This window comes from Myroides injenensis M09-0166 (assembly GCF_000246945.1).
Lineage (GTDB): Bacteria > Bacteroidota > Bacteroidia > Flavobacteriales > Flavobacteriaceae > Flavobacterium > Flavobacterium injenense.
Genome location: NZ_BAEX01000019.1, coordinates 1 through 41513 on the forward strand (window position 1 = coordinate 1; position 41513 = coordinate 41513).

Below are 41513 nucleotides of genomic sequence, written 5' to 3' on the forward strand. Positions count from 1 at the left end.
GTTTCATTTCCTTACTAGAATTTAATCGTCAAGCCTGCCAAGATATTAAATTCTGCTTGCGGATAATAGCCTGCCCCATCTATCATTGTCCCTTTATTAAATTCTGACCAGTAATACCCGTTAGAAATATATTTTACATTAAAAATATTATTTGCCAACAACGATACTCCAATTGATTTAACCCATCCTTTGATTGGAAACTCATAAGAAGCATTGATATCATTAACAAAATATGAATCTAACTTCGAATTTTTAGCTTCAATATTAGACATATACTGCTCCCCTACAAATTTAGTCATTAGAGAAATATTCATCCCTTTAATAGGTAAATAACTAATAATATTCGATGCTACGAAATCAGGAGAAAATGCTATAGAAGTAGTTCCAAAATTCTTCTTCTCTCCCATCCAACTATCTTTATAATTCCTATTTTTATTTGTACTGATTGAGATACTCGGGTTCCAATACAATTTCTCCATCACTCTAACATTAGCATCTATTTCTAGACCTAAACGATAACTATCTCCACTATTAGCACGTAACATACCTCCTACATCATTCATTTCACCAGTTAATACTAATTGATCTTTATAATCCATGAAATATGCATTAACGTTAATCGCTGTTGATTCATTAGCATATCGCCAACCTAACTCATAATCATTCATTTTCTCAGCTTTAGGCTTACCTAGTCCTTCATAATCTTTTCGATTAGGCTCTCGATTAGCTCTAGCATATGATAGATAAAACTGATTGCTATTATCTAATTGGAAAATTAAACCTCCTTTTGGATTGAAGAAATTAAATTTATCATTAACAAAACCTGTATCAATTCCATCTGCCTCATAAGTTACACGACGATATTGCATATCACCATATAAACTGAATTTATCTGTAAGCTGCCAAGTAGCCTTAGCATAAAAATTCATATCTGTCTTCACAGCATCATCATTATAATACTCTTGTTTATAATTATATTTTACTGGTTCTTTCGCCCATAGTATTTGTCCGTAATGATTTCCTTCATACTTATTAGCTCCACCACCAACTACGACATTCAATTTATCCGTTTCATAATTAGTACTAAAAATCATTCCATAAAAATGATTATCTAATCCTTTTCTGCGGATCATATCTGTTTTATTGACTTCTTCACCATTTACTATTATAGGTTGCAAGCCATATTCTTTAAACTTCTGTTTTTTCTTATAGTTCTCATAATACCCATCTCCTTTTGTATAATGTAAAGAAACATTAGAAGACCATTCAGTTGACCAGCGTTCACTCCAATGTAATTGATAATGATTTTGAATATAATTATCTGTCTCATTATTGTAAAATTGCGTTTTCCCCTGATCATCAGTGTACATCCCAGCAGGATTAAAACGACGACCAAATTTGTCAATTTGTTCTTGATCTACCCCATTCCACGCCTGATAAGTTTTTTGTTTCCCACCAAAAACAAGAGCTTTAATAAGGGTAGTATTCCCCACATACACCCCTTGCAAATAATAAGATTTCATATTAGAAGAGGCTCTATCAATATATCCATCAGAGTGAATATCTGATAATCGCCCAGCTAACTCAAACTTATTATTTATCAATCCAGTACTAAACTTAACAGTAGATTTTCTTGTATTATAACTTCCAAAAGAGTTAGAAATTTCACCATTTGCATCATGCGAGAAGTTATCCGTGTTTAAATTTAAACTAGCACCAAAAGCAGCGGCTCCATTTGTCGAAGTTCCCACTCCTCTTTGCAACTGTAAGTTTTGAACAGAAGAAGTAAAGTCAGGCATATTTACCCAAAAAGAACCTTGAGATTCACCATCGTTATATGGAATACCATTTAGAGTCACATTAACTCTCGTAGCATCAGATCCCCTTACCCTAAAACTTGAATATCCTATCCCATTACCAGCATCAGTAGTAGTAACCACTGAAGGTAAATACCCCATCATAGTAGGAATATCTTGACCAATATTTCTACCAGCTAGATCTTTTTTAGAAAGGTTATTATAAGCGATTGGAGTCTTGTTATCTACTTGTACTGCAGATAAGATAATTTCATTTAATGCAGTCTGTTGAATTGAATCTTTAATCTGTTCTTCCTGTGCATTTGAAATGGTAATAACACTAATGCTAAAAGCAATAGTCAGTAAAGGTTGAAAAAAACTTTTTTTCATTCGTAAAATAATTTTTACAAATAAAAGGGGCAATTATTTTATGATTAATAATTACACTTATCCATGACAACCATAAAAGAATGTGGTTGCACTTTACTCCCTTGGCAGCATTACCCGCCCAGGTTCTATGGGTATGATCTCAGCCGTACGGCACCCCTTTGAGATTTATGGCGCAAATATAAATAGTATATTACAATTTACAAGACTAAAAGCCTTTTTTAATACTAAAGTAGTTAAGTCAACTTTTAAAAATTAAAAAAAGTCAAGATGGACAAGCTATAATTACATTTATAAAACAATCAGTACCAATCGACTACGATAGCAGATGCTAGTAACTTGACTAAAACGTAAGTCCATAATGAGTCTATTAAAACCTTTGAATTAATAGAGACACTATGGACTCATCATGGACTCACTATGGACGCACCCACCAGAATTCCTGTCTCGTCCTACTATAACTGTACAGCTTTACCATTACATATAGCACTCAGAATTTAAAATTTAGCTCAAAATACTATGCTTTTTTATATATAAAAGACTGTGGAAAAAATGTTATTACATCTTAGACAAAATTGATAATATGTTCTATCTATTTAATATATGGTAGATATCTTTATTTCACTCTCTTCATTCAAGAAAGACATCTAAAAGCTCCTCTTTCTTAAAGTCTTCTTCAATGAAAGCTTTATTTTATCTTCTTTTCGTTTCTTAATAACTCTTCGTGGAACCTTTGTAGGTTTGCGTTCTTTTTCTACTTTTAGAGCTTCACTTAATAAATTAAAGAATCGGTCAATAACGATTTCTTTATTTTTAATTTGACTTCTTGTAGAATCCGCATCTAGAATCAATACACCTTCTTTAGTTAATCTATTTTTTAATTTAAGCAGCAATAATTCTCTTTCTTCTAGTGTAATACCTTCAGATAAATGACAATCCCATGACAAAATAACCTTAGACGAAACCTTATTTACATTTTGTCCCCCAGCTCCACTACTTCTAACTGCTTTAAATGTTAATTCTTTTTCAATTTTATCCGTATCCATTCTCTCTTTTTAAAATTTTGTACCATGAAATATATGCCATTGTAGCAAGTATAGTAAATATAGCAAATTGAACTGCTAAAATTCCCAACCCTCGATAAGCATATAAAGGAATTGAAATAATATCTGCTATAATCCACAATGTCCAATTCTCTATTTTTTTCAGTGCCATATAATACATACCTGTAAAAAATAAACCTGAGGTAAAAATATCAATATAATTTTCTGGTTTTATTTCATAATCGAAAACCTTATAAACTGCATATACTACAAACAGCGTTATAAAAAATATTAAAAAGCCAAATAACTTTTCTTTATTATTCGTTCTAGAAATCTTTAAGACTGTTCCGTTATTTGATTTCCTTGACCAATTATACCATCCATAGATACTCATAATTGAATAATAACCGTTTAAAATCATATCGCCTAAATATCCCGCCAAATACAATAAATAAACAGATATAATAGTAGCAATCAAGCCTGTCGGATATACAAATATATTTTCTCTACCTGCATACCAAACACTTAGTATCCCAAAAATAAAAACAATGGATTCTAATATAATATGCAACCAGCTAGTGTCTTTATAAGAACCAAAAAAGAAATCTATCATACAATTCAGTGTAAAAATAAAGCCGTAATTTTAATAATTACGGCTCTAAATTATAACTTATATTTTTCAATTAATTATTTCTGCTCATTAATATTCTCAAAATATACCAGAATAACAACATTAAAGAAGCAAATAAGCTTAATGCTGCTGGTACATATTGATCAGCTGCAAACTCATTTTTAATTTGCCATGTGTTATATAATATAGATCCAGAAGCTAAACCAACCATAGCTAATGAAAACCATAATCCTAGGTTAAATCCAAAAATCATACCCGCTATAATAGTTCCCATTGCTAAAAAGAAACCAATAGTTAATATTGATCGAAGGAAAGAGAAGTTGGCATTAGATCCAAATACTACTCCTGTTAATCCACCAAAAAGTGCTAATGTCAATACACCTGCCTGAGCTATTAAGGATAAATCACCTGTCATACTCATTGCTACATATAAAATAGGAACAAAAATAAATGCTTCAGCTAATATATATAGTCCAAAACCAGCATATTGTTGTGGTTTATTTGCTGTTTTATAAGTTAGGTTTTGAGCAAACCAAGTTATCCCCATAAATGCTCCTAAAATAATCAACCAAGAGAATTTACCCATCCCCATTAAAGAAAACATTCCTTCTACGATAAATGGTGTATTTAAAAGAACTGCTTCAAAAATGATAAAAACCAATACACCTACTGCTAAATTCCCATAGGTTCTTTTATAAAACTGTGCTTTAACAACATCAGATTCGTGAGCTACTGGTGTTGCATAATTAAAATTATTTTCCATAACTTTTTTGTTTCAATATTTCGACGAAAATACAAAAATATATAAATACTACAACTATATTATTTGATTTCTAATGTAAAAACCAAAACAAATCCATCTATTTTAACATTACAGTAACGAAACTTTCGTTTATAAGCCTCTGACTCTACGAATGAATTAGCATTCAGATCCACGTACATGTTATTCTTAAAACTTAAACTTTTTGAATCACACATTTTATACATCGCTTCTTTTGTACACCATATCTCAGTTAGCGCATCAATGGCATTGGTGGATGACTCAACTAAAAGAAGTTCATTATCATTACAAAATTTATTAGCAATTCTAATAATTTTATCTCTTTTCTTTTCGATATCTATTCCTACATTCTCTGTGCTAATAATAATACTAGCATACTGAAAAGAATGCGAAATTGAGATGAATCTACCATCTTTCAAAAAAGGTTTGCCATTTTCATCATAATACAAGTCAAAATCCGAATAGCCCGCATTAACTAATAAATGACGTACTGCTAAAAATCCCTTTTGATGCTCTATAGATTTCATTTTCGATAATCGCAGTCTACTCTCTTCACGCAATTCTATATTAGCAAAAAGGTTTTCTACAGATTCATCTATTTCCCAAATACTAACCTGCGTATTACTATTTACAATATGTTGTTTTAATAATGGCATATATAATCATTCTATTACGCTGCAAAAATACCATAAAAAAAAGGGGATGTATATACACCCCTTTTTTTATAATGATTACTTCTTTAAATTTTATAAAAAAGTAATTTTATTACCATTTACTTCTCCTGTAAAATGTCCATTTTCATAAACTAAACGAGAAATACTAGATCCATCATCAAATGTAATAGCAGGATTCAAAATTGCACCGTCTTTAGTAAATCCAACCCCAACTCCACCACTTCTATTTACAGTTTGACCAGCTGCATTACTAATTTTAGCAAATCGTGTTTTAGCACCATATTGAACTGTAAATCTTTCTTCTGTTCCATTTTCAGATATAATCAAATTTTTGACTTTACCGAAATTAGTAAGCATAACACGATTATACTTCAAATCATCCCAATCATCTGCACTCACAGGTTCAAAGGTTAATTTCGCATGATTTCTGCCTGCTTCAAATTGAATATTCTTACCATCGTTACCAGTATAAATAAATTGATAATCACCTAAATATCCTTTACCTTTTAAAGTTGCAATTGGATAATTATTATTATCTCCTAGATAATGAATATAATTACCTGTTGTAAATACTAGTGAAATACTACCGCTCATACGTATAGCATACTCACTTTCGCTAACAGATAAAGAATTAACATTACCAACGTTATCAAAATCAGTAATCATTTCAACATTACCATTAGGTTTAAACTTAAACAAATAAGTAAAGCCACCTAAAATTGTATTATTAGTGAAATAAGTAACTCGCCAGCCATGTTCTGATGAAAGAAGTAAATCACTTAATTCTTTCTTTCTTGTTTCAATTCGCTCTGTGGGCGTCTGATCAAATTTTGCATCAAAATTATCACTAGAGCACCCTACTGCAAATCCAGCAATTAAGAGCAAAACAACTTTTCTTATTATTTTTATCATAATCTTTTCTATTATTAATTATAGAGATGCAGCAATTTTAGTATTTCTCAAAGCTATTTCACACAATTCATATAAGTCAATATCAAATGCTGTTTTATAGTACTCAACAACGAAAGCTTCTTTCTCTAGAATTTTCGCTTGTCCTGCTTTATCTTTCACACCATTAACTATCATTCTATATTCTTCAATATCTCGCAACATCCAAGAAACTTGCTCAGCAAAATCCTCATTTGCATTAGAAAGAGCATAATTCGAAATAAATCCCATATCATTTGCTTCAGAAGTATCAAATGTATGCCAATCTTGCTGGTAATTTCCTGTTATCTTTTCATAGTTTGGATTGAAAGGTTTTGTCTGATTCAAAATATGAACATACTCATGTTGGATGGTATGGATATATTGTTTTACAGCGGCTTCACTTTTTAAATTAATCTTATCTAAACTAAAAAGAGAAATACGATAACCTGCATCTGCAAGCCCTAAAGTAGTAGTTCCATTAGAATTTAAATTATCACTTCCTATTAACACAATTTCTCTAGCGTTCATATCTTTAAGGAACTTTGGTCCCGCTATCTCACGATATGATTCTAGCCAAACTTGATTTACAACTTTTAATGCAGGCCATACTCTATCTAATTTTGGAGGAGTTAAATAACGTTCTAAATCTGTTTTATTCTTCTCCCCTTTATAATAAACACGGATATTATATGTATCTAAAAAAGTATCATCTATCCAGTTCTCTAAATCTGTTTTTTTCTTAGCAGGTTCATCAATTAAAACTGTATCACCTAAACTATCCTCTTTTGCACAAGAAAAAGTCAAAGTTCCAAACAAAGAGATGATACCTATCGAAAAAACTATTCTTTTTATCTTTTTCATTTCTATTATTTTTTAGGATTATCTTGAACTCCAGATGCTACAACATGGAGAGGTAATGGTAATTGTCTCCTTAAATCATCTTTTTCTAATACATCGACACCTGAACCATCAACATATTGGTGAGTTACTACGATGTTAAAACGTTTAATATCAAACCATCTTTTACCTTCTTGTAATTGTTCAATTCTTTTAACCTCTAAGATAGTTTTAAGCCAATACCATTGTTCTTCACTGTCAATTGGATAAAAAGGTGTTAATTCATCAGGATTATAAGTATATAGAGATTTTATTCTATTTAACGACAATTTATCGCTACTCGCATTATATCCATTTGTACGAGTCCCTAAAAAGTACTCTAATTCTGTTTTAGCTTCATCGTAACGTTTTTCCATTACTAGCGCTTCTATGCGATTTAGATATACCTCATCATTTGTAAATAACATGTCTGTTGTATAACCATATCCAGTTCCAGCAGATGGATTGTCTAGTTTAAAATACTCCCAATGCTTTGGTAAGAAAACGGTTTGTTGCTGATTTGCACTTAACATCAATCTATTCCAATAATAATCTTTTGCCGCCAATGGATTATTAACTCTAGTAACTAATTTATTCTTTAAAGCACCTGTCATAGTAAAGCGAACTCTAGATGGTGTTCTTGAAGCATATGAGTTTCCTGTTGCTAATAAAATATTGGTAGGCTCTAACGTTCTTGAATATGCTTGCCAAGCCTCTACATAAGAAGAAGTTCCAGACCAAGTTTTTACGTCTCTTATTACATTATATCCAGGTTTTGTACCAACATAACTAGAGTATTTTATTACTTTATCCCATTCACCCTTAAATAAATAGAAACGAACAGCTAAAGCATTAGCAGCATTTTTATTAAAGTGATATTGAGGTACATTATAATTATTTGTAATTCCTTTTAAACCTTCTACTAAATCAGCTTCAATCTTTTCATATACCTCAGCTACAGTATTACGTTTATATTGCTGTACTAATTTCCCTTCAACTCTATCTACATAAGGAACACCTAAATCACTAGCAGCTGTTGCAGGATTATAAGCTTTACCCCAAATAAGTACAAGTTGAAAATGCGCATAAGCTCTCGCTAGTAAAGCTTCCGATCTCAATGCTTCTCTTTTACTTGGTGATATTTTATCTCCTAACTCATCAAGGGCTTCCAAAGCCTGATTAGCCGTAGCAATTGCTGCATAACATGTATCCCAATAATGAGAAGGACTGTCTACAGATACATCATCTCCTAATTCCCATTTATAATATTGTGTATTATTTACATTTTCACTTGCTAACAATCCAGAATCAGTCACGTTATCAGTATAATCTTCCATAAACTGTATATACATTCCTGACGGATAAGCTGAAACCAATAATTCAGCTATTTTTTGTTCTGAATCTAATTGTGTTCTATTATCTGGAACCTCTGACAAATAACTATCACAATTAGAAAATAACATTGCTAAAACAAGACTTGAAATTAATATTTTTACTTTTTTCATAATTATCTAATTTTAGAATCCCACATTTAACGTTAACGTATATTGACTAGTCACAGGCATCGCTACCCCTCCTGTTCTAAAGAACTCAGGATCTTGTCCATTCAATTTCTTATCAGCATAAATTAACCAAGGGTTAAATGCTGTAACTTTTAAAGAGAAATTAGATAATTTTAAATTTCTCTTCAAATCTTGAGGGAATTCAAAACTTAAAGAAACCTCTTTCAATCTTACAAAACCACCATCAGCTATTCTTTCATCAGAATAATTATACGTATTATAAGCTCTTTCAATGCTACTGTTTCCATAGTATAACATTAATTCTCTGTCTGCAATTACTGGAACATTAGTATATTTTTCATCACCAGGTGATATCCATCTATTATTAAAGTCTTTTGTAAACACATCTAAATCAGTGTATTTAGCTTTATAAGAAGGTGCTAAACGGATTTTATTCCCACCAGAAGCCATAATAAATGTACTTAATGTCCAATTTTTGTAAGTAAATGTATTGATGAATCCTAAAGATTTATTTGGCTCAACTGATCCTTCATATTTTAAATAGTCAGTAATATTAACACGGTCTTGGAAATTTGCTCCACCAACACTGTTAGTTTCACCATTAGCTTGTACAAATGTTGGTAATCCATCTTTATTCAACCCTGTAAACTGGTAAGAATAAATAGAGTTTCTTGGTCTACCTACTACATTTCCACCTGTACTTCTTACCAAGTCCATAACATTAGATACATTCTGTAACTTGTCTATACGTTGATCATAATAAGACATGTTTAAAGTTGAAGACCATGTAAAAGCTGCATTGTCAATAATACGCCCTGTAAGAGATAATTCAACACCTTTTGTTGTCATATCCGCGTTATTACCCATTTTTACTTTTTGACCACCAATACCTGAAGTAGTAACAAAGTCAATTAAATCAAAAGCTTTTCTTTGATAAACGTCTCCAACAAATTGTAAACGATTGTTAAATAACCCTAAATCTACTCCAAGATTCAACTCATGTTGTTTTTCATAAGTTAACTCACTATTTGCTAACTCTTTAATTTCTAATGCAGATTCTCTATCATTAAAAAATTCTCTATCTGTTACATAGTTTTTGTAAATAGCTAAAGCATTTGTAGCAGGTCCAGCTGTAGCAGTAAGACCATAAGATGAACGTATATTAAGACTACTAATTGTTTGATTATCTATTAAGAATTTCTCACCTTTTAAATTCCATTTACCTGAAACTGTCCAAGTTGGCAACCAACGAGAAGATGTGCTTTTTCCTGTGCGGTTTGAACCATCGTATCTTCCTGTCAATGATAAAATATATTTGTTATCATAAGCATATGTTGCTTTTCCAAAGAAACCAACTGTACGTTCTCTTTCTTCATTAAATCCAAAATATGAATCACCACCTAGAATTAATTTTTCTAAAATTCTTGGATCTGTAAATGGAACCATACCTCTATCGTACTGTAAACCATAAACTTTAAAATCATCGTTATTACGTTCGATTTTTCTTAACTCAGTTCCAACAAATCCTTCCAATTCGTGTTTTTCACCAAAAATGTCACGATAAGTTAAACTGTTACGCACATTATAAGATAATAATGAGTTGTCATATCTCATTTTTATACCTCCATTTGGCAATACTACTTGAGCTAAACCTGCAGGATTCTCTGGATCTTTATATAAAAAGATATTTTGATCTTGTACAATCGTAGTTTCTTTTGCATTATATGCTTTTACAACATTTGATTGTTCTAACATATCATGATCTCTACGCGTGTTTACATATCTTACTGCAGTATTTAAATTATATCGCAACTGAGGTAATAATTTATACTCTGCATCAAATTGTACTTTAATATCCTTAACATCAATCTTCATTTTATTATTACTGATTTCATTTAAGATATTAAATGGAGCCCAATTCATTCTGTTATACTCTAAATTCCCATTATTGTCATAAGGTCTTAAAGTTCTACTAGTGTTCATTGCATAGCTAAATGGATTCAAATCAAAATCTCTTGAAGTACTTCCAAAAACTACATCTGTTTTACTATTATAACTACCTGGCGCCATTTGACTTCTATTTGAGAAATTAACTCCAAATGTTAAATTAAAATCATCTGATACGAAATATGTATTCTTAAGATTTATCGATAAACGATTAACTTTATCAGCTAATGTCCATCCTGGATCGTGAAAGAATCCAACTGATGCAAAAAAAGCATTATTTTGTCCACCACCTGAAAAACTTAAAGAGTGACTTTGAGTAACTGAATTTCTGAATAATACTTTAAACCAGTCTGTATTTGCATATTCGTAATCTCTTAGAAAACGGTTTTTATCTAAGTCATTATTAACAACTTGAAAAGAACCATCAGGATTTGGAGTACCCACAGCTTTTGCCCATAAATTATATACACCTCCATAACGTCCTTGAGAAACAATAGCTGGATCTAATAAACCTTTAAAATCCATCTCTTGTAATATTGACATATTATCTTGCGAATTCAAGATATCATAATTACCGTAAGAAGGTACTGTACGAATTGTATTTTCCATTGAGTAATTGATTTTCAATGGAGAATCTCTACGTCCACTTTTAGTAGTTACAACAACTACTCCATTCATTGCACGAGATCCATAAATAGAAGTAGCAGAAGCATCTTTTAAGATTTCAATACTGATAACGTCATTAGGATTTAAACCTGCAATAGCTGAACTCAATAATGTCTCTGAATTCCCAGAAGCTAAATCTTGAAAAGAAACATTAATAATATCTTCTTGTACTACCCCATCTATAACCCATAGAGGTTTAGTATCTCCTAAGATAGAAGAAGAACCCCTTACAGTAATTTTAGGTGCAGATCCAAAAGTACCTGTAACGTTTTGTACATTTACCCCTGCTGCTTTACCTTCAATCATTCTACTCACATCTGGAGCACCATCAATTTTTAATTCTTTCTCTGTAATTGTACTGACAGCACCAGTAAATGTACGTTTAGAAAGTTTCTCATAACCTGTTGTAATCACAACCTCATCAATCATCTCTGCTGAAGAAGCTAAAGACACATTAATGATTGATTGCCCACCAACTTTTTTTTCTAGAGTATTAAAACCCATAAATTCAAAGACAAGTGTAGCATCAGCTTTATTAACCTTAATGGAATAATTTCCTTCAAGATCTGTTTGAACTGCATCACCTGTACCTTTTACAATCACTGTTGCTCCTGGCAATGCTGAACCATCGTCTGCAGCAACAACTTTTCCTTTTATTTCTTTACTCTGAGCATAAATACTTCCCGTGAATGAAAGCATCATAGCCATCAAAAAGAAATGAAGTAGAAATCTCCTCATACTTATTAACTGTTTATTAGTTTATAGTTAACAAATAAATAACAAATAAATAAGAAAAACTAATGTTAATGCCGTTTTTAATTATTTTTAATTAAATCAACAAAATAAACAATATTCAAGCATAATTAATAATCATAAATCTTTAAAATTGAATTATATGTAAAAAATAAAATACTAAAAGTAAAATATAGAGTAAAAAATTACTTTTAAAAATTAGAAAACTGTTTTATTTATGTTAACACAAATAACTTATAATTCATAAAAAAAGCCCAAACACTTTTGTTTGGGCTTTAAGATAATTTAGCTAATAAAAGCTATGTATATTATTTATTTTTGATTCTTTAACAAATCTCTAATTTCAGATAATAATTCTTCTTGTGAAGGTCCTTTTGGCTCTTCTACAGCAGGAGCAACTTCTTCTTTCTTGTTTTTCAATTTTTCTTCTGCTTGTCTTAATTTATTGATTCCTTTAACCAACATAAAAACTACTAACGCTAGCAATAAGAAGCTGATTACTTCTGTAATAAAGTTACCATAAGCAAATATCACATTTCCTTCTATAGCTTTAGCATCTGCTAAAGGAATACCTTTATCTGCAGTACCTTTTAGTACTATATATAGATTTGAGAAATCTGGAGTACCTATTATAGCAGATACTAGAGGCATGATTACATCGTTTACAGCACTTGTAACAATTTTTCCAAAAGCTCCTCCAATAATTACACCTACTGCAAGGTCCATAACATTACCTTTAACAGCAAATTCTTTAAATTCTTTTAAAAATCCCATAGTCTTTTTTATTTTTATATGTTAAATGAGTTTGACTTCACAAAAATATGACATTTTTATTCTTGATAAAAAATTCTTTTTACGCGAGAAGATATGCTTGTTAGTATTTCATATGGGATAGTTCCAATTGCATCAGAAATAATTGTTACAGGCAGGTCTTTTCCAAATATAATTACTTCATCTTCTTCTTTACACTCAATTTCTGTTACGTCAATCATTAACATATCCATACAGATTGATCCTGCAATACTCGCTCTTTGTCCATTGACCAACACATAGCCTATTCCATTACCCCAAGAACGATGGATACCATCAGCATAGCCAATTGGGACTGTAGCAATCTTTCTTACTCCTTTAGCTCGGTATCTTCTTCCGTAACCTACACTTTCATTATCACCTATCTTTTTAATTTGCATTATTTGAGTTTTCAGAGTACTAACGTTCAATAATTGCTGCATCTCTTCTTTATTATTCCCGACTCCGTATAGTCCAATACCTAACCTCACCATGTCCATTTGATACTCAGAAAAATTAAAGATCCCTGATGTATTTAGAATATGACACAATGGACTTATATTTAAGTTCTCTATTAAATAAGAAGAATTCTTTTTGAACAACTTAATCTGATCTAATGTGAAGTCTTTGTATTCTGGCATATCACTAGAAGATAGATGGGAAAAAACAGACTTAACCTCAACGATATTTGTAAACTTTAAAAAATCTATCAATTCGTCCAAATCATTACTCTGAAAACCATGTCTATGCATACCCGTTTCAAGCTTAATGTGAATAGGATACTTATAGCAATTTCGCTCTCTAGCAATCTTTAAAAAAGCATTTAGCTCACGTATTGAATAAATCTCTGGCTCTAGATCATAAGCTATAATAGCAGAAAATGCACTAATCTCCGGATTCATTACAATAATATTAGTAGTAACACCCGATTTACGCAACTCTATTCCCTCATCAGCAAAAGCGACACCTAAATAATCAACATTCTCATGAGATAACAACTTAGCTATTTCATAACTACCATTACCATAACCAAAAGCTTTTACCATAACCATAATTTTGGTAGCTGGTTTTAACTTTGAACGATAAAAATTTAAATTGTGTCTAATTGCATTCAAATTAATTTCTAAAACAGTCTCATGTGTCTTTACTTCTAAAAAACTCACTATTTTATCAAATCGGAAAGCTCTTGCTCCTTTTACAAGGATAGTCTCATCAGAAAACTCTTCATGTGCATTCTTTTGCAAAAACTCATCTGTACTTAAGTATAAGCTAGTATTTGGGAAACCTTCTAAGTATTTACTAATTTGATTTCCAATACCAATAATGCGCGTAATATTATTACTCAGAAGTGATTCCCTAAGTAATTCATATAAAGAAAAATCATCTAAACCACTGTGAAAAACATCTGATAGAATAACCGTTTTCTTTTTGTTTATCTTATGTTTCTCTAAAAAGTCTAATGCTATTATTAGAGATTGATAATCTGCATTATAAGCATCATCTATTATTGTACAATTATTTACACCATCTTTTAACTGTAAACGTAACTCAACAGGATAGAGTTCTATAATTCTATTTTTTATAATTTCTATACTGTAATCTAAATATAACATCGTCGCAATACATGTCATTATATTGCGAAGCGAATAGGAGTCAGTAAAAGGAACTTCAACTTCAAAAGTGACATCCGATTGATATGTTAATCTCAAGACATTTCCTGCCAAGGATCCATATAAATCAACTTTAGAATTGTTTAAACTCCATGACAATATTTTACTTCCTGTGATATGCTTTCTGATTAGAGGATCATCTTCACAAATTACAATAGCAGCATTCTCAAATAACTTACATTTTTCAATTACTTTCTCTTCCAAATCTCTGAAACCTGCGCTGTGCTCATCTGTAATAGCAGTAAATATTCCAATATTAGGTTTAACAATAGGAACTAAATTATCCATTTCATTGATAGTAGATATGCCTACTTCAAATATTCCTAAATTATAATTAGGCGACATTCCAAAAACAGATAATGGAACACCCGTTTGTGAATTATAACTTTTCGGACTTTTTATGATAGAGTACTCTTCTCTCAATAGAAAGTTTAGCCACTCTTTAACAACTGTCTTCCCCTTACTACCTGTAATCCCAATAATAGGAAAATCAAACTGATCTCTATGAAAAATAGCCGCTCTTTGAAAAGCAACTAATGTATCGTCTACTTTAAAGAAATTAACACCTATTCCTTGAAACTCTTTTTCTATATTATCACTTATGACAAAGTTTTTTACTCCTTTATCAATTAACTCACTTATATAATGATGTCCATTGTGATTTTTGCCTTTTAAGGCAAAAAACAAAGTATGTTCATCATTTAATAATGACCTGCTATCAACGGATATATTTGAAATATTAAGTTCCTCATTGATATTATTTCCAAATTGTTCAGCACACAAAAAGTTGCAAAACTTATCCGTATTAAAAATCATTAATTATTTGTTTTTAAAATTGATGCCAAAAGTAAACCACTCAAAAAAATAACAGCTATAAATAAGCATTAAAACTTTTATAAATTACATTTTATATAAGCCCAACCATTTTCTTGTTTTTCAATAATATCGACAAGCCCTGATTCAACAAAACTAACTTCTTCAATAATATCGTTTTTATCTATCATTCTTGCATTCATAGTATTTTGACAAGCAAAAAATTTAATACCTTTTTGTATTACATTTTTCAGAGCATCCCCTACCATAGTCTTACTCTTCATTACCATACCTATACCAGGTCCATGAACTACGACATGAATATCAACATTGTCACCCCAGTGTCTTTTTACATTAGAAACATAAGTCATTAAAGCATTATGATCATTAATATCCTCTGTGTTCAACTGAAAAACTACTCTATGTTTATTCTCTTTCATTATACTATATTTTTAAGTTTTACATTATTAATTATAATAACTATAAAGCTACTAAAAACCCTAGAAAGAAGTATTCTTTTTATCTTTTCTTTTTTCAAGGATTTTATTAAACATCCGTCTCTTACTAGCTAAATAATTATCTACTATTTCTTATTTGCTCTATCGTTAACACTTGATAAGATCAATGATATAAACTAAGAGAGCAATTTTGTTAAGAACCTATCTTACGAACTTTCAATGATAGTAATATATCACCAGCATCATCTTGAGATTTTTTACAAACTTATCATTTACTTCATCTTTGAATTTTATAAAAACCTTTTCTTATATAATCCTATAAAAAAGCCCAATACCCAAAATCAATATAGCTATTTACTTATAAGGGAAATAAAGGCCTAAAACAACCTTTATTTGCCATTCAGCCAATTAGGAATAGCACAAAAACCCTAGTATTTACAAGGCTTTAGAAGTGGTTTAAAAAGTTAAATAGGGATTTTGTTCGGGGAGTGTTCGAGAATTGCTCGGGTGAGCATTGCAAAAAGGGGGTTCTTCCCGAACAAGACTGCAACCGTCCCCGAACGACACTGGGATTACACCCGAATAAAACGCTAAAAAAAATGGAAAAGAGTTGGAATAAGATTGACTTTTTTACAGTCAATTTAGGAAGAAAAAGCGGACTTTGATTTATATACTTTTACTTAGAATCATCAGCTAGAACGCTGATTTACAATGTAAAATTACAACTAATTTCGTTATTATTACTATTGTTTTCACAATAGTATGCAAAATAACTAACAAAATGCAGTAGTGTATCTTAAGTTACACTTCATTACAGTAATATTAGTGAAATTTGCTATGTCGAATTATTAATATCAAAGAAATGGAAGTAATACTTCAACCGTGGCCATGGTACATCGGTGGCTTATTTATAGGAATCACGTTTATCTTACTCTTATTACTGGGCAAAACTTTTGGTTTTTCGTCTAATCTAAGAACTATTTGTGCCATGTCTGGAGCAGGTAAAAAGTGTGACTTTTTTTGCTTCAATTGGAAAGCACAAACATGGAATTTACTATTCTTAGTTGGCACAATTATAGGGGGATTTATTGCTTATCACTTCCTAAGTTATGACAATGCAGTCATCCCTATATCAGAAAAAACAATTAGTAAACTTCAAGAAATAGGAATATACAGTGCAGAGGAATCCTATTTACCTACAGAATTATACAGTATAGAAGCATTTACATCTATAAAAACAATTGTATTACTACTCTTAGCAGGGCTATTTGTTGGTTTTGGATCACGATATGCAGGAGGGTGCACATCAGGTCATGCTATAAGTGGCTTAAGCAACTTTCAATTACCTTCCCTAATTGCAGTAATTGGATTCTTTATAGGAGGCTTAATTATGGTACATCTAATCTTTCCCTATTTATTTTAACAATCAATGATTATGAAAAAAACAGCATATTTATTAGTGGGAATACTATTTGGTATTGGGATGTTTAAATCAGGAGCCGCTTCCTGGTTTAGGATATATGAAATGTTTCAATTTGACAGTTTCCACATGTATGGAATTATGGGAACTGCATTAACTATAGCAGTAGTCACAACATTATATATTAAAAGAAAGAATAGTAAAGATTTAAATGGCTTACCTATTACCTTTCAACCAAAAACAAAAAGTATAGCGAGGTACTTAATAGGAGGGATTATTTTTGGATTGGGATGGGCTTTAGGAGGCGCTTGCCCTGGACCAATGTTTGCATTATTAGGAGCAGGATTTATCCCTATTATTATTCCGATAATTGGAGCAATATTGGGAACATGGATATATGGTTTAATAAGAAATAAATTACCGCACTAAGCATCTATTCGCTACTATTTTTTCCCAACACTATTGAGAATATTGATATGTTTAATTTTAATAAAGTAAATTAGAGCAAAAATGTTGAATAATTAATTATACTTGATTATTAAAAATGGAACATATTATTAAATCAAAATATAAAAACACATTTGAAGAGAAGCTACTCGATGAGCTGATTGAAATATCTACAATAAAGAGCTTTCATGAAGGAGATATACTCATGGAAATAGGTGAGTATATCAAAAAAATCCCTCTATTACTGGAAGGGGCAATTAAAATCATCCGAGAAGATTTAAAGGAAGGCGAGATTGTACTTTATTATATTGAGCAAGGCGATACTTGTGCAATGACACTTACATGTTGTTATGGTGAAACAAAAAGTCAAGTAAGGTCCATTGCAGAAAAGGATGGAAGTATGGTATTAATCCCTGTCTCAAAAATGGATGAATGGTTGATAAAGTATAAAAGTTGGAGATATTTTGTTCTTAATAGCTATAATAGTAGAATGAATGAAATGCTTACAGCTATTGACAGCTTAGCCTTTATGAATATGGAAGAACGCTTATATAAATTATTACAAGAAAAAGCTAAAATCTATAATAGTCGCTTCATAAATAATACTCATTTAGAATTGGCAGAAGAGTTAAATACCTCTAGAGTGGTAATTTCACGGATTTTAAAAACTTTAGAGAATCAGAATATTATAAAACTTAATCGAAAATACATTGAATTACTACCTAAATAGTATAACTCAATGTATAAGAGCATAACCCAACCTTAGCAAAATGTTAGAAATATCAACAATTATAGGCTATTCACTTGCTTTACTTATAGGAATCTCACTTGGATTAATTGGAAGTGGTGGTTCTATTTTGACGGTTCCAATTTTAGTTTATATAATGAATATAGAACCGTTTATAGCAACTGCCTATTCTTTGTTTATTGTGGGCTCTACCTCTTTAGTAGGGGGAGTAAAAAACCTAATAGATAAAAAAGTAGACAAAAAAGCTGTTCTCCTTTTTGGAATACCATCATTGATAACAGTTTATTTAACTAGAGCATATCTGCTACCTTTAGTTCCAGATTTTATCAATATTGGAAATATAGCTATAAATAAAAATATGGCACTAATGATTTTATTTGCAATAGTAATGTTTACTTCTGCAACAAAAATGATTATTCCAAAAAAGGTAAGTAATACCTCAACAGATAATAAAAACTCCCCTTTTAGCCTAAGTATACAAGGAGTTCTAATTGGATTATTAGCTGGTACAGTGGGTGCTGGAGGAGGATTCTTAATAATCCCCGCTTTGGTTTTATTTGCTAATATCCCAATGAAAAAAGCAATCGGTACTTCACTATGTATTATTGCTATTCAATCACTCATAGGCTTTTTAGGAGATTTAAAACACACACCGATAGATTGGGAGCTATTGCTAACATTCTCAGCTATTTCAATAATTGGAATATTCATTGGGATAGCTCTAACCAAATTTATTCCTGACAACAATTTAAAAAAGGGGTTTGGCTATTTTGTTCTTACTATGGCAATATATATTATCATTAAGGAGGTTTTTATTTAGTTTGGTAACACAAGTTACCCTCAAATTAAAAACATCTTACTATTTTTACTACAACAATAAAAATTAACAACGATATGAAAATAGAACAAATCTATACAGGTTGCCTTGCACAAGGTGCTTACTATATAGAAAGTAATGGGGAGGCAGCTATCATAGACCCTCTAAGAGAGGTACAACCATATATAAATAAAGCTCAAAAAGATAATGCAAAAATAAAATATATCTTTGAAACGCATTTCCATGCTGACTTTGTGAGTGGACACGTGACATTAGCAGAAAAAACTGGTGCTCCGATTATATATGGACCAAATGCAAATCCAACCTTTAATGCTCACATCGCTAAGGATGGTGAAGAGTTCAAGCTAGGAGATATTACAATAGTAGCCCTACACACCCCAGGTCACACAATGGAAAGTACAACCTATTTACTAAAAGATGAAAATGGTAAAAATCATGCTATCTTTAGTGGAGATACTTTGTTTTTAGGTGATGTGGGACGACCTGATCTTGCACAAAAAGCGGCAAATCTTACACAAGAGCAATTAGCGGCAACATTATATCAAAGTTTGCGCAACAAAATAATGGTATTGGAAGATGATGTAATCGTTTATCCAGCACACGGAGCAGGATCTGCATGTGGAAAAAATCTAAGCAAAGAAACCGTAGGTACATTAGGTGAGCAAAAACAAACAAATTATGCCTTGCGAGCTGATATGACTGAAGAAGAATTCGTAAAAGAAGTTACTGATGGATTACTTCCTCCTCCAGCATATTTCCCTTTAAACGTAAAATTGAATAAAGAAGGATATGAGAATGTTGAAAAGATAGTAGAAGCAAATAAACCATTATCCCCTGACGAATTTGAAGCTTTAGCAGAGGAATCTGGGGCATTGTTATTAGATGTCCGTTCAGCTTCTGACTTTGCTAATGGTCATATTCCAGGTTCTATATTTATTGGATTAGATGGTCAATTTGCTCCATGGGTAGGTGCTTTAATTACAGATATTAAACAAGCAATCTTAATTATCGCTCCTCAAGGAAGAGAAGAAGAAGCTATTATACGTTTATCTCGTGTAGGATATGACAATACCTTAGGTTACTTATCAGGAGGATTTAACTCTTGGAAAGACTCTAATAAAGAATATGATACTGTAGAGCAAGTAACAGCAGAAGAGTTTGAAGCAAAACTACAACAAGATCCTATAAAAATCGTAGATGTACGCAAACCAGGAGAATATAACTCTGCTCATTTAAAGTACGATAATCTTACACATTCTCCTTTAGATTTTATTAATGATCACATTGAGGATTTCCCTACAGATGGAAAATTTTATATCCATTGTGCTGGAGGTTATAGATCATTGATAGCAGCTTCTATCTTGAAAGCTAGAGGGTATCACAACATGATTGATGTAATTGGTGGTTTTGGAGCAATCAAAAAAACTAACTTACCTATTACAGAGGGTATTTGTACATCTACTTGCAGTACATCTGACAAAAAATAGTATAGCATGAATAATTTTGAACAACTTATACAAAGTGATCAATTAGTTTTAGTAGACTTTTTTGCTACTTGGTGTGGTCCTTGTCAAATGCTAACTCCTGTGTTAAAAGAGGTAAAAGCTGTTTTACAAGATCAAATTACTATAATAAAGATAGACGTAGACAAGAATACTGCTTTAACTACTCAATATAGTACATTATATCAAATGAGAGGAGTGCCTACACTAATGCTATTTAGAAAAGGTAAGTTGCTTTGGAAACAATCTGGTTACTTAGACAAACAAACTCTTTTAAACAATATAGACTTATATAAAAATAATTATTAAAAAAGAAAGAGGGTGCCTTTTGGGGCACCCTCTTCTTTATAGTATAAATTATAACGTATTAATCATTTAATTTTAATACAGCCATAAATGCTTCTTGTGGTATTTCAACGTTACCTACTTGTCTCATACGTTTCTTACCAGCCTTTTGTTTTTCAAGTAATTTACGTTTACGAGAGATATCTCCTCCATAACATTTTGCAGTAACGTCTTTACGCAATGCTTTAACAGTCTCACGCGCAATTACTTTAACACCAATTGCAGCTTGGATAGGAATATCAAATTGCTGACGTGGTATAAGTTCTTTTAATTTCTCACACATCTTTTTACCAATGTGATAAGCATTATCAGCGTGCATTAATGCAGACAAAGCATCTACAACGTTAGCGTTTAACATCACGTCAACTTTTACAAGATTAGATGTACGCATACCTATAGGAGAATAGTCAAAAGAAGCATATCCTTTAGATACAGTTTTTAATCTATCATAAAAATCAAATACAATCTCTGCCAATGGCATATCAAACATTAATTCAACTCTATCTTCAGTTAAATAAGTTTGATTTGTAATAATACCACGTTTGTCAATACACAAACTCATTACTTGTCCAACGAAATCAGACTTTGTAATAATCGTTGCTTTAATATATGGTTCTTCTACTCTTTCTAATTTAGAAGGTTCTGGTAAATCAGATGGATTATTTACAATGATTCCTTTCTCTGGTTCTTTCTTAGTATAGGCTAAGTAAGAAACGTTAGGAACAGTTGTAATAACAGTCATATTAAATTCTCTTTCCAAACGCTCTTGGATAATCTCCATGTGTAACATTCCTAAGAATCCACAACGGAACCCAAAACCTAAAGCTGCTGAACTCTCTGCAGCAAATACTAGAGAAGCATCATTAAGCTGTAATTTCTCCATTGAATTACGCAACTCTTCATAATCTTCTGTATCTACTGGATAAATACCTGCAAATACCATTGGTTTTACGTTCTCAAAACCTTCAATCATATTTTGAGTAGGTACTTTTGCATCAGTAAGTGTATCCCCTACTTTTATTTCACGAGCTTCTTTAATTCCAGAAATTAAATAACCAACATCTCCACTAGAAATTTCTTGCTTTGGTACTTGGTTTAATTTTAGTGTCCCGATTTCATCTGCAAAATATTCTTTACCAGTAGCCATGAATTTGATCTTCTGCCCTTTTGTTATCTTACCGTTAATCACACGGAATATAACTTCAATACCTCTAAAAGGATTATATACAGAGTCAAAAATAAGCGCCTGTAAAGGCTCATCAACATTTCCTTTAGGAGCTGGAACTTTTTCAATAATTGCTTCTAATATCTTATCTACTCCTAATCCTGTTTTACCAGACGCTGGAATAATTTCATCGTAATCACATCCTAATAGGTTAACAATATCATCACTAACTTCTTCAGGATTTGCACTAGGTAAATCTATTTTATTTAAAACAGGAATAATTGTCAAATCATTCTCTAAAGCTAAATAAAGATTAGATATCGTTTGTGCTTGAATACTTTGTGCAGCATCAACAATTAATAAAGCTCCTTCACAAGCAGCAATAGACCTAGAAACTTCATAAGAAAAGTCTACGTGCCCTGGAGTATCTATTAAATTTAAAATATACTTTTCGCCATTATGAACATACTCCATTTGAATAGCATGAGATTTAATAGTAATCCCTCTCTCACGCTCTAAATCCATACTGTCTAAAAGTTGGGCTTGTTGCTCTCTAGCTGTTACTGTCTGTGTAGCATCTAGCAAGCGGTCAGCTAACGTACTTTTACCATGGTCAATGTGAGCAATAATACAAAAGTTTCTAATGTTCTTCATTCTTCGTAATATCAAAGTTTAAAATTAGATTATATGCCCATTAGAAGTATTGAAACGACTTTCAATAATCATATAATCAAAGTTGTATAGCATCTCAAATAAATATAACATGCCTATATTTTGCAAATATACTTTAAAGTTTGAATTATAATGTAATTTTTATTATTCACCTTAACATTCAAGCCTTATTTACATCATTTTTAAGTAAAAATCAATCAAGAATAATCTCTCGTGTAGTGTTCTATTATCAGAACTCTTTTAGTAACTTTATACAATACAAAATTATATTGTTATGAGATTACATTTAAGCATAGCTATTTTTAGTTTGTTTACATTAGTTGGATGTGGTAAGAAAGGAGACGTAATACACGATTATATTACGTTACCTAATCATTTAAAAGAAGTATCAGGTATGCACTATGATACAAATTCTAATACTTTTTGGGTATTACAAGACAGTGGTAACAAAAACGAGATTTATCAATTAGATAATAAAGGAAATATAATACATACCCTTGAAATTGAAAACGCAGAAAATATAGATTGGGAAGAACTTACTGCTGATCAACAAGGTAACTTGTATATCGGTGATTTCGGAAACAATAAGAATCAACGTAAAGATTTAAGAATTCTAAAGATTAATAAAGAGGATCTTACAAAAAGTAAAGCAACTCCTTCTTCTATAATCTCGTTTGAATATCCAGAGCAAACAAAGTTTCCACCAAATGATAATGAAAAGTTATATGATGCAGAAGCATTTTTTCATTACAATAACAACTTCTACATTTTTACAAAAAATAGAAGTAAAGGTTTTGATGGGACTTCTTTAGTATATAAAGTTCCTAATGAAAGTGGAAATCACAAGGCTAATCTTGTACAAACTTTTAAAGGATGTAATATTTATAAACATTGCGCTATTACAGGAGCGGCTATTAGCCCTGATCAAAAAACTTTTGTATTACTTTCTCATTCTAAAATATGGATTGTTGATAGTTTTAATCCAAATGCTATTCTTGATGGTATCATAACTGAAAGAAAACTGAAACATATTTCTCAAAAAGAAGCAATTACTTTTGGAGACAATAATACTATTTATCTAGCTGATGAAGTAAAAGATAAAAAAGGAGGCAAAATATACAAAGTAGATTTGGGTCCTTTAAAACCCAAATCCTAATCCAAATACAAGACGTCCTCCATCTACACTATTAAAATAAGATAGGTGGAGGGTGGCTTGTTCAATAGCATTAATCCAAAAACCTGCACCATAAGAGTTATGCCATTTATTTGATTTCTCATTAGGTAACCAAACTCTACCGTAATCAAACCCACCATAAAACCCATAACTCATTGGGATAAAGCCCGCAGTAAATTGACCAGCATTAAAACGGATATCTGTTGTGTGAACAAAAGATGTTTTTCCTGTAAATCGCTCTGGTCTAAAGCCTCTTAAATTAGCATTCCCCCCTGCAGTTGCTGCATGATAAAATTCATAATTATTATTAAACCTAGTTTGATAATTAAAGTTTGTTGCTAATACAAATCGTTCTCCTCTATCAATAAAATGAATAAAGTTCACTTTCATGTCCAAAAATGCAAAGTTTTGTTTTTCCTCTTTTAAGTTCATTTTCCATCCTAAAGTAGAATTGAAACCAAAACCTATTGTTGGATTAGCTGGGTAATTGTATTGTTCATAACTATACTGCCCTTTTATAGTTCCATACTGCTGGTAATCAAATACATTTTGATTTACTACATCAGGAGAACTAGTAATAAAACGATTCGACTTATTTTGAACTTTAAGAGCTTCGTAAGAAATATTAGCTTCAAAATTACCACCTCTTTCACCTTCGTATCTATAACCCGGAGAAACAGAGTAACTTTCTATTCGTACTCGCTTGTAATTATTTCCTTCCTTTTTATCAAAATAAAAAGTCTCATTACCCATACCATAATAATTAATAGCAAAGTTTGGACTAGTCGCACGTCCCGCAATTGTAAACATCCATCTATTAGTAGCATTAGGAAAATAACCTTTGTAATCTAATTCAACACCTTTTGTATTAAAAGAGTAAAAACCTTTCAGAACATGTTTACTGCTAAAAGGATCTCTAACAAACTTTGATTGTTTAGAAGAAAACATAAAGCCTAATTTAACTCCGTCTTCTGGATTATAACCAATATTAGGCAATAACATATTTACTCTAATTGGAATATTTACGTAATTAAAATTATTTAAATCATACGAATTGCTAATAAACTTTCTTACGTTATTTGATCCATTATCAATAATTTCATTCTTCTTATCTGCATAATCATATACTATTACCTTACTAGTATTTTCTATATTAAATAAGTCTTTATTCTTACCACCTATTAGACGCAATTTAATTTTAGCCTTCTCATTGCCAGTTACTGTAAATACATCTTCATCATTCAAGCCGTATAGCCATATTTCCTTTGTTTCTGTTGGGCTATATATTTTTTCAAATTGTAGCTCCTTACCTGCTTTTTTATCGCGGTATTGCATTACTTTAACTTCGCCATTTGCTAATCTTTCAATTTCAAATGAGTCCTTCTTATCTGTCCCTGTTAAGACAACATACTCACGTAACTTGTGATAATACTTTGGTAGATAAGCTAAAATATTTTCTTTTCTAGCCTTAAAAACACGCTTTATATTTTCAATCTCTTCATCTTGCACTTCTTTAGGAAGTTTAGCAAATATTGCATCTATCGTATCATCATCTAATGTAGCAACTATATCTTTTGCCTCATTTATCCAATCTTGTTCAGTAGTAGATTTTAATAGATACTGATCTAATGGAAAAGCTGTCATATTTAACCATCTAGGATTAGCAAACTCTTCCTTATAATTTTGCATATGGCGCAAAGGAGGCAACTTCATAATCCATTTTAACAAAGCTCCATCAATCTTAGCAAAAGCTTGATCCCTATCTCTTGGAACTGGTCGATAAATCACTCTATCACCTTCATCAAACTCTGACCAGCGCCATTGATCTCCATGTCTATCCCAATCACCAATAAGCATATCGAATATTCTAGCTCTTAAAAAAGCTTTTTGATCTACCGAGTACTTCTCATCTTTTCGCAGCTTAGCAATTACATCAGTAGTGCTAATTATCTTCTTTGCGTTGCCAAAACTGTCTTCATCTTCATACCCCTCAGATGGTCGCTCTTCAATCATATAAAGTTCATCCCCATATTTTTCATTAAATTTTCCTAAAAGAGGCTGTTTTGGGATGTAATATAATTCAGGGTTAGTATGATACAATCCTATTACTTCTGATAAATCTCCAATAATAAACGGCGTATAAGGATGGGCAGTAGTATAAAAATCATATATAAAGCGTTCTGCCCAAGTATTTTCAAAAGAGTTCATTACGTACTGATCTTTAAAAACGGCACTCTGTACAAATCTAGAAACACTTTTCTTTACACCTCTCATGACGTATTGCTTTCCCTCAGCATCAACTAATCGCAAAGACATAGATTGATTTCCTCCTCCAGATATCAATGGAGTAAGTCCTCCTTTTATTTTATCTAAATATCCTATTTCTACTTCTACTGGTCTGCCATAAATATCTCTATAGTGCTCTCCCCATAAAAAACGGTACCACCCTGTCTTTTGTGTGAGTGAATTTGGGTAAACACTTGCCTGTATCGTTTCAGATTCAAGTATAGGAAGATCTTTACCAATATATTCCTCAAAAGAAATTATTGGTTGTTCATATACTAATGCGTATTTATCATCTGAATAGGTATAAAACTTTAATATTGCTGTTTTATCTTTTAAGACGTCAATCTGCGCATAGCCGTAAGAAGACGTTGCAAAGTCCTCTTTTACAACTTCCCTTGCAAACGACAAATCTCCTAACGCTCCTGATATTACTTGTTTAATATTATCGCGTTCTATAAATTGTAGATTGTGCTCATGTCCAGATACTATAATAACATTATCAAACATCTGAGCCATTGTTCGAATACGCTTATTTAGTTCATTATATTTTTTGCTCTGTAAATCTTGTGGATCAATACCAGACATAGCTCTCGTGTAGTTAATCACCGATCCTACCAATGGTAAAGGCATCCCATTCTGAAAAGGAAACAAATGATCTTTAAAAGAAAACTTACCTCCGTAATTACCATTGCTGAAAACAGGATGGTGCATAGCTAGAATAACCACCTTGTTTTGGTTTTTATTAATCTCTCCTCTTAATTCATTAAAAAAATCTTCACGTGTTTTAATATCACAATCTTCATTAATATTTGGATGCTTATTCCAGTCCTCCAAAAACCATTGACTATCAACAGTAATTAAGATAGTCTCTTCATTAATTTTTAAGCGTTCGTATCCACAAACTTTTCGCGGTAATAATGCCTTCTTATTTTCTAATTTTTCTTCAAGTATAGTAGACAATCTCTTCACTCCTTCATAACCTCTTTTCCAATCCTCATTCCCATTAATAAAAACCGTATTCCCTTTGAAATATTTTGCTAACGTTATTTGTCTGTCTAATTTTTTATCGCCTTCCTTGACATCTTTTTTTGATATACCCCCTTTGGTATTATTTCCAAGAAAAATTATGGTACTGTTGTCTGAGCTAAAATTGTCCAACTCTTTCTTTAACTCTTTAAAAGCTTTTTTTTCTGCTTCTGAAGAGATATTCCCACCATTGCCTAAGAGAAAATAAGTATGCGATACTACTTTAGTACTATCTCCACTTGCTCCAACACCTTTCCAATCATTTATCTCAATATCGTCTAAGGTGAAAGAATAAAGAGAAAGATGGGAAAGCACTGTAAAAAGAAATAATAAAGCTATTTTTCTAGCGTTAACAAATATGTCAAGAATTAATTTCATAATTTAGAGGGACTAAAGGTTTTTATATATGACGATTCTACAAAAAGTTGAAGAACATATTTTTCAGACTCACAAAGATACATTATCACATCAATATACGTACCACAACTTTAACCATACCATTCGAGTTGTTAATGGGTTAGAAGAAATTTTAAAACATCATAAAGTTAGTGAAAAAGAAGCTAACTTACTTCGCTACGCTGCATGGTTTCACGATATTGGTTATATTAATTCTTGGGAGGGTCATGAAGAAAGAGGTGCTCAAATGGCACAGACTTTTCTTTTAGAAAATGGTGTTGATGTAGATGATGTCTTAGTCGTAATGCAATTAATACGTGCAACTAAATTAGATTATATTCCTGAAGATGATTTAGAAGCTATCCTAAAAGATGCAGATTTTGCTCATTTTTCTGATAATAACTACGTTGAGATAAGTAACCTGTTAAGAAAAGAAGTAGAACATTTCTGTAACAAAACTTTTACGGACTTAGAATGGCATTATCAGAATAGAGATATCATGCTTTATAAGCATCGATATTATACAGATTATGCTCAACGTGAATGGCAACCTAGAAAACAACAAAACTTACTTGATATCTTATCTAAAATAGAGAAGATAAAACAACGTAAAAAGAAAGACAAAAAGACGGAATCTAATCGAACAATTGATACTTTATTCCGTACAACACTTCGCAATCATACGCAATTAAGTGCTATTGCTGACAGAAAAGCTAACATCCTTCTTTCAGTAAATGCTATTATTATATCAATTTGTCTATCTACCTTAATTCCTAAATTGGATAGTCCTAGTAACGCTCACTTAATATATCCTACTTTTATATTAATTATGTTTAGCGTGGCCTCTATTATATTTGCAATTTTATCTACTAGACCAAAAATTACCTCAGGAAAGTTCACAAAAGAACAAGTGGACAACAATGAAGTAAATCTACTCTTCTTTGGTACTTTTCATCAAATGCCTTTTGAAGAATATGAAAAAACATTATTAACTATATTAAAAAACACAGATTATTTACATCATGCACTTACAAAAGACCTTTATAGTCTAGGCAAGGTCTTGAATAGAAAATATATGTTCTTACGTATAACCTATACTGTATTTACAATTGGTATTCTTGTATCTGTTTTAGCATTTATTATTGCATTTAGAGGTATTGGCTTCTAAGGAAATTATGCATCAAATTAGAATAGTCTAGTTTATCAATATCAAAGTTAGTATTTACACTTACACGCAGACCAAGCAGTCCTGACACACCTTGTAATTCTTCGATTTCAAACTCTTCTATGTCGTTATCTAAGATTCCAATGGCTTGCTCGTAATATATATAACTTTTGTACTCTTCTAAATCTTTTTTAGATACAAAAGCTATTGTAATTTGCTTTGGTTGAACGATTCGATTGTCGCTATTTTTAATACACGCTTTATCTAATCTCTTTTTGATTATTTCATAGCGAGTATTGTAAGACCCATCAATATCAAAACGTTTTTCATCCATGCGAAACTGAATTGCTAATGAAGTGTCATATACAAAAATTAAAACAGTAACATCCATTGTGATACTATCTTGAATATTATTGCGATAATGAACACACATTAATTCTGACATGACCTGCAATTGCCACAAACGCAAATTTTGTAAATAAGTAAAATCAAATACTCTTTCTGGGCATATTGAATTACCAATGTATATATTGTGCTCTACTCCATCTGTTTTAAAGCGTTCATAATAATGTGGGTATACTTGCTGAACTATCTTTTGTCTCTCATCCAAAAGGTCAGAGAACTCCTTGTTCATTCTACCTACCTGACTATCAAATATTTTTCTATATCGCTAATATATATCAAACTCAAAATCAATGTATTTTAAATACTCGTTATAACAATTCTTATCAAATAAGTAGTCTTCTTTAATTAAAAAAGGATGTATTTCATTCTTAATATAATTTTGAATAGTCTGTTCTAGCCCAGAATAGAACTCATGTTCTATTTGCTTTAAAAAAGCGCTTAATTGTAATGTGTGTTTTTCAAGAATCAGAGATCTATTGTTCACTAAACAAGTTGAAAATAATTTGAGCAATTGATTAATTTGAGTAATCAGATCTTTAATAATAGCATCATTGCGAAGTTTACTTGAACCCTTTATATCAATTTCACCAAAAAGAGGATATACCTCTGTAAAAGAAATAGGATCAATAATATAGTTTTTATCAATAACGCTCTCTACATAATTTCTTCCTGCTTCTTCTAAAAATTTCCAATAGACACTTGGATGTATTGTTGTAAACTCACGTTGTATAATAGCTTCAACGTGATTTAATAAATCCGATTTTACTCTTGCAAAAGTTTCTGTAATAATAGGCATTAAAGAATCTAACTTTTGCGCATTCACACTATTTAAAGCTCTTTTCTCTTCTGATACGATTTCTAATATTCCCTCTACCCCACTGGATAGAACAACAGGACTAAATAGACAACTTCTAATACCTTTTTGATATAAGACGGTACACATTTCTCTCTCACTTTCATCTTTCATTAACTCTTCAACATCAGAAATACTATAGTAACTTTGCTTAACAACTAATTCATTATATGCCCTCTTTGACAAGCAGAGATTACCATCTCGCTCGTTAAATAAATAACTATTAAGAGCCATTATATCTCTAGTTTCTGCTTGGAGTAATTGATTAATTTCTAAAGGTGTATAACCTATTCTTAAATTTGGTATTTTAAAAATGGAACTAAAGATTTGATTTAGTACTCCTGAAATAGGTTCACGCTGTAATTCTGCTTTAAGGAAATTCTCTTTTAATAGTGATAATGCACTTTCAATAGTCACATCTATAAGTGTTACTATACCAAATCCCTTAAGAATCCAACTATTTTGCGGGAACTTTTCAATCCACAAATCTAAATCATCAAAATTATCTTGCAATCTTTCTATATCTTCTTTAGTTAGCATGACTGCATGCTCAGTAGGTATTAATTCAACAAAGTCAGCATTATATAAAACTCGGTAGTGATGAATAATTCCTTTTGCATCAGGTAAATCAACAAATAATGGTTGTGTCAAATCAAAATCTGTATTAAAATAATGATTCATTATGATACAACAGGATGCAATGTAATATTGATGTAAATCGAAATTTCTAATCTCTATATCATAATCTCCACCACTCTCTTTAATTATCCGTTGAAAACGATCAGTATAATTAAACATTATCTTTTGAAAAGGCATAGAAACAGCTTTAATCTCATTACTTGATAATGCTATAGGAAATATAATTTCTAATAACTCTTTTATTAAATCAGCATAAGTTTCTAATTCCTTCTCATCCTTAATATTTGATAATCTGCCGGGTACTTTATCAACTTCAGCCAATAAGCTCTTGAAATAATCTCGCTTAATATAGTTTTTTCTATCATCAGCGACGAATTCCTCCATTGCTTTTATAAGACGATGAAAAGAAAATTGTATTTCAAATGGCGTATTTTCAAAAGTTGCTAATTTCATAGAATCAGATATTCAATTATTCACTAAAGATAGTGAATAACCTAATAAAATAACTAGATAAACACAATCCTTCTTAATTAAAAAAGATATACTAATACAACTTAACTTTCTATTAAATAGTCATAAAAACTAGTGCTTAACATAGATTAAGAGTTATCAAAAACATCAATTATAAAAATATTGTACTTTTGCATTAAATTACTAAATCAAATGATTAAAATAGGCAATATAGAACTTCCTGATCATCCATTATTATTAGCGCCAATGGAAGATGTAAGTGATCCACCTTTCCGTCGTTTATGTAAAAAACATGGGGCTGATTTAATGTATTCTGAATTTATCTCTTCAGAAGGATTAATTCGTGACGCGATGAAAAGCAAAATGAAGCTTGACATCTTTGATTACGAAAGACCCGTTGGTATTCAAATATTCGGAGGTGATGAAGAAGCGATGGCACAATCTGCAAGGATAGTAGAAACAGTTCAACCTGATTTAGTAGATATTAATTTTGGATGTCCTGTAAAGAAAGTAGTAAGTAAAGGCGCTGGTGCTGGTGTTTTGAAAGATATTGATTTAATGGTGAGGTTAACAAAAGCAGTTGTTGACAGTACCCATTTACCTGTTACCGTAAAAACTCGTCTAGGGTGGGATGAAGAGTCTATCAATATTGATGAAGTTGCTGAACGATTGCAAGATGTAGGTATACAAGCATTAACTGTACATGCCCGTACTCGCTCACAAATGTACAAAGGGCATTCAGATTGGACACATATAGAGCGTATTAAAAACAACCAAAGAATACAAATTCCAATATTTGGAAATGGTGATATCGACAGCCCACAAAAAGCTCTTGAATACAAAGAGACTTTTGGTCTTGATGGTATGATGATAGGCAGAGCAGCAATTGGATATCCATGGATATTCGACGAAATAAAACACTTTTTTAAGACGGGAGAAATCCTAGCTCCACCAACTATTAAAGACAGACTTGACGCAGCAAAAAACCACCTAATTTGGTCAATGGAATGGAAAGGTGAACGATTAGGTATTGTAGAGATGAGACGTCACTATACGAACTACTTTAAAGGAATTCACGGTTTTAAACCACATCGTTTAAAATTAGTTACTACTGATGATCCTATTGAACTACTCAACTTATTTGATATAATTGCTGAAGAATATAAAAATTATATTGTAGAATAAAATAAATAAAGGTTTTTGATAATATCAAAAACCTTTATTTATTTTAGTAGAATATATTTAAAACAACAACAAAATAACTTCTACTCTTTTTTTCTAAAAACAGGGCTCTCTCCTAGGCTCAAAGATTCCATATTTAAATAATTGATACCAAGATTCGACGTATTTTTTATCAATATTAAGCAATAATAAAATCTCTTTTGAATATTCAACAGGCGAAATTCCATTAGCCGTATTAATATTATTATCTGTAACGGTAGGTAATGAAATATATAATGCCTCTCCATTGTAAGTAGGTGCTAATGTTTTTAAATACTCTAAATCATTACTTGTATGAATTACATGATCAAGCATTCCTTTTGTAGCTAAAAGAAGTGTAGCACCACATATAGCGGAAATAATACAACCACTCATGACAATATTGTCTAACAATTTAAAAATAAGTAGTCTATTTATTTGAGGAGTCTCCCATAATGACCCTCCTGGTATAAGAAGCATAACCACTCTTCCGAAATTTACTTCATCTATACTCCTTGTCGGTATAATAGTTAAACCACCCTGAGATGTAACTCTCTTTCCATCTTCAGTAATAAATTCAACTTTTAAATGTTTTAATTTAGTTAGTTCTGGCAAAACATAAGAAAGTTCCCAATCAGAATAACCATCAAATAAATAAACACATACTATATCTTTCATTGCTTTAAATATTTAGTCAAATATATCTAATATGTAGCAATTTAATAAACAACATATACTAATAATTATAGCAATATATTAAAATAAAGGAACTCTTTCATAAGTAAAGACAGCTTTATTCTTTTACATCAAAAAACAGTTGTAGTATTGCTAATAGCTATAGAAGTCATCTTGACTTCTAGTTTTCTGTCAACACTTTAATTATCTGAACAAAAAAAAAACACCTATCTTTTTTTTAACCTTAAAAAACATATCTAACTAAATTACAACACGTTAAGTTAAAAATAATTTATTGAGTTAAAATTAGGAAGCTCGATAAGGCTAGTATTCATAAGCCTTAGAGCGAAATCCTTCAACACTTCTTCAACACCTCCCCATGATTGCTCTATATAGGAGGCTATTTGTTGAAGAAGTCTTGAAGAACTGTTGAAGCTTTGTTGAAAAAATCATATCCTCTATAGTAATAAAGGCAGATAAGAAATCAAATATTCCATGAATCATTTTAGGCACTCCCATTCAAAAATACCTTTGAATAATTAAATGGAGATTTTTAAAAAAGTTTAAAAAAATAAAAAGGCTGCAATGAATTGCATGACCGATAATAAGTGAATATTATCTTATACAAAACTTCTAAAAACAAAAAGGGCTGTCTTAAAAAGACAGCCCTTTGTATATTTTACTACTTAAAATAATTACTTAGTAGCATCACTTACAATATGTAATTCAGTTTGTGGAAATGGAATATTAATTTTAGCATCATCCAAAGCAACTTTTACTGACTGCTGAACTTCATAAACTGTATCCCAATACGTCGTTTTATCCATCCAAACTCTCACATTCAGATTGACAGAACTATCCGCTAAATTAGTTACAAATACTGATGCTGCAGGTGTTTGTAAAACCGCTGGTATTTTTGCCAACGCATCTAGAATGACTTGTCTAGCTTCTTTAATATTCGAATCATATGAAATACCTACTACAAAATCATAACGTCTAGACGTTATTTCTGTATAATTAGTAATAACAGAGTTTGCTAATGGTCCATTAGGACTAAATATTTTTAACCCTGTAGGTCCAGTAATAATCGTATATAATAATCCTATACTTTCTACAGTTCCTTCTGTTCCACTAGTATTTGAAATATAATCTCCCACTTTAAAAGGACTAAATACTAATATTAGAACCCCTCCTGCAAAATTTGACAAACTTCCTTGTAAGGCTAAACCAACTGTCAAACCTGCTGCACCAAATATGGCTGTCAAGCTCATTGACTTGAATCCCATGATACCTGCAACAACTACAAGTAAAACTACATATAAAACAATTCTTATCAAACCAATAAGAAAACCTTGTAAGGATTTATCAACATCCCTTCTTATAAAACGATTTGCTAAAAACTTAACAATGAATTTTATTAAATAAAATCCAACTAATAATACAACAAGACCTATAGCATACTTGGGTAAAGCAGTTAATACGTCTTCAAGTATTTTCTCAAAACTTGAAATAATTCTTTCCATAACAATTTTTTTTTCGATTTTAAAAACTACAGTTTCATCTTCTTAGCCAAATCTTTAGGTACTCCATCTTTGTGTACCATGATGTCTGTAGTTTTATATTTTACATATTCTTTGGTCATATACATATAACCTTTATAATCATTTGAAATTCCCCATGAATTTTTAATAATATAGTATTCTCTTCCATTCTGATCCTTTGCAATACCTACAATATGCATTCCGTGATCATCAGTAGTAGAGTAATTATCAAATGCTTCTTGGCGCATTTCAGGTGTTATTACTCTTTCTGGTTTTGGACCTTCAAACATTTCTTTGCGCTCTTCATCTGTCATATCCTCCCATTCTTTTTCTGGAACAAATGCTACTCCATTTTTCCAACTAAAATACTTCTCACTAACATCACCTGCCCAAGCTACAGTAAATCCATTCTTTACCGCATAATCAATAATATCAGTTAGCTCATTTGTTTTAACATTATATACTTGATTGAAAGCCCAGTTATCAGGGACAAGTAAAACAAACTTTTCATAAAGAGGATAATTTAGATCTGAACCTATCTCAATATAATCATCTGGATTAATACCCACCACTTCTTTAGCAAAAGTCTTTGGGGTATACTCTTTACCTTCCCATTTGAATTTTTCAGGAGCTTCTCCCAAATAAGAGTCGATAACTGCAGTATACGCTTTTTCCCAGTTTGGTGTTAATTTTCTATTTGGATTAGAAACTACTGCTTTCAAAATTCCTTCTTGAATAGCAGCCATCTCACCAAATTGATTCTTTGAAGTACCATAATTTAAACCTGAATAAACTGATTGTGGCACTGCACCATATTGTCTATACATATTGATAACATCGTGAAATGCTCCTCCATCACCTAAAGTAACTGCTCCATGCATGCGTACATACATCTTCCCCTTTTCAATATAAGCATTGCGGGCTGTAAATATTTGAGAAATTTCAACAGGCTTTTTCCCCATTCTAATCATTTCTGATTCTAAAAAAGAGTTCGCTGAATAACTCCAACACGTTCCTGAAGATCCTTGATTTTTAATAGATGTGTTTTCGATATCAATAACATCTGTAAATTGATATAACTCTTTACTCTTATCGCTTGCATTATATTTTAAAGCATTAACAAGATTATCTTGTGCAAAAGAAGTAAATGTGTAACCAGCTGATAGCATTAATGCTAATGCCCAAGCTTTAAATTGATTTTTAAACATATTATAAGGTTGTTAGATTCGTAAAGATAAAAAAAGCGAAAGGTTTATTCCAAATGAATCAGAATAAACCTTTCGCTTTTTCAAATAATTCTAAAATAAAAGAAGATAAAATATTAATAGTATATTCCTTTTATCTATTCTATAATTATTTTTTATAAGTAATAGTAAAACTTCCTGTGATTTCTGTCTTTACTTCAATATCTTTTCCAGCTATATAATCGTACTCTTCTCCTACACCTATCTGACTAAAAGTTCCACCTGTTACATAGTTATCGTTATCATATGTATATTTAATACTTAACTCCATAACATTTTTAGGGTTAGTTAAATCAACATACTTTATTGTTTTTGGATTATTAGCAGGTACAAATTTATTCATTGTATTTTCGCCAGTAAGAGCTCCACCGTTAATTGCTCCAATATCTACACTTGTTTTCTTACTAATATCAATAGCTCCAGTAGAATTTAGAGTATGAAAAGCAAAAAATGGTTTACCATCATATTCTATAGTCACCTCTTCATCTTCAACTAAAACATTATCGTCATCAAAACCATAAGAAGTATAACTTGTTACATTCCCATTTTCAAAAGAATTTATTCGTACTCTATTTTTAAATTGAAAAGGTTGCTTTGCAATAACATCTAAGATATTAAAAGAATCACCTTCTTCTACGTTCACACTCATTAAGTCTCCATTAGAATATTCAATATTTACTAATACTTCCCCTTTGTCTCCTAGTACAGATACTAATTTACCATCACTATTGTAATGTAATTTTGATTTTCCCTTTTCATGGATATCCTCATCATAATCAATCCCTAGTCTTTCTCCTTCAGCACTGTCGATAAACTTAATTACTTCATTTGGTTGAGTTACACCATCAATAACTTCAACTCCGTTGTTATCATCTTTTGAATTTGCATTATCATCTGAACTACAACCTACTAAAAGACCCCCTAAAAGGCTTACACTTAATAATAACTTTTTCATTTTTCTCTTTTTTCTTAAATTTTATGTAAAATTAACACAATTTTAGTCATGTAAAAACATCTTAACAACTAATACATAAAATTGATTTAATTCACAATACTATATTCTTAAAACACATAAAAACATATTTTTTTATAAAAAAAGCACACAATAAGCAAAAGAATTACAGTATTTACAATCCAAACTAGAAAGCTCACTCCTTATTATAAATTCAATGGTTATTCCTACAATACTTCTTCAAAATTATTGCTATGTAATAATTGAATATAGTCTACAACTTACATTTAAAAACAAGAAAAGTATCTGCTAAAGAAAAAGCCCCCTTGCTTAGTTTAAGCAAGGGGGCTTTTATAGAAATTATAATTTTAAAGTAAGTTTCTTCTTACAAAGTTTCTTTTAACCAACGAAAGAATTCACCTTGCCAAACTTGAGCATTCTGAGGCTTAGTTACCCAATGATTTTCTTCTGGCAAATAAAGGAATCTACTTTTAATTCCTCTTAATTGTGCTGCTTGGAATGCTTCTTGTCCTTGACCAATTGGTACTCGATAATCTTTTCCACCTTGAATTACTAAAATAGGTGTATTCCATTTATCAACATTATTAATTGGATTAAAGTTTGCATAAGCATTTTGCGCATCTTTATTATCTTTTTCCCAATAAGCACCTCCTGTATCAAAATTAGGGAAGAATACTTCCTCTGTAGTGCCATACATACTTACTAAATCAAAAACTCCACAATGAGATATAAACGTTTTAAATCTATTTTCATGGATACCTGCTAAGAAGAAAACAGAATAACCTCCATAACTTGCTCCTACAGCCCCTAGTCTATCATTATCCACATAATCTTCTTTAGCTACATCGTCAATAGCAGCTAAGTAATCCTGCATTGGTTTACCTCCCCAATCTTTACTAATAGCTTCATTCCATTCCACACCATGTCCTGGCATTCCTCTACGATTTGGAGCAACGATAATATACCCTTCTGCTGCCATAAGTTGAAAATTCCAACGGAAAGAATAAAACTGTGATAATGCAGACTGTGGTCCCCCTTGGCAATAAAGTAATGTTGGATATTTTTTATTAGGATCAAAATTTGGTGGATATACCACCCAAGTCACCATATCTTTACCATCAACAGTTTTTACAATGCGTTTCTCACTTTTACTTAACGCTATTTTTGAATATGCTTCGTCATTAACTTTAGTAATTTGATTCCATGTTTTCTTTTTCATATCATATGAGAAAACCTCTGTAGCATGATTAAAGTCTGTACGTGTTACAATAGCTTTGTCCCCATCAATTCCAACAATTCCTGTTACGTCGAAATCTCCATCGGTAATTTGTTTTACTACTGGAGCAATGCGTTTTTTACCAGGAAAATTAACTTCAAATAATTGAATTGTTCCACCAACAGCAGCATTAAAATAAATTTTACTACCATCTTTGCTCCACTGGTATCCTCCGACAGTTCCATCCCAATTAGCAGTTAAATTAAGATCACGACCATCATAACGCACAATAATATCATTTTTATCTGCTTCAAATCCATCAGTCTTCATTTGCAACCAAGTCAAATATCCTTGAGGAGAAAATGTTGGATTAGTATCATAGCCCTCATTATCTTTTGTCAGATTAGTGGTCTGCTTAGTTTTGATATTATATTCATACAAATCTGTATTTGTACTTGTAGCATACGCTGTACCTTCTTTCTTTTTGGAAACATAAACGATTCCATTACTATCTGGAGTCCATATATAATCTTCATCACCACCAAAAGGCTTTTGCGGTGCATCATAAGGTTCCTTTGCCATAATATCTATAGCATCAGCTTCGTTAGCAATTGGTGCATAAAAAACGTGGTTATGAGAACCGTCATTCCAAGTATCCCAATGTCTATAATCTAAACCATCGAAAACATAGGTATCTGTTTTTTCCATTCCTGGATATAAATCTTTCCCTAAGATTTTGTTTACTTTCACTGCTTTATCTGATAACACATATTCACCTGAAGGAGATATATTCTTATCTTTAATCAAAGTCTTATAATCTGTAACTTCTATTGGAGTACCTCCGGTTAAGGAAATTTGGTAGGTCTTAGAGTCAATTTTATCTTCTGTCATATTTGGATAACCCACCTTATAAATAAGGTTTTTACCATCTTTAGAGATTCCAATAGGAGTAACACGTCCTAATTTCCAAAGCAATTCTTTAGTCATTACCTCTTGTGAAAAAGCTGATAAACTAGCTAAACTTAAGGCAAATAAAAATATTTTCTTCATAGTTAGAGTTTTATAATGTCGTAAATTTAAACTTTTCTTTTAATTAAGTAAGAGATATCAGTTTTTATAAAAATTCAATTGTTCCTATCAGTTATTCCAATACAATTATACATACTACAACAATATCCACACAAACTAACTATCTCATAAAAAATTTATAAAAACATTTACCTAATAACATATTTTTAAGAAAATACTTTTTATAAAAATGAAAAATAAACTGCTTTATAATTTTGTTATTTTTTTCTAAAAAGAAGATTAATTGCAAAAAAATAACTATTTTCACGCTCAAAATATAGAATACATGAAGAATAATAAACTATTTATAGCTATTATTATTGCACTAGTTATTGGTATTATAATAGGAAGTATTGTACATTACCAAATCCCAGAACACAAAGAAGTATTTGCAAAAAACATTGAACTTTTAGGTACTATTTTTATCCGATTAGTTCAGATGATTATTGCACCTCTTGTTTTCTGTACACTAGTTACAGGAATAGCTAAAATGGGTGACATGAAAATGGTTGGCCGTGTAGGTGTAAGAGCAATGGGTTGGTTTATCACTGCCTCTTTTATTTCTTTAACCATTGGATTAATCCTTGTAAATCTTTTCAAACCAGGAGTAGGTAGTGATTTAAAAATGACTGACCACTCTAATGCTAACGAATTAGTTTCTAAAACAGATGCCTTAAGTGTTCAAAGTTTTATAGAACATTTAATTCCTAAAAGTATATTTGAAGCATTTGCCCACAATGAGGTATTACAAATTGTAGTATTTTCAGTGTTTTTCGGAATCGCATTATCTACTTTAGGAAGTAAAGGAAATGGATTAATTCAACTGCTTGACCGTATCACAGATGTCGTCCTAAAAATGGTATCTTATATTATGTGGACAGCTCCTTTAGGTGTTTTAGGTGCCATAGCTGGAGTAGTAGCTATAAATGGAATATCTATTTTCGCCTTATACGTCAAATATTTAGTAGCTTTCGCTTGTGGTCTAGCACTACTATGGATCGTTTTAATATTCGTTGGTTATCTTATACTTGGTAAAAATGTATGGCGCTTATTAAAGGCAATGAAAGAACCATTATTAATTGCCTTCTCAACTACAAGTAGTGAAGCTGTATTTCCTAAATTGGTAGAACAATTAAAAGAATATGGTTGTTCACCAAAAATAGTATCATTTACATTGCCATTAGGTTATTCTTTTAACCTAGATGGAAGTATGATGTACTTGACTTTTGCAAGTATATTTGTTGCACAGTATTATGATATCCACATGTCGCTTGGACAACAAATTGCTATGTTATTAGTACTTATGGTTACTAGTAAAGGGGTAGCTGGAGTACCTAGAGCATCCTTAATCGTTATTGTAGCAACATGTACAATGTTTAATATCCCACCAGAAGGAATCGCTCTGATTTTACCGATTGACCATTTCTGCGATATGGGTAGAAGTATGACAAATGTATTAGGAAATGGTTTATCTACTGCTGCAATTGACAAATTCGAAAAAAAGAACTTAATTGATAATATAGATACAGAATAATACAATGGACGAATTTACTTTCTCGCAGTTACTCAATCCTGAGTTCTACATTAATCTTGAAATAGCAGGGCACTCAATAGGAATTTATGTTGTATTGTTTATCGTTTTTGCTGAAACAGGTTTATTTGCGGGATTCTTCTTACCAGGAGATAGTTTGCTTTTCTTAGCAGGTATATATAGTACTGCTTTAATGCAAGAATTGTTCAATATAGATAGTGACTTTGCAAATGTTGCTTTACTTTCCACTTTTATTGCATTAGCTGGAATATTTGGAAACGCCTTTGGATATTGGTTTGGAGCTAAAAGTGGTAACTATCTCTATAATGTCAAGGACAATTTCATTTATAAGAAAAAATATCTATACGAGTCTAAAGTTTTCTTTGAACGTCATGGTGGTAGAGCTATTATATTTGCGCGTTTTTTACCAGTAGTTCGTACTTTCGCTCCAATTATTGCTGGAATTGTACGTATGGATTTTAAGCGTTTTATGCTTTATAATATTATAAGTTCGTTCTTATGGGCAACTACCCTAATATTTGCAGGACATTACCTACAAGTGTGGTTAATGGATAGCTATGGCATCAATTTAAAAGACTATATCGAATATATTATTATTTTCCTAATCTTAGTGACAACTTTACCTATTGTTATTAAATTACTTAAAAGTAAAGGAGGAAAAGATAATCAAAACGAAAATGTAGAGTTAAATAACGATCAAAAGTAATTGATTGATTATAGAATATAAAAAAGGCTATTATTGAAATACTACGTGT

Annotated in this window: 32 protein-coding genes; 11 read left to right on the forward strand and 21 right to left on the reverse strand. The window is 31.2% G+C overall.

Annotated features, from left to right (window positions below; genetic code table 11):
• Positions 1 to 14: 14 nt before the first annotated feature.
• The 12 genes from RH98_RS04695 to RH98_RS04750 form a co-directional block, all read right to left on the reverse strand.
• Complete coding sequence (locus RH98_RS04695; protein ID WP_010251074.1) at positions 15 to 2186, reverse strand: TonB-dependent receptor; 2172 nt, start codon at positions 2184 to 2186, stop codon at positions 15 to 17.
• A 644-nt stretch (positions 2187 to 2830) separates the two neighbouring features.
• Positions 2831 to 3229, reverse strand: a complete 399-nt coding sequence (arfB, locus tag RH98_RS04700; protein WP_010251077.1) for an alternative ribosome rescue aminoacyl-tRNA hydrolase ArfB — start codon at positions 3227 to 3229, stop codon at positions 2831 to 2833.
• Entirely contained in the window at positions 3216 to 3839 is a 624-nt protein-coding gene (gene pnuC, locus RH98_RS04705; RefSeq protein ID WP_010251079.1) for a nicotinamide riboside transporter PnuC, read from the reverse strand. Before pnuC ends, arfB begins: the two co-directional genes overlap by 14 nt.
• A gap of 70 nt (positions 3840 to 3909) precedes the next feature.
• Positions 3910 to 4620 (reverse strand): Bax inhibitor-1/YccA family protein, encoded by a 711-nt coding sequence (locus RH98_RS04710; RefSeq protein WP_010251081.1) that lies wholly within the window; start codon positions 4618 to 4620, stop codon positions 3910 to 3912.
• Positions 4621 to 4679: 59 nt separating this feature from the next.
• Positions 4680 to 5294 carry a 4'-phosphopantetheinyl transferase family protein gene (locus tag RH98_RS04715; protein ID WP_010251083.1) on the reverse strand — a complete coding sequence of 205 codons (615 nt, stop codon included), beginning with the start codon at positions 5292 to 5294 and terminating at the stop codon, positions 4680 to 4682.
• A gap of 90 nt (positions 5295 to 5384) precedes the next feature.
• Complete coding sequence (locus RH98_RS15200) at positions 5385 to 6224, reverse strand: DUF4302 domain-containing protein (RefSeq protein WP_010251084.1); 840 nt, start codon at positions 6222 to 6224, stop codon at positions 5385 to 5387.
• 18 nt (positions 6225 to 6242) lie between these two features.
• Complete coding sequence (locus RH98_RS04725; RefSeq protein ID WP_010251087.1) at positions 6243 to 7103, reverse strand: substrate import-associated zinc metallohydrolase lipoprotein; 861 nt, start codon at positions 7101 to 7103, stop codon at positions 6243 to 6245.
• A gap of 5 nt (positions 7104 to 7108) precedes the next feature.
• A complete protein-coding gene (locus RH98_RS04730) occupies positions 7109 to 8623 on the reverse strand; it encodes a RagB/SusD family nutrient uptake outer membrane protein (RefSeq protein WP_010251089.1) in 1515 nt (504 codons plus the stop codon).
• Positions 8624 to 8635: 12 nt separating this feature from the next.
• Positions 8636 to 11992 (reverse strand): SusC/RagA family TonB-linked outer membrane protein, encoded by a 3357-nt coding sequence (locus RH98_RS04735; protein ID WP_026038745.1) that lies wholly within the window; start codon positions 11990 to 11992, stop codon positions 8636 to 8638.
• Positions 11993 to 12319: 327 nt separating this feature from the next.
• Positions 12320 to 12781, reverse strand: coding sequence for a large conductance mechanosensitive channel protein MscL (gene mscL / locus RH98_RS04740; protein WP_010251093.1), 462 nt, complete (start codon positions 12779 to 12781; stop codon positions 12320 to 12322).
• A gap of 56 nt (positions 12782 to 12837) precedes the next feature.
• Positions 12838 to 15282 carry a bifunctional UDP-N-acetylmuramoyl-tripeptide:D-alanyl-D-alanine ligase/alanine racemase gene (locus tag RH98_RS04745; RefSeq protein WP_010251095.1) on the reverse strand — a complete coding sequence of 815 codons (2445 nt, stop codon included), beginning with the start codon at positions 15280 to 15282 and terminating at the stop codon, positions 12838 to 12840.
• A 77-nt stretch (positions 15283 to 15359) separates the two neighbouring features.
• Positions 15360 to 15719, reverse strand: a complete 360-nt coding sequence (locus tag RH98_RS04750; protein WP_010251096.1) for a DsrE family protein — start codon at positions 15717 to 15719, stop codon at positions 15360 to 15362.
• 880 nt (positions 15720 to 16599) lie between these two features.
• On the opposite strand from RH98_RS04750, the gene RH98_RS04755 reads away from it, so the two are divergent.
• The 6 genes from RH98_RS04755 to trxA all read left to right on the forward strand — a co-directional run bounded on the left by RH98_RS04755 (position 16600) and on the right by trxA (position 21001).
• Positions 16600 to 17160 (forward strand): YeeE/YedE family protein, encoded by a 561-nt coding sequence (locus tag RH98_RS04755; protein WP_026038746.1) that lies wholly within the window; start codon positions 16600 to 16602, stop codon positions 17158 to 17160.
• 12 nt (positions 17161 to 17172) lie between these two features.
• Positions 17173 to 17586, forward strand: coding sequence for a DUF6691 family protein (locus RH98_RS04760; RefSeq protein WP_010251100.1), 414 nt, complete (start codon positions 17173 to 17175; stop codon positions 17584 to 17586).
• 115 nt (positions 17587 to 17701) lie between these two features.
• Positions 17702 to 18334 (forward strand): Crp/Fnr family transcriptional regulator, encoded by a 633-nt coding sequence (locus tag RH98_RS04765; protein ID WP_010251102.1) that lies wholly within the window; start codon positions 17702 to 17704, stop codon positions 18332 to 18334.
• 40 nt (positions 18335 to 18374) lie between these two features.
• Positions 18375 to 19172 carry a sulfite exporter TauE/SafE family protein gene (locus RH98_RS04770; protein ID WP_010251104.1) on the forward strand — a complete coding sequence of 266 codons (798 nt, stop codon included), beginning with the start codon at positions 18375 to 18377 and terminating at the stop codon, positions 19170 to 19172.
• A gap of 74 nt (positions 19173 to 19246) precedes the next feature.
• Positions 19247 to 20677 carry an MBL fold metallo-hydrolase gene (locus tag RH98_RS04775; RefSeq protein ID WP_010251106.1) on the forward strand — a complete coding sequence of 477 codons (1431 nt, stop codon included), beginning with the start codon at positions 19247 to 19249 and terminating at the stop codon, positions 20675 to 20677.
• 6 nt (positions 20678 to 20683) lie between these two features.
• On the forward strand, positions 20684 to 21001 hold the full coding sequence (gene trxA / locus RH98_RS04780; protein ID WP_010251108.1) for a thioredoxin: 318 nt from the start codon (positions 20684 to 20686) through the stop codon (positions 20999 to 21001).
• A gap of 58 nt (positions 21002 to 21059) precedes the next feature.
• Here the strand turns inward: trxA and lepA are convergent, their stop codons facing one another.
• Positions 21060 to 22856, reverse strand: a complete 1797-nt coding sequence (lepA, locus tag RH98_RS04785; protein WP_010251110.1) for a translation elongation factor 4 — start codon at positions 22854 to 22856, stop codon at positions 21060 to 21062.
• Between the two features lie 292 nt (positions 22857 to 23148).
• Here lepA and RH98_RS04790 point away from each other — a divergent pair, with 292 nt between their 5' ends.
• Positions 23149 to 24030 (forward strand): SdiA-regulated domain-containing protein, encoded by an 882-nt coding sequence (locus RH98_RS04790; RefSeq protein WP_010251112.1) that lies wholly within the window; start codon positions 23149 to 23151, stop codon positions 24028 to 24030.
• Here RH98_RS04790 and RH98_RS04795 read toward each other — a convergent pair.
• Positions 24013 to 27738, reverse strand: coding sequence for a bifunctional metallophosphoesterase/BamA family protein (locus RH98_RS04795; protein ID WP_010251114.1), 3726 nt, complete (start codon positions 27736 to 27738; stop codon positions 24013 to 24015). The genes RH98_RS04790 and RH98_RS04795 overlap by 18 nt on opposite strands.
• Positions 27739 to 27766: 28 nt before the next feature.
• On the opposite strand from RH98_RS04795, the gene RH98_RS04800 reads away from it, so the two are divergent.
• Positions 27767 to 28924: a Pycsar system effector family protein gene (locus RH98_RS04800; RefSeq protein WP_010251116.1), complete on the forward strand. Its 1158-nt coding sequence runs from the start codon at positions 27767 to 27769 to the stop codon at positions 28922 to 28924.
• Here the strand turns inward: RH98_RS04800 and RH98_RS16005 are convergent.
• Both RH98_RS16005 and RH98_RS04805 read right to left on the reverse strand, forming a co-directional pair.
• On the reverse strand, positions 28905 to 29555 hold the full coding sequence (locus RH98_RS16005) for a hypothetical protein (protein WP_237717506.1): 651 nt from the start codon (positions 29553 to 29555) through the stop codon (positions 28905 to 28907). The two genes, RH98_RS04800 and RH98_RS16005, sit on opposite strands and share 20 nt — an antisense overlap.
• Positions 29556 to 29591: 36 nt before the next feature.
• Positions 29592 to 31271: a hypothetical protein gene (locus tag RH98_RS04805; protein ID WP_237717507.1), complete on the reverse strand. Its 1680-nt coding sequence runs from the start codon at positions 31269 to 31271 to the stop codon at positions 29592 to 29594.
• Positions 31272 to 31481: 210 nt separating this feature from the next.
• On the opposite strand from RH98_RS04805, the gene dusB reads away from it, so the two are divergent.
• On the forward strand, positions 31482 to 32474 hold the full coding sequence (dusB, locus tag RH98_RS04810) for a tRNA dihydrouridine synthase DusB (RefSeq protein ID WP_010251118.1): 993 nt from the start codon (positions 31482 to 31484) through the stop codon (positions 32472 to 32474).
• A gap of 93 nt (positions 32475 to 32567) precedes the next feature.
• Here dusB and RH98_RS04815 read toward each other — a convergent pair whose 3' ends face one another.
• The 5 genes from RH98_RS04815 to RH98_RS04835 all read right to left on the reverse strand — a co-directional run bounded on the left by RH98_RS04815 (position 32568) and on the right by RH98_RS04835 (position 39188).
• Entirely contained in the window at positions 32568 to 33167 is a 600-nt protein-coding gene (locus tag RH98_RS04815; protein WP_010251120.1) for a DJ-1/PfpI family protein, read from the reverse strand.
• Between the two features lie 692 nt (positions 33168 to 33859).
• Positions 33860 to 34687 (reverse strand): mechanosensitive ion channel family protein, encoded by an 828-nt coding sequence (locus tag RH98_RS04820; protein ID WP_010251122.1) that lies wholly within the window; start codon positions 34685 to 34687, stop codon positions 33860 to 33862.
• A 26-nt stretch (positions 34688 to 34713) separates the two neighbouring features.
• Positions 34714 to 35913 (reverse strand): C1 family peptidase, encoded by a 1200-nt coding sequence (locus RH98_RS04825; RefSeq protein WP_010251124.1) that lies wholly within the window; start codon positions 35911 to 35913, stop codon positions 34714 to 34716.
• A gap of 145 nt (positions 35914 to 36058) precedes the next feature.
• Positions 36059 to 36904, reverse strand: coding sequence for a hypothetical protein (locus RH98_RS04830; protein ID WP_010251126.1), 846 nt, complete (start codon positions 36902 to 36904; stop codon positions 36059 to 36061).
• A gap of 382 nt (positions 36905 to 37286) precedes the next feature.
• Positions 37287 to 39188: a S9 family peptidase gene (locus RH98_RS04835; RefSeq protein ID WP_010251128.1), complete on the reverse strand. Its 1902-nt coding sequence runs from the start codon at positions 39186 to 39188 to the stop codon at positions 37287 to 37289.
• Between the two features lie 304 nt (positions 39189 to 39492).
• Here RH98_RS04835 and RH98_RS04840 point away from each other — a divergent pair, with 304 nt between their 5' ends.
• Together RH98_RS04840 and RH98_RS04845 are read left to right on the forward strand one after the other, a co-directional pair.
• Complete coding sequence (locus RH98_RS04840) at positions 39493 to 40740, forward strand: dicarboxylate/amino acid:cation symporter (RefSeq protein ID WP_010251130.1); 1248 nt, start codon at positions 39493 to 39495, stop codon at positions 40738 to 40740.
• A gap of 4 nt (positions 40741 to 40744) precedes the next feature.
• Complete coding sequence (locus RH98_RS04845; protein WP_010251132.1) at positions 40745 to 41464, forward strand: DedA family protein; 720 nt, start codon at positions 40745 to 40747, stop codon at positions 41462 to 41464.
• Positions 41465 to 41513 lie beyond the last annotated feature (49 nt).

Bases quoted from the DNA above. Each gene is read 5' to 3' on its own strand.
- RH98_RS04770 (WP_010251104.1), top strand. From the start codon at position 18,375: ATGTTAGAAATATCAACAATTATAGGCTATTCACTTGCTTTACTTATA.
- RH98_RS04775 (WP_010251106.1), top strand. From the start codon at position 19,247: ATGAAAATAGAACAAATCTATACAGGTTGCCTTGCACAAGGTGCTTAC.
- lepA (WP_010251110.1), bottom strand. From the start codon at position 22,856: ATGAAGAACATTAGAAACTTTTGTATTATTGCTCACATTGACCATGGT.
- RH98_RS04730 (WP_010251089.1), bottom strand. From the start codon at position 8,623: ATGAAAAAAGTAAAAATATTAATTTCAAGTCTTGTTTTAGCAATGTTA.
- RH98_RS04710 (WP_010251081.1), bottom strand. From the start codon at position 4,620: ATGGAAAATAATTTTAATTATGCAACACCAGTAGCTCACGAATCTGAT.
- mscL (WP_010251093.1), bottom strand. From the start codon at position 12,781: ATGGGATTTTTAAAAGAATTTAAAGAATTTGCTGTTAAAGGTAATGTT.
- RH98_RS04845 (WP_010251132.1), top strand. From the start codon at position 40,745: ATGGACGAATTTACTTTCTCGCAGTTACTCAATCCTGAGTTCTACATT.
- RH98_RS04735 (WP_026038745.1), bottom strand. From the start codon at position 11,992: ATGAGGAGATTTCTACTTCATTTCTTTTTGATGGCTATGATGCTTTCA.
- RH98_RS04760 (WP_010251100.1), top strand. From the start codon at position 17,173: ATGAAAAAAACAGCATATTTATTAGTGGGAATACTATTTGGTATTGGG.
- arfB (WP_010251077.1), bottom strand. From the start codon at position 3,229: ATGGATACGGATAAAATTGAAAAAGAATTAACATTTAAAGCAGTTAGA.
- RH98_RS04800 (WP_010251116.1), top strand. From the start codon at position 27,767: ATGACGATTCTACAAAAAGTTGAAGAACATATTTTTCAGACTCACAAA.
- RH98_RS04725 (WP_010251087.1), bottom strand. From the start codon at position 7,103: ATGAAAAAGATAAAAAGAATAGTTTTTTCGATAGGTATCATCTCTTTG.
- RH98_RS04835 (WP_010251128.1), bottom strand. From the start codon at position 39,188: ATGAAGAAAATATTTTTATTTGCCTTAAGTTTAGCTAGTTTATCAGCT.
- RH98_RS16005 (WP_237717506.1), bottom strand. From the start codon at position 29,555: ATGAACAAGGAGTTCTCTGACCTTTTGGATGAGAGACAAAAGATAGTT.
- RH98_RS04765 (WP_010251102.1), top strand. From the start codon at position 17,702: ATGGAACATATTATTAAATCAAAATATAAAAACACATTTGAAGAGAAG.
- RH98_RS04755 (WP_026038746.1), top strand. From the start codon at position 16,600: ATGGAAGTAATACTTCAACCGTGGCCATGGTACATCGGTGGCTTATTT.
- RH98_RS04715 (WP_010251083.1), bottom strand. From the start codon at position 5,294: ATGCCATTATTAAAACAACATATTGTAAATAGTAATACGCAGGTTAGT.
- RH98_RS15200 (WP_010251084.1), bottom strand. From the start codon at position 6,224: ATGATAAAAATAATAAGAAAAGTTGTTTTGCTCTTAATTGCTGGATTT.
- RH98_RS04840 (WP_010251130.1), top strand. From the start codon at position 39,493: ATGAAGAATAATAAACTATTTATAGCTATTATTATTGCACTAGTTATT.
- RH98_RS04825 (WP_010251124.1), bottom strand. From the start codon at position 35,913: ATGTTTAAAAATCAATTTAAAGCTTGGGCATTAGCATTAATGCTATCA.
- RH98_RS04820 (WP_010251122.1), bottom strand. From the start codon at position 34,687: ATGGAAAGAATTATTTCAAGTTTTGAGAAAATACTTGAAGACGTATTA.
- RH98_RS04745 (WP_010251095.1), bottom strand. From the start codon at position 15,282: ATGATTTTTAATACGGATAAGTTTTGCAACTTTTTGTGTGCTGAACAA.
- RH98_RS04750 (WP_010251096.1), bottom strand. From the start codon at position 15,719: ATGAAAGAGAATAAACATAGAGTAGTTTTTCAGTTGAACACAGAGGAT.
- RH98_RS04695 (WP_010251074.1), bottom strand. From the start codon at position 2,186: ATGAAAAAAAGTTTTTTTCAACCTTTACTGACTATTGCTTTTAGCATT.
- RH98_RS04815 (WP_010251120.1), bottom strand. From the start codon at position 33,167: ATGAAAGATATAGTATGTGTTTATTTATTTGATGGTTATTCTGATTGG.
- RH98_RS04830 (WP_010251126.1), bottom strand. From the start codon at position 36,904: ATGAAAAAGTTATTATTAAGTGTAAGCCTTTTAGGGGGTCTTTTAGTA.
- trxA (WP_010251108.1), top strand. From the start codon at position 20,684: ATGAATAATTTTGAACAACTTATACAAAGTGATCAATTAGTTTTAGTA.
- pnuC (WP_010251079.1), bottom strand. From the start codon at position 3,839: ATGATAGATTTCTTTTTTGGTTCTTATAAAGACACTAGCTGGTTGCAT.
- RH98_RS04795 (WP_010251114.1), bottom strand. From the start codon at position 27,738: ATGAAATTAATTCTTGACATATTTGTTAACGCTAGAAAAATAGCTTTA.
- RH98_RS04790 (WP_010251112.1), top strand. From the start codon at position 23,149: ATGAGATTACATTTAAGCATAGCTATTTTTAGTTTGTTTACATTAGTT.
- dusB (WP_010251118.1), top strand. From the start codon at position 31,482: ATGATTAAAATAGGCAATATAGAACTTCCTGATCATCCATTATTATTA.
- RH98_RS04805 (WP_237717507.1), bottom strand. From the start codon at position 31,271: ATGAAATTAGCAACTTTTGAAAATACGCCATTTGAAATACAATTTTCT.